The following is a 56,293-nucleotide window of genomic DNA, read 5'->3' as shown; positions in this document are numbered from 1 at the left end:
AAGATAAGCATTCCATGAGACCTTCGGGTCTCTGTACCCCCCATGTAGAACACGTGGTCGATAGGCCGGACGTGGAAGCCCCGCGAGGGGTGGAGCTGACCGGTACTAACGGGGAAACGACAACACAACATCCCAATCCCAAACGGGTTGGGTCACGAATACTGCGCTACGGACATGCCAGGCAGCATTGAACGTCAGGCACGTCACAAAACAATCGACAGCAAGCCGATCGCGTCCCCTATCCGGTTCCCAAACCGCCACGGAACAATCCCCTCCGGGAGACGATGGTTCCCCGGGGTTGACAATTGAAGATTTGCGGCGGTCATGGCCCAGGTGAGACGCCCGGTCCCATTCCGAACCCGGAAGCTAAGGCCTGGCACGGCGATGGTACTGCACCCGACAGGGTGTGGGAGAGTAGCACACCGCCGCATTCACACGTTACAGGAGCCCCTTGGAGCACACGCCCCAAGGGGCTTTCGCTATATTTTCACCGATACCACCCACGAACTGGTTCCGGCGCACCCGCGCCGCCCGGGGAAGGCGGGAACCATCCTTCCCTTGCCATATCCACGCGCGGACACAAGAAACCCCGGCTAAATGGAAACACTTCCGGGGTCCATGCCCGCCATCAAACCGCGCATGGGGGCGCCCACCGGCGGCCACACAAACCCCTACCGGCTCTGCTTCTTTTGCCTTGCCAAACCGGGACCGGCATGGAACACCCCTCAATCCGACTGCGCCGCCAGACACCCCGGCATAGGGCTCCAAGAATAGGATTCACGCCAATCCCGGTTTAATAGACCCTTCCTTGCCTGGACAAACAACGCGGCCCAGCGTGCAGCATATATTGAGCTAGGCTCTGTTAAACCAAGACCGCCATGGCCCTTATTCTTGGCTCCTCTTGTCAGGGGAGTTGTCGGCGAAGCCGACTGAGGGGTAGTCAGACGTGGATTCATGTCAATCTTGGTTTAACAGAGCCTTGAGCTAAGCGCGCGCCCACACTCCTGCGCCACCCTCCGTTCACCTTGCGGTGGCACTATGAAGGCATGTCCGATAACAGGGTTCCCGGCAACGCGCGTCTTGCGCATGTGTTGTGGCTGCGACGTCGTCGTGGATGGATTACGGTGCTGTTCATCTCTTGGTGCGTTGGATGTTTGCTGGCCGGTCTCTGTGTCGATCCATTGAATGCTTTTATCCAAAGCACACTGCATGGCGATATACCTGCCGGACTCTACAAGGCATTGTTGTTCTTCATCTGGAGCGTTGTACCGGTGGCGTGCACGTCCGTGTACTTGTGGGTTCGTTTGCATGGGCGTCCTGACGGTTTGCTGGCCGTGCGCAGTGCATGGGAAGGTATACGTCTTGTGGCACAGCCTGATACCACCGATGCGGAGGGGAGACCCCTGGATCAGTACCATTGACCATATCCTGTTCCAGAGGGACACTGACCGTACGTTCGCCGTACTCACGGAAGTCGAAAAAGTGCCGCATCTCGCCGTCTTCACTGTGGAGGATGGCATGATTCGCCTTGATGCGGTGCATGATGTAACCGCCGAGCAACGCCGCGCATTCGACGATGGCAAGACCCGTCACCAGTTCCCGTGGCTGGAACCAGGTCTTGATTACGATTCCGACAGTCATACCCTACTGGTGCGATAGTCGCCGAGAACCTCTGGAACGGTGATTTGCGGTCTTTCCAGTACAGAAAGTGTGTGCTTCTGTACGGGAAAGGACGTCAGAACGGGTATTTGCGGTCGTTCCGGTATAGAAATCGCAGGCTTCTAGACTCAAAAGACCGCTGGGAGGGCGATTTGCGGTCGTTTGAGTACAGAAGGCGTTCGGTCCTGTACCCCAATGACCGCTGATGGACGATAGGGCACAGCGGAGAGATGCCGACGGCTACGCGGCGGAGGATATCGCTCGAATATGCTCAGGAACGCAGATTCCGTTTGATGCGATTTTGATGGGGCACTTCGGTGTAGATTTCATCTGTTTTCTCAATAACAGGAGCTGTTGTCTGATTTGCGACACGCGGTATAGGTAATAGCTTGCTATAAATATTCTCGATAACTAGACTGTGATTCTGCTAGCTGAGCAAAGGTGTTCGGCATAAAGGAAAACAATCAATGAGAATATTCACCAATGGAGGGGGATATATCATGACTGAGAAACTGACGGATGATCAGATTAAGGAGATGCAGCGCTTCTCATGGCGTATTCGCATGGAAGCCATCAAATGCATCGCCGAATTCGGCTTGGGCCATGTGGGCGGCTCGATGTCCGTGGCGGATGTGCTCTCCGTGCTCTATAGCAACGAGATGAAGTACGATCCCGCGAACCCGCAGTGGGAGGAGCGAGACCGACTGGTGCTCTCCAAGGGGCACTGCGCCCCCGCGCTGTACGCCACGCTGGCGCTCAAGGGCTTCTTCCCGATGGAATGGCTCAAGACCATGAACAAGAACGGCACCCACCTGCCCAGCCATGCGGATCGACTGCTGGTCCCCGGCATCGACATGTCCGCCGGTTCCCTCGGCCAGGGTGGATCGGTGGCGGCCGGCATGGCGCTTGCCTTCAAGCTCGACAAGAAGCCGAACAACGTATACCTCATCCTCGGCGACGGCGAATCGCAGGAGGGGCAGGTCTGGGAGATGGCGCTGTTCGCACCGCAGCATCACCTGGACAACCTCATCGCCTTCGTGGATTACAACAAGCTCCAGCTCGACGGCTTCTGTGACGACATCTGCGCCATGGGAGACATGGCCGCCAAGTTCGAGGACTTCGGCTGGTTCGTGCAGAACCTGGAGGACGGCAACGACGTGGTCGCCATCCACGAGGCCATCGAAACCGCCAAGACGCAGACCACCGGCAAGCCGAGCATGATCATCCTCAACACCGTCAAAGGCCTGGGATGGAGCGAGATTCAGGGCAAGACGAACAGCCACGCGCCCGCCGTCTCCCACGAACAGCTCGAAGAGGCGCTTACGGAGCTGCAGAGCCACTACGACGCGATCTGAACGGGTACGGATCATAACGAACCGTTCAGTGCCTGAAAGTAGATAAACCTACGCTCTTTTGCATCACAGTCACAGTTGACGTTGCGGACGGCTCCAATGACGAAGAGCCCGCATGACCGTATCCAATGCGAAAGAGCCAATACGCAGAAGGACATATCACAATGATCGTCAAGGAACTCAAACCCGAAACCCAGGAGATGCGCGCCGCGTTCTGCGACCGTCTCATCGAACTGGCCGAAACCCATCCCGAACTCATGGTGCTCGACGCCGATCTTATGGGTGCGATGGGCACCAAGCCCTTCCTGGCCAAGTACCCCGAGCGCACCGTGGACTGCGGCATCCAGGAAGCCAACATGGTCGGCGTGGCAGTGGGCCTCTCGCTGGCCGGCAAGATCCCGTTCGCGCACACCTTCGCCACGTTCATGTCCCGTCGTGCCACCGACCAGATCTTCATCTCCGGCGCGTACTCGAAGGCGAACGTCAAGCTCATCGGCTCCGACCCCGGCATCACCGCCAAGACCAACGGCGGCACCCACATGCCGTTCGAGGACATGGGCATCATGCGCGGCATCCCGCAGATGACCATCATCGAGCCCACCGACATCACCATGCTCAAGTGGGTCATGGGTTGGATGGCGGACAACTACGGCATGCAGTACATGCGTCTGGTCCGTAGGGAAAGCACCAAGATCTACGAGGACGGCACCGAATTCGAGATCGGCAAGGCTGTGACCGTGCGCGACGATGCCGACGCCGATGTGACCATCATCGCCTCCGGCCTGTGCGTGGCCAACTCCATGAAGGCCGCCGACATTCTCGCCGGCGAGGGCATCCGCGTGCGCATCCTCGACATGTTCACCTGGAAGCCGCTGGACGATGAGGCCGTGATCAAGGCCGCCAAGGAGACCGGCGCGATCGTGGTGGCCGAGAACCACAACATCACCACCGGTCTGGGGGCGGCGGTCAGCGAGACCGTGGTGCGCAACGCGCCGGTGCCGATGGAACTCATCGGCATCCACGACCGGTTCGGCCAGGTGGGATCGCTGGAGTACCTCGCGGAGCAGTACGGACTGACCGTGGAGGACACCGTGGCCGCGGCGAAGCGCGCGATCGCCCGCAAGGGCTGACGGCTCCTCAACCAAGGAGAGCCAAGCCTATGCAGCTCTGTGAAACCAAGATTGACGCGAATCCAGCCTGACTACCCCTCAGTCGGCTTTGCCGACGGCTTCCCGGACAAGGAAGAATGAGGACCATGTCGATTTTGGTTTAACAGAGCCGTCTGTACACGTAATTTTCCCCCTCCAACACGGGTGCTCCCCTCAGTCGGCTTTGCCGCCAGCTCCCCTCAGGGAGGGGAGCCGATTTCGGTCATACGGCATCGGGATCGGTTCCCTTCCATGGGAGGCTGCCGCGGACGGCTGAGGGGAATGCCCACTCAATCACAAGGAAACGGAAAGCAATGAAGCTTATCGAAGTTGGACCCACTCTGTACTCGAACGCCACGGTCAAGGAATTCGCCGAGGAATTCCACGTGGGCGAGGGCGACCTGATCTTCTCGGTCAAGGTCATCTATGACACCTACCTGAAGGACGTTGCCGCAGGCGCGCAGGTGCTGCTCGTCGACTCGTACGGCACCTCCGAACCCACCGATGACATGATCAACGCCATGATCAAGGACGCCGATCTGGACAACGCCAAGCGCGTGGTGGCCGTGGGCGGCGGCGCCGTGATGGACGTGGCCAAGGTGGTGGCCTGCTCCGGCGGCATGAGTGTGGACGAGATCTTCGACCACCTGCCCAACCTGAGCCGCAGCGTGGACCTCGTGCTCGTGCCCACCACTTGCGGCACCGGCTCCGAAGTCACCATGCTCGCCTCCATCAACCGCACCAAGCTCGGCACCAAGGTGGGCATGGGCTGTCCGGCCATGTACGGCGACTCCGCCGTGCTCATCCCCGAACTGCTGCACGGCCTGCCGAACTACGTGTTCGCCACCAGCTCCATCGACGCGCTGTGCCATTCGGTCGAGTCGATCCTCTCGCCCAACTCCACGCCCATCGTCAAGATGTTCGGCTACGAGGCCGTGCGTATGATCCTGTCCGGCTACCGCAAGGTGGCTGCAGGTGGGCTCGAGGCGCGCAACGCGCTCATGGGCGACTTCCTTCTGGCCTCCACGTATGCCGGCATCGCGTTCGGCACCGGCGGCTGCGCTGCCGTGCACGCTCTGAGCTACCAGCTCGGCGGCAACTACCATGTGGCGCACGGCGAATCGAACTATGCGATGTTCACCGGCGTGCTGCGCAAGTACATGGAGATCAAGTCGGACGGCGAGATCGCCACGCTCAACGCCTTCATCGCCGGCATCCTCGAATGCGATGTGGCCGACGTATACGACGAGCTGGAGACGCTCATCAACCAGCTGCTGCCCAAGAAGGCCCTGCATGAATACGGGGTCACGCGCGAGGAGCTGCCCGTGTGGGCCCGCCGCGTGATCGAGACCCAGACCCGTCTGATGCGCAACAACTTCGTGCCGTTGGATGAGGCCGCCGTGCTGGACATCTTCGAGAAGCTGTACTGAGAGACATACATATGGGCTCCCGTATGGGGTGCTGCCGAGTGATGCGAGTTCATTGAGGGATAGGCGTTATCTCGCCTGACTACCCCTCAGTCCCGCTTCGCGCGACAGCTCCCCTGACAAGGGGAGCCAGAAGTTTGCGGGGGAATATTACACATGCAAGTCATTACCTGGATTCTGGGCCTGGGCGCATCGGTGATGATGCCCATCATCTTCACCATCATCGGCACCTGCGTGGGCCTCGGCTTCGCCAAATCACTGAAGTCCGGCCTGACCGTCGGCGTGGCGTTCGTGGGCCTGAGCATCGTCACCACACTGCTGACGGACAATCTCGGCCCGGTCATCAACAAGATCGTGGAACTCTACGGACTGCACCTCAACGTGCTGGACATCGGCTGGCCGGCCGCCTCCCAGGTGGCCTACAGCTCGCAGGTCGGCGCACTGGTCATCCCGTTCGGTCTGGCGCTCAACGTGGTGATGCTGCTGACCAAGACCACCAAGACCATCGCCATGGACCTGTTCAACTACTGGCACTATGCCTTCATCGGCGCGCTGGTGTACCTGGTGACCAACAGCTTCGGCTGGTCCCTGTTCATCGTGGCCGTGAACTTCATCATCATCAACTGCATCGGCGACATCGAATCCAAGCGCGTGCTGGCATACTACGGCCATGACAAGGTCAACGGCATCGCCTTCCCGGTGCCGGTGTGCGCCCCGTACGCGCCGATCGCGCACGTACTCAACTGGCTGATGGAGAAGTGCCCCGGCATCAACAAGATCGACTGGGACGCCAAGAAGCTGCAGGAGAAGCTTGGCTTCATCGGCGAACCGCTGTTCCTGGGCACCGTGATCGGAGCCGTGCTCGGCATCCTCGCCCAGTACGACGTGACCGCCATCCTCAAGCTCGCCGTGAACATCGGTGCCGTGATGCTGCTTATCCCACGCATCTCCGGCCTGTTCGGAGAAGGCCTGCTGCCGATCACCGAAGCCGTCAAGAAGCTGCTGGCCAAGAAGTTCAAGGGCAAGGTTGACTTCCTCATCGGCCTGAGCCCGTCCATCGTGGTGGGCGACCCGACCATCATGGTGTGCTCGGTGCTTGTGGTGCCGTTCATCCTGTTCCTGTCCGTGGTGCTGCCGGGCAACCAGTTCCTGCCCATCGCATCCTTGGCGGGCGCGATGTACATCTTCCCGCTCGTGGTGCCGATCACCAAGGGCAACGTGTTCCGCACGTTCATCATCGGCATGGTGGCGCTCGTGATCGGCGACTACTCCGCGACCGCGCTCGCCTCCGTGTTCACCAAGGCCGCCGTGGCCTCCGGCGTGACGCTGCCCGACGGCACCAACGCCGTGGCCAGCTTCGACTACGCGGGCAACCCGCTGGCGTGGATCCTGTACAATCTGGGCGCGCTCAAGTGGATTGGAGCCGCGGTATGCGTGGTGGTCTGCGCGGCGCTCATGTGGTACAACCGCAAGAAGATCGTGGCCGAGACTGCGATGCGCGAGCAGGCGCTCGCCGACGCGGCTGTGGCATGAGGTTCGTATAGATAGTTTCGGCTTCCCTCTTTGAGAGGGGAGCCGATTTTTTTTATGCGTTGTATCAGCCGGCCATGCGGCCGAGGGCGATGGCGGTGGTGAGCACGTAGGCCTCGCGCGGGTCGGTGGCGTCCCAGCCAGTGGATTCGGCGGCGCGCTTCAGGCGATACCGGATGGTGTTGGGGTGCACGTTGAGCTCCTTGGCGCACGTCTCCAGCGAGCCGCCGAACCGTAGGAACGTGGAGACGGTGAGCAGCGTGGGATCGTCCGGTCCGGCCGCGGTGAGGCTGCCGTACACCACGCGGATGAGTTCGTCGCGGGCGTCCTCGTCGCCGATGAGCGCGCGTTCGGGCAGGGCGTCGTCGGTACGCAGCGGACGCGGGATCTGTTGGACAGTGGCGGCCAAGGCCGGTGCCGCTTTCAGGCAGTACAACGCGGCCTGCATCGTGCGCATCGCGCCTTCGCTGCCGGTGCGCTGCGGGCCCAGCGCGAGCGGCCGCGTGGCGTCGAACGCGGGGGAGACAGTGTTGCAGATGACTTCAGGCGTCGCCGCGCCGACCGGACGGATCAGGGCGACGACCGCGGTGTTGCGCTTGTCCGCGCGGCTGTAGGGGCGATTGGCGACGGTCGAAGCACCGCGAGCGGAGCCGGATGGGCCGGCTGATGCGGATGATTCCGTTCCGCCGGATACGGGGTTGCCGGTGCTGTTGCCGGCGGCGGAGGGCGCGACGGTGCCGGTCGAGCCCGCAATGCCGGGGCCCAGACCGTTCATCGCATACTCGGCGGTCAGGCATGCACCGCCGAAATCGCTCACGATCTTTTCGACGTCCTTGCGGGTCTTCGCGGCTGAACGGGCCGGATAGCCGGCGATGGCGTAGCAGTCGAAACCGTCCTCGAAACCGAGGATGGCGAACAGCGAATCCACGCGGTCGTCGGCAAGATGATGGAACAGACACTCGAACAGTACGGTGCGGACGCGGTCCAACGCGGTGGCGTCGGACGAATCGGCGGCTTCGGAGGCAAGCAGTTCGAGAAAGTCTGAAGGCATACCCTTCAGTCTAGCCTCGCCGTTCCGGTTCCGGGAATCGTGAACGGCGAATGGAAGGCGTATCACTCGGCCGCCGGAGCCGTGCTTTTCGCCAGCTCCGCGCGGGAATCGCGCCAATAGGTGAGGACCACGAAACCGAACACGAAGGCGACCGGCAGCATATGACGTTCGAAATTATTGGCCGGCGCGGTGATCATCACGCCCATGAGCAGCAGCAGCGGAATATGGGTCATCAGCGTGAGCCAGCGGCGGCGTATCACCTCGGCCGCGCCGATGAGCAACGTCAGCACCACGTAGAAGTTGCCGTGGATGAGCCAGCCGAGCACCGGAATCCTGCCCCACTTCTTCGTGAACTTGACCACCTTCTCGCGCCAGTCGTGATGGTAGGACTTGATCCACGTGGAGTTCTTCTGCACATAGTCGCTGGTCACGTAATAGTCCATTGACACGTAGGGGAGATCGGTCACGTTGAAGTAGCCGAAGCATTTGGCCAGCAGCGCGTCCAATGCGATGACCGGATTGTCCTTGACGATCGCGAGCCACGCCTTGTTGAAACCGGTCATGTCCTCCGGGGTGACGGTGCGCCACTTGTAACTGACCTTCTTGGCCTGGATGCCGGAGGACTTCACCGGGTCGGCGTCCTGCTGGAAGTAGGCATCCGCCATCTGGTCCAGGTTGAACACGGGGGAGAGGTTCTTCTTGGCCTCCTCCGAGATGCCGTCCGGGTTGCGCTGGGCCACGCGCGCGATCATCTGCAACTGCACGCCGTGACTTTCGATTGGGTCGCCGCCGATGATCGCGCCCGAGGCGATGGCGAAGGAGATGCCGCCGTGGATGAGGATGGTGGGGATGAGCAGGGCCGCGACGTACGTGGCCCAGCGTCGGCGATCCGCGATGAGTGCCAGCACGATCTGCACGGCGATGATGTACCAGGCGTATTTGGCGGAGATGAGCATCACCGACGTGGACGCGATGAACGCGAGCAGGCTGTGGCGCGGCAGGCGCAGCGGGGCGGTGAGGGCCGGGGAATCGGCTGGAGCGGGCGTCACGGAGGCCGCGGGAGCCGTGGAATCCATGTGATCGGCGTCGGCGTCGGCGGGGGCATCTCTCTGATGCTTGCGCTTGGTGCCGGCCGGTCGCCAGGTCTGGATGAGCTCGTACCAGACGCCGAACCACCAGACGAACGCGAAGGCGAACAGCGGCGACTTGGTGATGGAGATCGTGGCGAACACCGCCAGTGGGCAGGCCAGGAAGAACAGGAGAATCAGAAATCGTGCCCGGCCTCCGGCAAGCCTTGAGGTGATGGTCGTGCCGGACATCACAGTGGTGCCATCGGAGGCGTTGACGGCACCGGCGTCGGCGACGGCCGGGCTCCCGGAATCGTGCGTGCCGGGATTCGGGGTCGCAGCGTCGTCAATGGATTTGCCAATCCACGGCCTATTGAGGAACCGGTGGGCGGTGGCCGCGCAGCAGAACACGGCGAACAGCATCTGGATGGCGGCGAGGGCCACGATGCCGGCGTCGTTCGAACCGGTCAGCGAGCGGGAGAACATCGCGACCGCGCCGTAGACCACGGTGAGCACCACATTGTGCTGGTCGGTCAGGTAGGTGGGGTTGTCCGGCCACATGTAGTGCGCGGTGGGGTAGATGTCCATCGGCACGAATGAGAAGAAGCCGATATACGGCTGCTTCAGCCCGGTCCACTGGTTCCATGCCCAGCTGAACTCGCGGATCTGCGAGCGGATGTCCGCGCCGAACGCCGCCAGCAGGGTGGTGGGTGCCCATAGCCAGCCGAGGAAGAGAATCAACGCGATCTTCCAGAACCGGTCCGTGCCGCGGATAAGCCAACGGTTCAGGAATGCAAAGCCCGTGGCGATGGCCGTGGTGATTTGCCGTGGGGCGATATGGAAGCGGGAGTGGGAACCGGCGGAACGGTGGCGGTTGGGTGATTCGGGAGCGTCCGTTACGGGAGTTGCGTCGGATGCCGGACCGGAGTCGATTAGTGCGGGTGCGTCGGCTGTGGTGACGGTATTTGCGTCAGTGAGGCCTGTCGATTCGGTGTCGTTTGAATCGACGCCGGGCACTACCGCCGTTGTCGTTTCGTGATGCTGATGCGCACGATGGCGGGGAGTGAAGTACCGGTCAACGAACCGATGCCAACGTTCGCCGAGGGTGGCGGGCAGTACCCGGCTGGTGTCGGCGAAACGGGCCAGCAGCAGGATGATGCCGAGATAGATGACGAATGAGCCCGCGAAGAGGGCAGTGTTCGTCCAGTTCCAGTTGGCGATGGTGCCGTTCTCGAAGTCCCAGTACAGCGGACCGACCGCGGTGCACAGGGCCAGCCACAGGCAGGCCAGCACCGCCAGCGTCCACCGAGCGGCCGATCCCACACGGCGCCACGCGGGGTGCGCGTGCGTGCGGGAGTCGGGGCGATGCGGGGCGGCGGCAGGCTTCGGGATGGCTGGTGACGTCATGTCAGTCAATGGTAGCCGCATACGCGAACTGCGATACCCCTCGAAAACGGTTGCCGATGCGGGACAATCCGGCGATTGGAACTTTTTAGGCGCATTATCCCGCGGCTTGTCAGACGCCAGGGGCAGACGATATCGCGATAATGGCGGAATTCCGGGGATTTGCTGTTGCTTGGGTGTGGGCCGAAGCGTACGGCAATCGTTTGCCGCGCATATGGGGGCACGCGGGCGCGGGATGATGCGCGAAAAATCGCGATATATGCGCATTGTCCCGCACGGAACCTGTTTTGGATACCGAGTGGGAAGGTGGGCGGACCCAAGAGGAGAGAAGCAAAGAGGGAAAGTTCCCCGAATCAGTCGTGGGCGTTGATGAAGGTGGGGCGCTCCACCGGGCCCATGCCGCCGTAGCGCTTGAAGCCCCATAGGAAGACCAGTGACTTGGCGTAGGCACCCCAGGCGACGCCGAAGATCAGCACCAGCACGCGGATGAACGGAATGAAGTACGCCACCGCGAGCAGCAACACGTCGATGGCGAGCAGCGCGAGCGTGCAGGGGAAGGCACGCCAGGGGAACATCGCCGCCAGCTTCCACTGGGTGCCGAGCGGGTTCTCGAAACGGGCCTGCATAGGGAAGAGATACTCCGCCGTGAGCGTCACGATCACCGCCGCGATAATAAGGACGACAAGCGGAACGTATGAGACATTGGTATCCCACGCGCTCCAGAAGGCGAGACCGAAGATGATGGCCGCCGCCAGCACCATGACGATGAGGCCGGAGATCAGCCCGTGCTTGAACTCGCGCTTGAACCGGCGCAGGTATTCATGGACGAGCCTGATGTCATCGTGCTCATCGTAGGCGAACATCGTGCTGTACAACGCCGCGCGGGCCGGGCCGATGGTGACGACGGGGACCAGCGTGACCAGATAGACCAGGTTCAGCGCGGTGAAACGGACCAGGGTGTCCATGAACCGCCAGAACGGCGCATTGGTGTTGAACTTCATCGTTCCTCCTACCTTCGATGATGCTCCGTAACGCCGTGCCCATCGAGGGCGCGACACGCTTATTTATAAGTATATAAATAAAAATTTGATTGGTCGAATTCCGCGAGTTTCCAACGTTTTTATGGTGTCTTTGACGCGCATGGAGGGGGCGTGCGGCCTAAGTCGAGTTGACAGAAATAATCTTATTTATAAACTTATAAACAAGAGACAAGAAGACAACGGGATGCGAAACGGGTCGCACCCACAGTGGTCTTCGCTGCATTGCTTCAAAGGAGACAAGATGCAGAACGTTGCAACCACGGACGGCGAAGTCGGGCTTGCCGCGGACGGCACCGTGACCGCCGATGCCAAGCCGGCACGCAACCGTCGTGATCGTCGCGCCGCCAACAAGGCGAAGAAGATGCTTCCCGGCACCGACTACAACAAGCGCCACGGCCTCAAGCTGTTCCTGCTCGTCGCGCCGCTGCTGGTCATGGTCGTGCTCTTCAGCTACCTGCCGCTGTTCGGCTGGATCTACGCCTTCTACGACTACCAGCCGCCGATCCCGCTGTCCGAAAGCGAGTTCGTGGGCCTGCAGTGGTTCCAGCTGCTGGTGCAGAACCCGGCACAGCTCGCCAAGATCGGCCAGGTGCTCATGAACACCTTCGCCATGTCCGGCCTGAACATCCTGACCTCGTTCTTCCCGGTGATCTTCGCCATCGCCCTGAACGAGATCCGCGCCAAGTGGTTCAAGAACCTCATCCAGACGCTCACCACGCTGCCGAACTTCATCTCCTGGGTGCTGGTCTACTCCATCGCCTTCGCGATGTTCTCCTCCTCCGGCATGATCAACGAGCTGCTGCAGAACCTGCATCTGATCACCGAGCCCATCAAGTTCCTCGACTCCGGCGACCACATCTGGCTCAAGATGCTGCTGTGGAACCTGTGGAAGGGTCTCGGCTGGGGCTCCATCATGTACCTCGCGGGCATCGCGGGCATCGACCAGGAGCTGTACGAGGCCGCCCAGGTGGACGGCGCGAACCGCTTCCAGCAGATCATCCACGTGACCATCCCGCAGCTGCTGCCCACGTACTTCGTGTTGCTCATGCTCTCCATCTCCAACTTCCTGAACAACGGCATGGACCAGTACTACGTCTTCCAGAACAACTTCAACCAGAAGTGGATCGAAGTGCTCGACCTGTACGTGTACAACGTCGGCCTCGGCAACTCCAGCCTGTCCCTGGGTACCGCGATCTCCATCCTGAAGTCGCTGGTCTCCGTGGCGCTGCTGTTCATCGTCAACTGGCTGTCCAAGCGCACCCGCGGCGAGGGCATCGTCTGATCGGCCCAAGCAGAAGTCAAAGCGAGATTTGTAAGGAATAATCATGGCAAAGCAGAAGTCAAGCGTCTCGCCGGCGATGCGTCGCACCACGGGTGAGAAGGTCTACAACGTATTCAACATCGTGGTGCTGTCCCTGTTCGCACTGATCTGCACCTACCCGTTCTACTACCTGATCATCAACTCGCTGTCCGACAACAACCTGTCGGCCGCGGGCGAGGTGACCTGGTGGTTCAAGGGCTTCCACCTGCAGAACTACAAGGACGTGCTGGCACTGTCCGGCCTCGGCCGCGCGGCGTGGATCTCCCTGGCCCGTACCGTGATCGGCACCGCCCTCACCGTGCTCGCCAGCGCCTACCTGGGCTTCATGTTCACGCAGAAGAAGATGTGGGCCCGCTCGTTCTGGTACCGCTTCGTGGTCATCACGATGTACTTCAACGCCGGCCTGATTCCGATGTTCATCACGATGAAGAACCTCGGCCTGACCAACAACTTCTGGGTGTACATCCTGCCCGCCGTGGTCCAGCCGTTCAACATCATCCTGGTCAAGACCTACATCGAGTCCATCCCGAGCTCGCTGCAGGAGGCCGCCGAGATGGACGGCGCCGGAACCCTGACGATCTTCGGCAAGATCGTGCTGCCGATGTGCACGCCGATCCTGGCCACGGTCGCTATCTTCTCCGCCGTCGGACAGTGGAACTCCTTCCAGGACACGCTGATCTACATGACCGACGACAAGCTCTACTCCCTGCAATACCTGCTGTACACCTACATCAACCAGGCGAGCGCACTGGCCAACGCGGCCAAGGCGAACGCGGCGAACGTGGCGGCCCTGGCCTCCGCGGCCACCCCGACCTCGATCCGCATGACGGTCTCCGTGATCGTGGTGCTCCCGATCATGTTCGTCTACCCGTTCTTCCAGCGCTTCTTCGTCAAGGGCATGATGCTCGGCGCCGTCAAAGGCTGATATCCAATCCGGGCCGGTTTCGGCCCATCTACCAATCGTCATAGGAAACAAAAGGACAAAAAGAAACAAGGAGGTTTCCGTCATGGAAATCAAGAAGAAGCTCACCTCGGTGCTGGCCCTCGGCCTGGCCGCGGCGATGACGTTCTCGCTGGCCGCCTGCGGCAGCGACACCGCCGGCGATGAGAAGGATGACGGTTCGCTGGTCACCATCGACGTGTTCGATTCCCTGGCCAACCAGCAGGGCGAGCAGAAGGGCTGGTTCGCCAAGATGGTGCAGGACAAGTTCAACCTGAAGCTCAACATCATCGCCCCGAACGTCTCCGGTGGTGACACCGTCTTCGATACCCGCGCCGCCTCTGGCTCCCTGGGCGACCTCATCATCACCGGCACCGGCAACGGCCGTCTGCAGAAGCTCGTCAAGGCCAACCTGGTCACCGACATGACGCCGTACTACAGCAAGATGACCAACGTCAAGAAGTACCAGAACGCCGTCGACTCCGTCACCAAGCAGGCCGGCAAGGACGGCGTGTGGGGCATCCCGCAGGGCGTCTCCTCCTCCGATCCGTCCAGCCCGAGCGAGGGTATGGAGCCCACCTCCGCCCCGTACATCCGCTGGGAGTACTACAAGGAGCTCGGCTACCCGGAGATCAAGGATCTCGACGCCTTCCTCGACGTGCTCAAGGACATGCAGGACCTGGCCCGCAAGGAGACCGGCCAGGATGACATCTACGCCTTCTCCCTGTTCAAGGATTGGGACGGCGATGTGATGAACAACGCCTCCGCCATCGTCAACTGGCTCGGCTACCAGGCCCAGGGCTCCGTGTTCGTGAGCGCCGACGGCAAGGACGTGCAGCCGGCCACCAAGGAGGGCGGCGTCTACGAGCAGGCCCTCGAGTTCCTCAACAAGGCCGAACAGATGGGCCTCGTGGATCCCGAATCCACCACCCAGGACTGGGACACCATGCAGAACAAGGTGACCAACGGCAAGACCCTCGTCTCCATCTTCAGCTGGCTGGGCAAGCCGCGTATGAACTCCGACGAGAACAAGGCCAAGGGCGTGGGCTTCATGCTCGCCCCGCTGCAGACCATGAAGGTCTACTCCACCGGCTTCACCCCGGACGGTGACGGCTCCACCATCATCGCCATCGGCTCCAAGTCCAAGTACAAGGAACGCATCGCCAAGTTCATCGATTGGCTGTACTCCTCCGAGGGCGTGTACGCCGCAGCCTCCAACGCCGGCGGCGCCGCCTGCCCGGAGAGCCTCGGCTGCTGGACCAAGGGCGACGACGGCAAGCCGCAGCTCACCGACTTCGGCAAGCAGGCCATGAACGGCGACCACGCGAACCTCAAGATCTCCGACAAGCTCGGCGGCGGCACCTACGACAGCGGCTTCTCCCTGCTGAACTTCAAGGCCGTGCAGCAGAACGACATCGACTCCGAGACCGGCGCCGCCTTCAACCCGCAGCTGTGGGAGTCCGAGGCCGACACCTCCGCCCTGTTCAAGGATTGGTCCGAGCACATGGGCGGTGCCACCAGCGACATCGACTACCTGCAGAAGAACAACCTGCTCGCCGTCGCCCCGGGTGCCTCCTACACCACCCCGCAGGAGGAGTCCACGGTCTCCGCCACCCGCAGCTCCATCAAGACCGAGGTCGTCAACGCCTCCTGGAACGCCCTGGTGGCCAAGTCCGACTCCGAGTTCGCCAAGGTGCTCAAGGACGCCCGTCAGCAGGTCAAGGATCTGGGTTACGACAGCGTGCTCAAGGTCGACGAGCAGAACGCCAAGGACTGGGTCAAGGCCCGTCAGGAAGTCGTCAAGCAGTACCAGGCCGACTCCAAGTGATGATCTGACTCGGCTCCTCTGGGGGATGCGGAAACCGGCTACGGACTATGCCGCAACTCCCCTCAGTCACACTTCGTGTGACAGCTCCCCTCGGGGAGGGGAGCCGAGTCTGATACTGCCAAAGACAACTTAGGCCCTTTCTGATTGCGCGGTGGCCCCGCTCCTCCCCGGGCCGCCGCGCAATTTTCATATCCGCATCTCCCGAACCCCGCGATTTCCTCCGATTCCCCCTTCCCAAGCGACTCCTCTCTCTGGCTCCCCTTGCCGAGGGGAGCTGTCACGCCGAGCGTGACTGAGGGGAGCCCCGAACCAGGCGCACCGTATCAAAGCGACTCATCATGCTGATCTTCCCGAAACACTCCCGCATCGTCTTCATGGGCGACTCCATCACCGACGCCGGCCGCGACCGCACCGCCTACCCCGGCGGCTGGGGCTACGGCACCGGCTACGTGAACGCCCTGCACAACCTGCTCACCGCCGTCTACCCGGACCGCGCGCTGTGCACCATCAACTCCGGGGTCAGCGGCGACGACATCGTGGCGCTCGCCGAACGCTGGCAGAAGGACGTCATCGACCTGAAGCCCGACTACGTGTCCGTGATGGTCGGCGTCAACGACGCCTGGCGCTACTTCGACGGGCCGCTGTGGCAGGCCCGCCTCAACACCGTGGAGGACTTCGAGCGGATCTACGACGACCTGCTGAACCGCACCAAGGAGGCCCTGCCGGACCTCAAGGGCATCATCGTGATGCGCCCGTTCATGTTCGAGCCGAACCCGGCCGACCAGATGCGCGCCAAGATCGAGGAGTTCGCCGCCGCATCGAAGCGCGTGGCCGAACGCCACGACGCCATTTTCGTGGACACGCAGGCCGCCGTGGACCACTGGCTCACCCAACTGCACGGCTGCCTGGCCAGCCAGGACCGCGTACACCCGTACGAGCGCGGCGCGATGATCATCGCCCGCTCGTGGTGCCAGGCCGTGGGCTTCGACTGGAACAGGAGCACGTTCGATGATTGATCTCGAAACCATTGACCGCGTGATCGCGGAAGGCCCGTACGAGCCCACCTGGGAGTCCCTGTCCAAGGTGCAGGTACCGGGCTGGTTCCCGGACGCCAAATTCGGCATCTTCACTCACTGGGGCCTGTACACCGTGCCCGAATTCCGCAACGAATGGTATTCGCGCAACATGTACATCGAGGGCTACCCGGAGTTCGACCACCACCGCGAGACCTTCGGCCCGCAGAGCGAGTTCGGATACAAGGACTTCATCCCGCGCTTCACCGCCGAACGCTTCGACGCGAACGAATGGCTCGACCTGTTCGCCCGCGCCGGCGCGCGCTACTACTTCCCGGTCTCCGAACACCACGACGGCTACCAGATGTATGCGAGCGAGATCTCGCACTGGAACACCGTGGAAACCGGCCCCCACCGCGACATCATCGGCGAACTGCGCGAGGCCACATTGAAGCACGGTCTGCACTTCGCCACCAGCAACCACCGCGCCGAACACTGGTGGTTCATGGGCCACGGCCGCGACTTCGACTCCGACGTGCGCGGCGCCGAAGCGGACGTCAAGGGCGGCTTCTACTGGCCCGCCAACCCCGAGCCGGACAACCAGGACCTGTTCTCCGTGCCCAAGCCGAACGAGGAATTCCTCGACGACTGGCTGCTGCGCGTGTGCGAGCTCATCGACAACTACCGCCCGGAGATGCTGTACTTCGACTGGTGGATCCAGCACAACGCCTTCAAGCCGTACATCAAGCGCCTCGCCGCGTTCTACTACAACCGCGGCGCCGAATGGGGAGTGCCGGTCATCATCTGCTACAAGGACGACGGCATGGCCTGGGGTGCCGGCCTGTTCGACGTGGAGCGCGGCGGCCTGTCCACCGCCACCCCGTACGTGTGGCAGACGGACACCGCCATCGCCCGCAACTCGTGGTGCTACACGAACTCGCTCGACTACAAGAACCTCGCCGAACTCATCGTGACCCTCGTGGACACCGTGAGCAAGAACGGCAACCTGCTGCTCAACGTGGGGCCGCGCGCCGACGGCTCGATCGCCCCGCACGACCGCGACCTGCTCGAATCCATCGGCGGCTGGATGGACGCCAACGGCGAGGGCATCTACGGCACCCGCCCGTGGAGGATCGCCGAGGAAGGCCCCACGCACGCCACCGAAGGCTCGTTCGCCGACCAGAACGCGCTCGAATACACGGCCGCCGACTGGCGCTTCACCGCCAAGGACGGCAGCGTGTACGCCTTCTGCCTCAATCCGGCCGGAGCCGCCACGCTCACCAGCGCCACGTTCGCCGCCTACCATGACGGCATCCGCGCGCCGTTCCACGGCATCATCACGGGCGTCGAACAGCTGGGCGCCGGGCCGGTGGCCTGGGAGCGCACCGCCGACGGGCTCGTCATCACCCCGGCCGAGCGGCCCGGAACCGAAGCGACCATGCCGATCGGATTCAGGATCGCCATCGCGTAAGTCATGAACGGGCGCGCGCCGCAGCGTGCCGTGACACCGAAGAAGGGAACACACCATGACCACCATCACCGAAGCCAACAAGACCAAGGCGCGCGCCCTGCTCGCCGAGCTCACGCTGGACGAGAAGATCGACATGATCCACGCCGCCGGCCTCTTCCGCACCGAAGGCGTGCCGCGTCTGGGCATCCCGCCGTTCAAGATGGACGACGGCCCGATGGGCCCGCGCGAGGAGCTGCACAACGACAACTGGGCGCCGCTGTACAACACCCGCGACCGCGTGACCTACCTGCCCTCCGGTTCAGCCGTGGCCTCCACCTGGAACCGCGAGCTGGCTCATGAGGCCGGCCAGGTGCTCGGCGCCGAAGCCCGCGGCCGCGGCAAGGACGTGATCCTGGGCCCGTCCATCAACATCAAGCGCAGCCCGCTGTGCGGCCGCAACTTCGAATACATGAGCGAGGACCCGTACCTGACCGGCGAGCAGGGCGTCGCGTTCATCCAGGGCGTTCAGGAATCCGATGTGGCCGCCTGCGCCAAGCACTACGCGGCCAACAGCCAGGAGACCGACCGTCTCGAAGTGGACGAGACCATCAGCGAACGCGCCCTGCGTGAGATCTACCTGCCCGCGTTCGAGGACGCGGTCAAGCGCGGCGGCGTGCTCTCCCTGATGGGTGCGTACAACCTGGTCAACGGCGAGCAGTGCTGCGAATCCGGCCGTCTGCTGGACGACATCCTGCGCGACGAATGGGGTTTCCGCGGCTTCGTGGTCTCCGACTGGAGCGCCGTCAAGCGCACCGTGGCCAGCGCCCGCGTGGGCCTGGACGTGGAGATGTCCGTGACACCGAACTTCGACGAGTACTACTTCGCCAACCCGCTGCGCAAGGCCGTGGCCGCGGGCGAGGTGAGCGAGACGGACATCGACGTCAAGGTGGAGCGTGTGCTCGCGGTGATGGACGCACTGCACATGCTGCCTGATACCGATGCTGATGCCGGCTCCGCTGGCGATCGTCCCGCTCGCAAGGCCGGTTCGTACGCCACGCTCGCGCATGCGCAGGCCGCCCTCGACGTGGCCCGCGAATCCATCGTGCTGCTCAAGAACGACGCCGACGAATCCGGCCGCACGCTGCTGCCGTTGGACGAGCGCTCCCTGCGCCGCGTGCTCGTGGTGGGCGCCAACGCCGACCGCATCCACTCCAACGGCGGCGGCAGCGCCGTCATCAAGGCGCTGCACGAGGTCACGCCGATCCTGGGCCTCAACGGACAGCTCGGCGGCAACGTGGAGATCGAATACGCGCTCGGTTACGATGCCAAGCAGGTGGTACAGGACGACTCCTGGCAGGAGGAGAGCCTGGAGAACTCGGTGGGCTCCGCCTCCGATGACGCCGAGCACGCCGCACACCTGCGCGAGGAGGCCGTGACGCTGGCCCGCGAGTACGCGGCGGCCGGCGATCCGGTGATCTTCGTGGGCGGACTCGACCACGAGCACGACCTCGAGGGCCGCGACCGCGAGACCATCGCCCTGCCGTATGGACAGGACGAGCTGATCTCGACGCTGCTGGACGTCGCCCCGGACACGATCCTGGTGTTCGTCGCCGGCTCGCCGGTGGCCATGCCGTGGGCCGACCGCGCCCGCGCCATCGTCTGGAACTGGTACAACGGCACCGAATCCGGTACTGCGCTCGCCGAGACCCTGCTCGGTCGCGTCAACCCGAGCGGCCACCTGCCCGAGACGTTCCCGATCGCCCTGGAGGATTCCCCGGCCCATTCGATCGGCACGTTCGGCCCCGGCCTGCACGTGCGCTACGACGAGGACATCTACGTGGGCTACCGCTACTTCTCTACCCGCGGAGTGCCGGTGCGCTTCCCGTTCGGCCATGGCCTGAGCTACACCACCTTCGCCTACGCCGACCTTGACGTGCGCCGCGTGGACGGCGACGTGCGCATCGCGTTCACCGTGACGAACACGGGGGAGCGGACCGGCAAGGCCGTGCCGCAGGTCTACTTCGGCCTCGAAGGCACCGGCGAGGACCGTCCGGCCAAGGAGCTGCGCGGCTTCGCCAAGGTAGCGCTGGAGCCGGGCGAGAGCCGTCAGGTGGAGCTGGTGCTGCCCGCCGCCAAGGCCCTGCGCTACTGGTCCAACGAGACGGGGGAGTACGCCCTCGCGCCGGCCGCCCGCGTGTACGTGGGCGAGTCCGTGGCCGACATCCGTCTGACCGATGTGCTGGGCGTGTGCGACGCCGCCGAAGTCGCCGAATCGGTGACGGACGTGGCCATCACCGCCTGATTGTCCGACTGCTGACTGTTGCGTAGGCCTGCCGTGGAATCGCGAAACCGGTTCCACGCAGGCCTTTTTCGTTCTCCGTGCGCCGGCGGTGGGGAAGTGGCGAGGAAACCGGCGTTATGTATGCGGCCGAACGAAGGTGGCGCATACATAGTGAGGCTTTTGCCCTGTGAACCGGCGCTATGTATGCGGACGCATGGTTGGAGCGCATACATAGTGAGGCTTTGTCCTCTGGACTGGCTTTATACGCGCGGGTGGATGGTGTGAAACCACATGCATAACGCCGGTCGGCCCGGCGTTTGGCCGCGTCCGACGGTGGGGTCAGCGGTTGGTTCCGCCTGTCGTCGCGCGATGCCGCATGCGCGGTTGCCGCTGCCGTATCCGGCCGAAAAACGCCGCCGCTGGCGTGTCGGAACTTGTTATTTATAAACTTATAAATAAGATTGTTCTCAACAAACGTACTCGCAATGAAGGAGACGCGACAATGAAGTTCCTCAATGGTGGCTGGCTCGTCAAGGACGGCTTCGACGTCAAGTACGCTGCCAACGTGTACACCGCGAACATCGAGCCGAAGAAGCTCACCCTGTTCTGCCCGTTCGGCGTGCCGATCCACCACCCCGGCCAGACGCTCGACGGCGGCATCCTGACCATCGAAGTGACCTCCCCGCGCGAGGACATCATCACCACGCGCCTCATCAACTTCAGGAAGGACCGCAGCAACTGCCCGCAGTTCGCGCTCAACGAGTCCGACCCGGCCGTCGCCATCGCCGAGGATGACGAGAAGTGGACCTTCACCTCCGGCAAGCTGACCCTGGAAATCTCCAAGGGCGAGACCATCGACTTCACCTACAAGTACGACGGCAAGACCATCGCGCACTCCGGCTGGCGCGCCAAGGGCCTCGTCACCGATCCGGAAGGCCGCCTGCACGTCTCCGAGCAGCTCGACCTCGGCGTGGGCGAGAAGATCTACGGCCTGGGCGAGCGCTTCACCAACTTCGTCAAGAACGGCCAGACCGTCGACATCTGGAACGAGGACGGCGGCACTGGCACCGAGCAGGCGTACAAGAACATCCCGTTCTACCTGTCCAACAAGGGCTACGGCCTGTTCGTGGACAACCCCGGCAAGGTGAGCTTCGAGGTCGGCTCCGAGAAGGTCTCCCGCGTGCAGTTCTCCGTGCCCGGCGAGGAGATGAGCTACTCGGTCATCGGCGGCAAGGACCTCAAGGGCATCCTCAACACCTACACCGACCTGACCGGCAAGCCGCCGCTGGTGCCGGACTGGAGCTACGGCCTGTGGCTGTCCACCTCCTTCACCACCGACTACGACGAGAAGACCGTCATGGAGTTCGTGGACGGCATGGCCGAGCGCAACATCCCGCTGTCCGTCTTCCACTTCGACTGCCGCTGGATGAAGGAACTCGAGTGGTGCAACTTCGAGTGGGACGAAACCAAGTTTCCCGATCCGGAAGGCCTGCTCGCCAAGCTGCATGAGCGCGGCCTCAAGGTGTGCGTGTGGATCAACAGCTACATCGGCCAGAAGTCCCCGCTGTTCGAGGAAGGCGCCAAGAAGGGCTACTTCATCAAGAACACCGACGGCTCCGTCTGGCAGTGGGACAAGTGGCAGGCCGGCATGGCCATCGTCGACTTCACCAACCCCGAGGCCACCAAGTGGTACCAGGACAAGCTCAAGCACCTCGTGGCCCAGGGCGTCGACTGCTTCAAGACCGACTTCGGCGAGCGCATCCCCACCGAGGGCGTGCAGTACTACGACGGCTCCGACCCCGAGCTCATGCACAACTACTACACGTACCTGTACAACAAGGCCGTGTACGACGTGCTCGTGGAGACCAAGGGCGCCGATGAGGCGATCCTGTTCGCCCGCTCCGCCACCGTGGGCGGCCAGCAGTTCCCGGTCCACTGGGGCGGCGACTGCTCCTCCAACTACCCGTCCATGGCCGAGTCCCTGCGTGCCGGCCTGAGCTTCGGCATGTCCGGCTTCGGCTACTGGAGCCACGACATCGCCGGCTTCGAGGACAAGCCCACCCCGGACCTGTTCAAGCGCTGGACCCAGTTCGGTCTGCTCTCCTCCCACTCCCGCTACCACGGCTCCACCGAGTACAAGGTGCCGTGGCTGTACGGCGACGAGGCCGTGGAGGTCTCCCGCGAGTTCACCGAGCTCAAGCTGCGCCTGAAGCCGTACCTGGAGGCGATGGCCAAGGAGACCCACGAGACCGGCGTGCCGATGATGCGCGCGATGGTGCTCGAGTTCCCGACCGACCCGGCCTGCGAGGACATCGACACCCAGTACATGCTGGGCGACGACCTGCTCGTGGCCCCGGTGTTCTCCGAGGACGGCACCGCCCGCTTCTACGTGCCGGACGCCGGCGGCGACCACGCCGGTGAGTCTTGGGCCAACCTGCTGACCGGCAAGACCTACGAGCCGGGCAAGTGGTACACCGAGCAGTACGACTACCACACCCTGCCCGTGCTGGTCCGTCCGGGCTCCGACCCGCTCAACGCCTGAGATCCCACGCGGGTATCGCGTATATGACATGGCTCCCCTCCCTGAGGGGAGCTGTCGCGGAGCGACTGAGGGGAGTTTCCGGATCATGCCGGGCTCCCCTCAGTCACCTACGGTGACGGCTCCCCAGCGAAGGGCGCCAAGAAAACCTATCCTTGGCTCCCCTCGTCAGGGGAGCTGGCTCGAGCGGTGAGACCGAGGAGCAGTTCCAAACAAGAACGGACACTCATCTCGCCCCAATCACCTCACCTACCTCACGCACCCCCCCATACAAGGAAGTATTCGTCCATGACCCTGTTCAACGTTCAGCCGGCCCGCCGCATCGCCTCCGGCTTCCATCCGGATCCCACCATCTGCGAGACCCCGCAGGGCACGTACCTGATGGTCAACAGCTCGTTCGAATACTTCCCCGGACTGCCGGTCTTCGAATCCGAGGACGGCGAGCACTGGCGCAAGATCGGCGACGCGATGAACCGCCCCGAACAGTTCCCGTACGAGACGATGGACAACAGCCAGGGCATCTACGCGCCCACCCTGCGCTGGCACGACGGCACGTACTACCTCATCGTGACCAACGTGAACAAGGGCAACATGATCCTCACCACCGAGGACCCGCACGCCGGCTGGTCCGACCCGATCTGGGTGGACGGCTGGCCCGGCATCGACCCCAGCCTGTTCTTCGACGACGACGGCACCGCCTACATCTGCGGCAACGAGGGCGGCGAACCGGACGAGAACGGCGAGCGCGAACCCGCCGGCATCTATCTGTCGAAGATCGACGTCAACACCGGCACCGTGCTCACCAAGCGCAAGCGCATCTGCGGCGGCATCACCGGCTCCAATCCGGAAGGCCCGCACATGTACAAGCGCGGCGACACCTACTACCTCATGTGGGCCGAAGGCGGCACCGAATCCGGGCACATGGAGAACATCGCCCGCTCGTCGAGTCCGGAAGGCCCGTACGAGATGTACCCCGGCAACCCGCTGATCACCAACCGCTCCACGCATCTGACGCTGCAGGCCATCGGCCACTGCGACTGCGCGCACTTCGGCGACGACCGCACGCTCATGGTGTTCCACGGCACCCGCAACAACGACGAATACCCGGCCCAGGGCTGGGTCGGCCGCGAGCCGTACGCCGTCTGGTTCGACTGGAAGGACGGCTGGCCCGAGCTTGCCGACCAGTCGTACGACTGCGATCTCAACGGCCACGGCGACTCGCTGGAATCCGACGTCGAATGGATCACGCCCGGCATCGACGTGGACAGGCAGTACGTCGTCTCGTCCGGCCGCGCCGTCGCGACCTCCACCACCAACAACGTGACCATCGCCGTGCATGCGGCCGCGCAGTCGTTCGACCTGGCCCACGGCGCACCGATGATCGGCACCCGCCAGACCGACCTGCGGTTCGAGTTCGGCGCGACGCTGGCCGACGCCCGCGCGCTGACCCTCGGCGAGGCGGGCGTCGCCGTGTACGCCAACAGCCGCCACTACCTGACCATCGCCGTGCGCGCGTCCGACGCCAACGGGCTGATCCGTGTCAAGGCCACGGCCCACAACGCCGGGCTCGCCACCGTGGTGGGCACCGTGGCCGTGCCGGCAAGCGCCAAACTGCGTCTGGTCGTGCGCGGCGACGAATCCGGATACGACTTCGCGGTGGCCAACACCAGCGCATTCGCCGGCGGTGAGCAACTGCTCGGCCACGTGCCCGGCAAACTGCTGAGCTTCACCAACGCGGGCGGCTTCACCGGCATCCTGCTCGGCGTCTACGCGCACGGCAGCGGCGACGTCACCTTCGCCAACGTCCGCTACGACGTGTGATCATCGCAAAGGAGCATCACATGACACCTCAATTCGACACCTTCCTGTTCGGCGGCGACTGGAACCCCGAACAGTGGCCCGAGGAGACGTGGGAACACGACATCGAGATGCTCGAGGACGCCCACATCAACGAGGCCACCATCAACGTGTTCTCCTGGACGCTCCTGCAGCCCGGCGAGGACACCTACGACTTCACCATGCTCGACAGGATCGTGGCACTGCTGGTCAAGCACCATTTCAACATCGTGCTCGCCACCGGCACCGCCGCGCTGCCCGCATGGATGGTGCGCGAACACCCCGAGATCATCCGCACCACGTTCGAAGGCAAACGCCACGTGTTCGGCGGCCGTCACAACTTCTGCCCGAACTCCGCCTACTTCCGGGGCGTCTCCGGTAAGCTCGCCGGCGCGCTCGCCGAACGGTATGCCGGCACTCCTGGGCTCGTGGCCTGGCATATCGGCAACGAATACGGCGGCGGTGGCGGCCTGTGCTACTGCGAAAACTGCGCTGCGGCGTTCCGTGACTGGCTCAAGGCCAAGTACGGTTCGGTCGAGGCGCTCAACAAGGCATGGTGCGCGAACTTCTGGAGCCACACCATCGTGGACTGGGCGGACGTGGTGCCGCCGGTGGGCTACGGCGACGGCATCGGATCCGACTGGGATCCGAGGAAGTGCGTGGTCTCCGGCCTGCTCATCGACTACCGCCGCTTCCAGAACGAGTCCCAGCTCGCCTGCTTCACGAACGAACGCGACGCCGTGCGCGCGCATGACGCGGTGACGCCGATCACCACGAACCTCATGGGCACGTTCAAGGACCTCGACTACTTCACATGGGGCCGTGAGATGGACGTGGTCAGCTGGGACAACTATCCGGGCATGGGCATGCCGGCCAGCCGTGTGGCCATGAACCACGACCTCATGCGCGCCGTGGGTGGCGGCAAGCCGTTCATGCTCATGGAACAGACGCCGAACCAGCAGAACTGGTTCCCGTACTGCAAGGTCAAGCGCCCCGGCGAGGTGGCCGCCTTGAGCTGGCAGGCCGTGGCGCATGGCGCCGACACCGTGCAGTTCTTCCAGATGCGCCAGTCGATCGGCGGGTGCGAACGTTTCCATGGCGCCGTGATTGCACACGATGGCACCGAGGACTCCCGCGTGTTCCGCGAGACCGCCGCGCTCGGCGAGGCGCTGGGCAAGGTGGCGCCGCGCATCATGGGATCGAAGGTCCGTGCGCGTGTGGCCGTCATGTTCGACTGGGAGAGCTACTGGTCGCTCGAAGGCTGCGTGGGCCCCACCGCCGGGTTCGCCTACCCGGAGGAGATTCACCGATTCTACCGTGCGTTCAACCGCCGCAACATCGCCGTGGACATCATCCCCAGCACCACGCCCGCCGCCGAACTGGAACGGTACGCCGTCGTGGCGGCGCCCGCGCTCATCATGGTCAAGCCCGGCGTGGCCGAAGCCGTCGAAACGTACGTGCGTGGCGGCGGCCGGTTCATCACCGGCTACATGTCCGGCATCCATGACGAGCATGATCTGGTGATTCCGGGCGGATACCCCGGACCGTTCCGCGCGCTCGCCGGCGTGTGGGCCGAGGAGATCGACGCCATCGCGCCGGGGGAGACGATCCCGGTGCGCTTCGACGGGCGGCAGGCCGGGGAAGCGGCGGTTGCCGGCGGCTCCGATGCCGCGGACGAGACTTCGGGCCATTGCTGCGGGAATTGCACGGTCGGGAATGCCGATGCCGCAGGTGCCGGGAACGCCGGGAATGACGCCAGCGGCGAGATCGTCGCCAGCATCATGCACCTGGAAGGCGCCCGCGTACTTGCCACGTACGGCGGCGACGAGTTCTATGCCGGCACCCCGGCCGTCACTGCGAACGTGTGCGGCAACGGCGAAACCTACTACGTTGGCACCCCGCTGGACGAGCCTGGCATGGACGCGCTGATCCAGCCGATCGTGGACGCGGCGGGACTGACCTCGACCGTGACGCCGGACGGTGTGGAAGTCGCCGAACGATATGCGGACGACGGGCGCACGTTCACGTTCGTCATCAACCTGACCGACCGTGAACAGCACGTCTCGTTGCCCGCGCTGGCCGGTGCCGTCGACCTGCTGTCCGACGGGCGTGAGCTCGCCGCCGACTGCGCGCTGGCCCCCTACCAGGTGGTCGTGGCCGAACGATGAGCGTTGTACTGGCTCCCCTCTCTGAGGGGAGCTGTCAGCGAAGCTGACTGAGGGGAGCATTACACATGACGAACTCCCCTCAGTCTCACTCCGTTCGACAGCTCCCCTCAGAGAGGGGAGCCAGAAACGGTCACGAAAGAATAATTTCAATCTTGTTAAATCGTCGATCAATAAGGGTTGGCAAGACCCGCTAAGCTACTGAACAGAATGTTCACGTTCACGCTGCTGTGGAGATTGAAACGTGAAGGATTCGGTTCGGCGACGAGCTAAGGAGGACACATGGACAGCAAGCGCGTGCTGACATTCGACGTGGGATACCGCTTCATCCGTCATGCCGTGGTGACCGACGGCATGCAGGACGTGCCCTCCGCCTTCGCCACCCCCGCCGAGGACTCCGAAGCGCTGTTCGACGGCATCGCGAACGTGGTCCGCCAGCAGGGCGAATCGTTGGACGGCATCTCGCTGAGCCTGCCCGGATTCGTGGACGTCAAGCGCCAGCGCACCATCACCGGCGGCCCGGTCACCGCGCTGTACAAGCAGAACGTCGGCAAGGAACTGCGTCGTCGACTGGGCGACGATCTGCCCATCTGGGTGGAGAACGATGCGAACTGCGCCGCCATCGCCGAACGGTACGCCGGCAACGCGCGCAAGATGGACGATTTCGTGGTCTTTACCATCACCGACGCCGGCGTGGGCGGCGCGCTGTTCCTGGACGGGCACATCCGCCGCGGCCGCGACTGGCGCGCCGGCGAGCTTGGCATGATGATCACCAACTACCAGACGGAAGGCGCGCGCTCGCTGCATGAATACTCGTCCACGGACACGCTCAACAAGCGATACGCGGCGAAGTTCGGCGGTCCGTCCGAGATCGTGGTGCCCTCCAGCCTGCTGCGCCGCATGGATGACCCGGAAGTGCGTGGCATCGTGGAGGAATGGGCGCAGTACATCGCCGTGGGCATCTACAACGTGGTGGTTTCGCTGGATCCGGAATGCGTGCTGCTCGGCGGCGCCATCTGCCAGGAGACCGCGTTCCTGCCGCTCGTGCAGCGCTCGCTGGAGGAGATCCCGTACTGGAAGGACTTCGCCACGCCCGTCAAGCGCTGCCGCAACGTGAGCTACGCGGGCCTCTTGGGCGCATACTATGCGTTTGTGAATGAAGTGAAGTAGCAGGACGATATCGGATGGCATCGGCCTGCGGCCGATGGATTTTCCCGCAGCCTTGCGGCTGCTTCGCTGCTCTCCTTCCGGCGCTTCGCGCCACCTCCCTCGCCAGAGGGAGGCAGGACCTATACGAACCTTGCTGGGGAGCTGATAACGAAGCCGACTGAAGAATAGTGAGGCAGCCGAAGGTCGCTGGGAATACGGTATCGGGCGTAATACAACCGATACGATTCGGCCGATACCGTTTAGTTCTCGCGGGCCGTCAGGGTGAACGGCAGGAGGCATTGCTTGCTGGCCGGATCGTATTCGGAGGGGTCGCGGAAGCCCTTCCATAGGCTTTCCGGGAAGATCTCGTCGGAGAACGCCATCCATTCCTCCAGCAGGTTCACGGAATGGTCGGCGAGCCAGCGGTATTGCAGGCCGTCCATCGCGGACATCGAGAGCGTATAGAGGTGATAGAACCGCTCCTCGTCGTAGCCGTCCGGCAGGATCCAGTTCATCGATCCGATCTGCTCCCAATTGCGCAGGTGTCGGCCGATGAAGAAGCGGTGGGCGGGATGCGCCGGATTCAGCGCCTCGCCGTTGAGCATCGAGAACAGCTGCACCATTTCCGGGCGCTGCAGGTTGTAGAGCACCACGTTGGTGCAGTAGCGGGGGAAGCAATAGCAGTAGTGGCCGTCGAAATCGGTCACGGTGGAGGTGGTGGCGTTGTACTCGTCCGCCTCGGGCGTATCGTAGCCCTCGGCGAGCACCATGTTGAGCAGTTCGTTCTTCGAACGGATGTAATGGTAGAGCGCCGCCTCGGTGATGCCGATCTCGTCGGCGATGTCCTGCAGGGACATGCCCCAGAAGCCCTTGGAGGCGATGACCTTGACCGCGGCCTGCATGATCTGCAGATGCCGCTCCTCGGGGCTCATACGCTTGCGCTTTTCGAAGGTGGTGCCGGCAGTGGTGTCCCTCACCATGGCCTGATGGGTGGTCCGTGAAGCCGCGGGCCAGCTGCTCTGGTCCTTCAGGAACTGCTCCCATGCTGCGACGGGCATTGGTGACCTCCCTCCTTCGCGGGAATGTGTGCGTTCACATCGTGCAATAGTCTACCGCGAGCGGTGGCGGCGTTGGGATTGGCTGCGATGGCTGAGATCGGCGCCGGATAATCCCAGCCATCGCAGCGAGGGAAGCCGGCGGCGGAGCCGCCTGAGAGGAGCTGGCTCACTGTATGAGCATGTCTCCCCTCAGTCTCATTGCATTCGACAGCTCCCCCCGGCGAGGGGAGCCAGGCCCATACCTATCAATCAGTCGAAAAGACGGCCGAGCCAGTCGATGGCGAGCTTGGGCCAGACCTGGATGCAGGGGAAGATGTTGCCCTTGCCGCCCCACGCGGTCTCCTCGGTGCCGAGTGCAAGGCCGTGGCCGCCTTCGGGGAAGAGATGGGCCTCGACCGGCACATGCGCGGCCTTGCAGGCGGAGACGAGCATCAGGGTGTTCTCCATCGGCACGCAATCGTCGGGCACGGTGTGCCAGGCGAACACGGGCGGGGTCTTGGCGTCGATGTGCTTCTCGATGGAGAGCTTGTCGAGCCAGGCCTGGTCGTCCTTGCGGTCCGGGCCGAGCAGCGCGTCGAAGCTGCCGCGGTGGGCAAGCGGGCCGGAGGTGACGACGGGGTAGCCGAGCATGAGCGCGTTCGGGCGCACCTCGTCCGGGTCGTAGCCGTGGGCCTGTTCGTCCTCGTCGCCGGCGGTGGTGGCGAGATTCGCGGCGAGGTGGCCGCCGGCGGAGAAGCCGATCACGGCGATGCGCTCCGGGTCGGTGTGCCATTCGTCGGCGTGCGTGCGGATGAGACGCATGGCCTCGGCGGCCTCGAGCAGGGCGGTGGGGTAGAGGCTGGGCTTGCAGGAGTAGCGCAGCACGAATGCGTTGTAGCCCGCGCCCACGAATTTGAGGGCGATCGGCTCGGCCTCGCGGTCGGAGGTCATTTCGTAGCCGCCGCCGGGGATGACGAGCACGGCCGGACGCCGGCGGTTCGGATCGACCTCCGGGCTGTTGTCGATGACGTAGCCGGTGAAATGGGCCGGGGTGCCGTCGATGCCGGTGATGGTCTGGTCGATGTATTGCATGGGTTTCCTTTGGGGTGTGTTATGGCTCATCCGCAATTGCGGATGAGCCATCGACTGCGCTTTTCTGGTTCGACTATCGTCGAACCCTCACCTACAAACAATCCACTGGATTGTTTGCTTTACGGTTCGGCCCCTCAATGAGGGGAGCCATAAGCTAAACGGCTGATCAGAACGTGACGCTGACGTTCACGGTAGTCGTGCCTGCGGTCGGGACCGGGACCACGGTGCCGTCGATCGCCTGGCCGTCGACGGTGAGCGTGCGCTGGCCGGTGCGGTCGAGGGTGATGTGGTAGGTCGTGCCGCGGAACACGCGGGTGACGGTCAGGTGGGTGTACTCGGCGGGCAGGTGGGGCTCGATGGCGAGGCCGTCCAGGGTCGGGCGGATGCCGAGGAGGTACTGGGAGACGTCCACGAACGTCCACGCGGCGGTGCCGGTGAGCCAGGAGTTCTTGCCCTCGCCCGGAATCGCGGCCTCGGGGCCGGCGACCATCTGGCAGTAGACGTACGGCTCCACCTTGCGGATGTCGGACTTGTCCTCGAGCCAGGCCGGGCAGTTGCGGCGGTAGACGGCGAACGCCTCCTCGTCGTTGCCGGCCAGGGCGTTGGCGATGGAGACCCACGGGTTGTTGTGGCAGAAGATGCCGCCGTTCTCCTTGTAGCCGCGCGGATAGGTGGAGATCTCGCCGAGTTCGATGCGGTAGGTGGAGTACGCGGGCGCGAGGATCGCGGTGCCCCACTCGCAGGTCAGGCGATCGCGCACGGACTTGAGCGCGGCCTGGGCCTTGCCGTCGTCCAGACCGATGCCGGCCATGACGCACATGCCCTGCGGTTCGATGTAGATCTGGCCCTCGGTGTCGGTGTGCGAGCCGACCGGGCGGGAGTAGGCGTCGTAGGCGCGCACGAACCATTCACCGTCCCAGCCGGCGGTCTTGACGGCCTGGGTCATATCGTCGATGGCGGCGCGGACGTTCGCGGTCTCGGCGGCAACCTCGTCGGCGCTCATGCCGGTCGCCTCGCCGTAGTGGTCGAGGATGTCGGCGTACTGGCCGCCGTAGAGCACGAACATGCCGCCGATGAACACGGATTCGGCCACGCCGGTGTCGTTGTTCTCCACGGTCTGGAAGCTCTCGCCCGGAGTGGCGGAGAAGCAGTTGAGGTTGAGGCAGTCGTTCCAGTCGGCGCGGCCGATGAGCGGGAGCTTGTGCGGGCCGAGGTGGGTCATCGTGAAGTTCGCGGAACGACGCAGGTGCTCGAGCAGCGGGACCTCGGACCCCTCGACGTTGTTGAACGGGACCGGCTCGGTGAGGATCGAGGCGTCGCCGGTCTCGGCCAGGTAGGCGTTCACGCCGGCGATGAGCCACAGCGGGTCGTCGTTGAAGCCGCCGCCGATGTCCGCGTTGCCCTTCTTGGTCAGGGGCTGGTACTGGTGCCAGGCGGAGCCGTCCTCCATCTGGGTGGAGGCGATGTCGATGATGCGCTCGCGGGCGCGTTCGGGCACGAGATGCACGAAGCCGAGCAGGTCCTGGTTGGAGTCGCGGAAGCCCATGCCGCGGCCCATGCCGGACTCGTAGTAGGACGCGGAGCGGGACATGTTGAACGTGACCATGCACTGGTACTGGTGCCAGATGTTGACCATGCGGTCGAGCTTGTCGTCGCCGGACTCGACGCTGTAGATGCTCAGCAGGCCGTTCCAGTAGTCCTTGAGCTCGGCGAGCGCGGCTTCGACCTTGACGGTCGTGTCGAAGCGGGCGAACAGCTCGTGCGCGGGCTTCTTGTTGATGATGCCGACCTTGGCCGGGTCGTCCGGGGCCTCCCACTTCTGGTCGTTCGGCACCTCGATGTAGCCGAGCGTGAACACCAGCGACTTGGTCTCGCCGGGGGCGAGCGTCAGGCGCACGCGGTTCGCGGCGATCGGGTACCAGCCGTGGGCCACGGAATCGTGGGCCTTGCCCTCGGCGATGACCTGCGGGGTGTCCCAGCCGTTGAACTGGCCCAGGAACTCGTCGCGGCTCGTGTCGAAGCCGACGACCGGCGCGTTCACGCCGAAGAATGCGTAGTGGTTGCGGCGTTCCTTGAACTCGGTCTTGTGGTAGAGCAGGGTCGCGTCCTCGAGACGCTCGACCTCGACCTCGCCGGTGGACAGGTTGCGCTGGAAGTTGCTGGAGTCGTCCACCGCGTTCCACAGGCACCATTCGACCAGTCCGGTCACGTCCACGGTCTTCGGGGCGCCGTTGATGTTGGTGATGTCGAGGCGGTTGATCTCGGCCGCGGTGTGCAGCGGGACGAATGCGGTCAGTTCGGTGCGGATGCCGGCCTTGGTGGCCTCGAAGACGGTGTAGCCGATGCCATGGCGGCACTTGTAGCTGTCAAGCGGGGTCTTGACGGGCAGGAAGGTGGGGGAGAAGGTCTCGACCGGCGTGGCGTCCTGGCCCTCGCCGCTCATGACGCTCACGTAGTAGTTGCGCGCGCCGTTGTCGAACGGGACGTTGTTGTAACGGTAGCGGGTGATGCGGCGCAGCTTGGCGTCCTTGTAGAACGAGTAGCCGCCGCCGGTGTTCGAGATCAGCGAGAAGAAGTCCTCGTTGCCCAGGTAGTTGATCCACGGCAGGGGCGTCGCGGGGGTCTCGATCACGTACTCGCGGTTCGCATCATCAAAATGACCGTATCGCATGGGTTTCCTTTCGGCTGCTTCGTTGCTGCTGTGGCGCCGGCGGAGCCTTTCCGCGGTGCCGTGCATCTGTGCGTACGAGACCAGCATAGCACTTATTTATAAGGTTATAAATAAGGCGTGTGCGAGACGTGCTTGCGGTTGACGAATGCGCACGGGCGGTGGGCGGAGCCGGGTTGCCGGGGTGGCTGCGATGTCGACAAGCCGTGAGTGGCGCGAGGCGGAGGCGGCGTGTACCGCCATGCTTGCGGTCTTTTCAGTGCGGAAGAGGGTGCCTTCTATGGCGAAAGGACCGTCAATCGCGACGTCCGCGGTCTTTTCGGTACAGAAGACCTCCGTTCCTGTACTGAAAGGACCGCGAATGCCTGGATTTGAGGTCTTTTCGGTACAGAAGACGGTCATTTCTATGCGGAAAAGACCTCTGGAAGGTGGATTTGCATCCAGGATCTGATGGCATGGTGGTTCTGAACAAATTTCGACCACCGTCAACCTTGATGCCTTGTGGAGTGAAAGTGTGATTTGCGTCACGTTGCGCGATGGTTGTGAGCGTTAACAACGAACCGATGTCGGAAAATGGTCGGAATTGTGCGGTTCTTCGTGGGATGACGGGTTTGCCTTGGTCGGTATCGGGGGTATGGTGACACCCATGATTATTGCTTTGAAGGCTGCAGTGCCGCAGCTGCCGAGAACCAACGATGCCGCCGAGCAGGTGGTGGCCGTGGCCGAGACCGACTCGACCAACGCGCTCGCCGCGCGCATGATCGCCGACGGCACGATGCCGCTCGCCCCGACGCAGGACGGCACGCCCGCCATCGCCGTGGTGGCCGCCGACCGCCAGACCGCCGGACGCGGCCGCAACGGACATACGTGGGTGAGCCAGCCCGGCCGATCCTCCACGATCTCCTATGCCGTGAGGTTGCCGCGTGCGCTCGCCACCGACGGGACGCTCAACGGCTGGCTGCAGATGATCGCCGGACTGGTCACGCTGGACGCGCTCAACGGCGCGATGCGGGAATTCGGCGCCGAGCCGGACCATCCGGATTCGCTGCTGGAGCTCAAGTGGCCCAACGACATCTTCTGCCATGGCCTCAAACTGGGCGGACTGCTGTCCGAACTGGTACTGCTGCCTGAAACGGCGGGCGCGGACGGCGATGCCGATGGCGACGTCGCCATCGTGTTCGGCGTGGGCCTGAATCTCATGCTCGGCGCATGCCGCCTGCCCACGCCGCAGTCCACGTCGCTGCAGCTGCATGTGCACGACCTGCCCGCGTTCGGCGACCTGCGCGACGCCGTGGCCGCTCGCGAGGTGGCCGGCTTCCGTGAACGGCTGGCCAAGTTCGTGGCCGACCCGCACGGTCAGGCCGAACTGCTGCGCGAGGAGATGAAGGCCGTGTGCTGGGCGCGCGGACGCCAGGTCGAGGCTCACTTCACGGACGGATCCACGCTGACCGGCGAGGCGATCGGTCTCAACGAGGACGCCTCGCTGATCCTGCGCACCCCCCGACGGGATCGATCACACCGTGCGCACCGCGGACGTGGGTGTGCTGTAACAGACGTCGTCGGCGTCACGGTTGCCGCCGACGATCAGAGGAAAGAAAGAGAGATGGTTCGGGCCGCCCGGCGTATGCTGCATGGGCGGCCCGAATCATGAGATGAGGCGTTTTCGATGCGGCTCGGTGTGACTCGATGTGGCCTCAGCGGACTAGCCTGCTCAGTCCGGAAGCGGCCAGTGCGGCCACCACGGCCTTGACGATGTCACCGGCGACAAAGGCCATCGAGGCCAGCGCGACCGTGGCCAGCGGCACGCCCGTGAGCGCGGACTGTACGGTGATGCCGAAGAAGTACACCACCGCGACGCCGCCCACGAGGGCCGCCAGCAGATAACGGCCGGCGGTGAGCGCCGTGCGCGCGGCGGAGGAAAGGTCGGCCTTGCCGCGCAGCAGCGCGATGACGATGATGCCCGGAACCAGGCCGAACAGGAAGCCTGCGCTCGGGCCGACCAGCGCCATCGTGGAGGCGCCGCCCGCGAACACCGGCAGTCCCAGCGCGCCGGCGGCCAGATACAGCGCCGCGGCGGAGGAGGCCTGACGCCACGGCAGCATGAGACCGGCCAGCATCACCACGAAGGTCTGCAGCGTGATGGGCACCGGAGTGCCGGGAACCGGGATTTCGCCGGCCGCGGCCGCCAGCCACAGCAGCGCGGCGAACAGCACCGGCTTCCAGGATGCGGCCGCGATGCGGCGGACGGGCGAGATTGCGGAGGCGGCGGGTGCCGCGGTGTGCGAAGTCTGCATGATGTGTGATTCCCCTTTTGCGATGATGGATGTTCCGCGATGTGAGACGCGATGATTGCCTGAGTTGTGGCTCCCCTTTCCTCCGAAAGGGGGCCGTCGCTGGCGGCGGCCGAGGGGAGCCGGGATGGCGATGGAGCCTTCCCCCAACGATTGCCATCGTAGGGATGTTCGATTTCGTGCGGTTTCGTGCCAAGGTACAAAAATGTCGATCCCCGTTTGTCGCAAGTTGACGAATAAACCATTTACTGTCAACTTGCGAAGTGCGGGGAAGAGTGGTTTAAAAATGGCGTGATTTCAACGTTTTGACATCAGCTAGATTACGGTTACGTCGGCGAAACCTACGCGCTCGTTTGTTGCTAGCCTACAAAAGCCCATGAAACGTTTTGTGCGAACGGGTCTTGTCCCGGCCGTCGAAGCGCGCAAGAATTTGACGATATGGCTCAATCTGTCAAAAAACTGCTGATCGCGAACCGCGGCGAGATCGCGCTGCGCGTGGTGCGCACGGCCAAGGAGATGGGGATCAAGACCGTGGCCGTCTACGCCGAACAGGACCGCGACGGCCGCTATGTGGACATGGCCGACGAGGCGTACCTGCTCTCTGGCGACACCTACAAGGACACGTATCTCAACGAGGACCTGCTCATCGACATCCTGCACCGCACCGGTGCGGACGCCGTGCACCCAGGCTACGGGTTCCTCTCCGAAGTGCCGAGCTTCGCGCAAAAGGTCGAGGCCGCCGGCGCCGTCTGGGTGGGCCCGCACCACACCGCGCTCGTGGACCTCGGCGACAAGATCACCGCACGCCGCGTGGCCCTGCGCGCCAAGGTGCCGCCGGTGCCCGGCCTGTCCGAACCGGTCGAGGACATGCGCACGCTGCTCGACTTCGCGCACACCCACGGCTACCCGATCATGATGAAGCGCACCGACGGCGGTGGCGGCCACGGCATCACCGTGGTCCACGACGACGAGGAGCTGCGCCGCTTCTACACCAACCACGACGCGCTCCAGGGCGGCGATCTCAAGGAATACTTCATCGAGAAGTTCATCGACAAGGCCCGCCACGTCGAGACCCAGTCCGGCCGCGACTCCCACGGCGACTTCACCGTCTACTCCACCCGCGACTGCTCGTTGCAGCGCCGCAACCAGAAGCTCGTGGAGGAGGCCCCCGCCCCCTTCCTGCCCCAGGAGATCACCGACACGCTCGTGGAATACTCCCGTCGCCTGTTCACCACCGTGGACTACGTGGGTCTGGGCACCTGCGAATTCATGGTGACGCCCAACGGCAAGGTCTACTTCCTCGAGGTCAACCCGCGACTGCAGGTCGAGCACACCGTCTCCGAGGAGGTCAGCGGCCTCGACTTGGTGCGCGAACAGCTCGTCATCGCCTCCGGCGGCACGCTCACCCCGGCCCCCGAACCGCGCGGCCACAGTTTCGAACTGCGCATCACCAGCGAGGACCCGGCCAAGAACCTGACCCCGGGCGCCGGCACGCTGGAACGCATCCAATGGCCCGCAGGCCCCGGCGTGCGCATCGACACCGGCGTGGAACAGGGCGACACTATCTCCCCGAAATTCGATTCGATGATGGGCAAGGTGATCGTCACCGCGCAGGACCGCGCCGCCGCCGTGGCCCGCGTGCGCCGCGTGCTCGACGAACTCGTGATCGAGGGCGTGCCCACGCCGATCCCGCTGTTCAAGGAGATCTTCCGCAACGACGACTTCACCGCCGAGCATGGCCACCCGTTCGCCGTATCCACCAAATGGCTGGAGCGCACGTACCTCAACCGCGAGCCCGATTCCGCCCGTGCCGGACAGCCCGCGTCCCTCGCCGGTGCGGTGACTGGCACGGCCGGCGCGGCGTCGGGTGCCGCGGAAGCCGAGAAGGACCGCACCGAGACGTTCGTCATCGAGATGAACGACCGTCGCGTCAAGCTCACCGTGCCGCTCGACATCGTGGAGAACATCACCGGCTCCGCCCGCGCCCGCGGCGCCAAGCGCCCCACCCAGCCGTTGCGCGGGGCCGGCCTGCACAACGTGGCCGCGACCGGCCAGAGCGCGAACGACGGCGCCAAGTCCGGCGTCATCGCCTCGCCGATGCAGGCCGTGGTCACGCGCATCAACGTGTCCGAAGGCCAGCAGGTGGCCAAGGGCGACCTGCTCGTGGTGCTCGAATCCATGAAGATGGAGAACTACGTGTACGCGCCGGCGGCCGGCGAAGTGACCAAGATCTTCGTCGGGCCCGCTGATGGCGTGGAAGCCGGCGACACCCTCGTGACCTTGGACGTGACCAAGAAGGAGGCGACCAAATGACCGACATCATGGATTCGCCGGCCGTCAAGGCGGCGGTGCGCTCGGCCGCGGCCGGTGCCGGCGCGGGAACGGGAGCAGATCCGGCAGTCGCGGGCGATGCGCGCAACACCGCCGCACACGGCTCCTCCGACCCGGCGCAGCCCTCGGCCCACCAGCCCCTGAGAGCCGCCGTGGTCCGCGCCGCCGAGCTGGCCCGAGCCGCCGAGGAGCGCGCCCGCGACAAGCAGCACGCCAAAGGCAAGAAGACCGCGCGCGAGCGCCTCGACATGCTCTTCGACACCGGGACTTTCGAGGAGATCGGCCGCTTCCAGGGCGGCAACATCGCCGCCGGCAACGCGGGCGCGGCCGTCATCACCGGCTTCGGCCTGGTCTACGGGCGCAAGGTGGCCGTCTACGCGCAGGACTTCTCCGTCAAGGGCGGCACGCTCGGCACCGCGGAAGGCGAGAAGATCTGCCGTCTCATGGACATGGCCATCGACCTCAAGGTGCCGATCGTGGCCATCGTGGATTCCGGCGGCGCGCGTATCCAGGAAGGCGTGGCCGCGCTCACCCAGTACGGCCGCATCTTCCGCAAGACCTGCGAGGCCAGCGGATTCGTGCCGCAGCTGAGCCTGATCCTCGGGCCCTGCGCGGGCGGCGCGGTCTACTGCCCGGCCCTGACGGACCTCATCATCATGACCCGCGAGAACTCGAACATGTTCGTCACCGGACCGGACGTGGTCAAGGCGGCCACCGGCGAGACCATCTCCATGGCGGACCTCGGCGGCGGCGAGGTGCACAACCGCGTCTCCGGCGTGGCCCACTACCTCGGCGAGGACGAGTCGGACGCCATCGACTACGCGCGCACCGTGCTCGCCTACCTGCCCTCCAACGCCGAAAGCCAGCCGCCCGTCTACGCCTACGCCGCCACCCGCGCCGAACGCGACACGGCCAAGCGACTCGCCCGGATTGTGCCCGCCAACGAACGCCAGCCCTACGACATGCTCGACGTGATCCGCTGCATCGTGGACTACGGCGAATTCGTGCAGGTCCAGGAACTCTTCGGCGCCTCCGCGCTCGTGGGATTCGCCTGCATCGACGGGCATCCGGTGGGCGTCGTGGCCAACCAGCCGAACATCCGGGCCGGCATCCTGGACGTCGACTCGTCCGAGAAGGTGGCCCGGTTCGTGCGCCTGTGTGACGCCTTCAACCTGCCCGTGGTCACGCTCGTGGACGTGCCCGGATACAAGCCCGGAAGCGACCAGGAGCACGCCGGCATCATCCGCCGCGGTGCCAAGGTGATCTACGCCTACGCCAACGCGCAGGTGCCGCTCGTGACCGTGGTGCTGCGCAAGGCGTTCGGCGGCGCATACATCGTGATGGGCTCCAAGGCCATCGGCGCGGACCTCAACTTCGCGTGGCCCAGCTCGCAGATCGCCGTGCTCGGTGCGGCCGGCGCGGTGAACATCATCCACCGGCACGACCTGGCCAAGGCCAAGGCCGCCGGGCTGGACGTGGAGGCGCTGCGGGCCAAATACATCAAGGAATACGAGACCAGCACGGTCAACGCGAACCTCTCGCTCGAAATCGGGCAGATCGACGCGATGATCGACCCGGAGCAGACCCGCGAGGTGATCGTCGAATCCCTCGCCACGCTCGCCACCAAGCGTCGCGTGAAACGCACCCCCAAACACCACGGCAACCAGCCGCTGTAGCGCGGCGGAGCGACAGGGGGAATGCAATTCGGCTCCCCTCGCCGAGGGGAGCTGGCCGCGAAGCGGACTGAGGGGAGCCTATCCGAGATAGCCGTCACCTCGTCGCTCCCCTCAGTCGCCGACGGCGACAGCTCCCCTCAGAGAGGGGAGCCGGAATTAGCCCCACCAAAACCTTCCCAATACGTCAACCAATCCACCAACACAAGGAACACCAATGACCACCTTCTTCCTCAACCGCCTGGCCGTTGAGCCGCACGCGCTCGCCTTCGCCGGACAGTCCACCCCGTGGCCGGTCGCGCTCGCCGACCAGACCACCGATCCGAGCCTCGACAAGGCCCTGCATGCCCACGTCGAGGCCGCAAGCCGTCTGCTCGCCCCCGTGGCCGCCGACCTGCTCGCCACCACCGGTCGCCCGGTGGACCTGTTCGGCTTCACCCCGAACCCCGCCCGTCTCGGTGCCGCGGCCGACGCCACCGCCTCCGTGGAAGGCGTGGCTCTGACCCAGCTCGGTGCCCTGCTCGACCTCGAGCACTTGGGATACACGCTCGCCGAGGCCAAGCCGGCCGCCGTGCTCGGCCACTCCCAAGGCGTGCTCGCCGTCCACATGGCCCGCTCCATCGAATCCGCCGGCTCCATCGAGGCCGCGGCCCCCACGCTGGACGAGATCCTGGCCATCGCTGCCCTGATCGGTGCCGCCGGCACCCGCCGCGTGCGCGAACTGGGTCTGGCCCCCAAGTACGGCGAGGCCAGCCCGATGCTCTCCGTCAAGGGCGCCACACTCGCCCAGGTCAAGGCGCTCATCGCCCGTGTGGCCGGCTCGAACCACGCCCGCGGCCCGATCTCCGTCGCCGTGACCAACTCGGACAACCACCACGTGCTCTCCGGCTATCCGGAGGACCTGGCCGCCTTCGCCCTCGAAACCGAGCGCGAGCACAAGCACCAGGCCAAGCTGCGCGAAGAGAAGCTGCACGGCGGCACCGTGTTCGACCCCACCCTCGAATACCTCGAAGTCACCCTGCCGTTCCACTCCCCGCTCATGGCCGAGGCCGTGGACCAGACCGTCTCCTGGGCCGCCGCCTGCGGCTTCGACCAGGACCGCACCCGCGCACTCGCCGAAGAGGTGCTGCTCAACCACGTGGACTGGAACGCCCGCGTCAAGGCCCTGCTTGACCAGGTGGACGACCCGGCCAAGCTGTGGATCGTTGATCTGGGCCCCGGCAACACCCTGGGCAAGCTGGTCGGCAACGTCGTGCAGGGCACCGGCGTGGGCGTGGTGGAGGCCACGACCCTCGCCGAACGCGCCGCACTGTCCACGCTGGAGGGCGAACCCGAACGCACCCAGAACTGGAAGGCCTTCGCCCCGCGCGTGATTGCCACCCCGGCCGGCGACAAGCTCGTCACCAAGTTCTCCCGTCTCACCGGCAAGCCGCCGGTGCTGCTGCCCGGCATGACCCCCACCACCGTGGACCCGGAGATCGTGGCCGCGGCCGCCAATGCCGGCTACTGGGCCGAACTCGCCGGCGGCGGCCAGGTGACCGCCGAGGTGTTCGACCGCCACGTGGCCGCGTTGGAGGAGCAGCTGGAGGAAGGCCGCACGGTCGAATTCAACGCCATGTTCATGGACCGCTACCTGTGGAACCTGCAGTTCGGCTCCTCCCGCATCGTGCCCAAGAAGCGCGCGTCCGGCGCGCCCATCGACGGCGTGGTGGTCTCCGCCGGCATCCCCGAACTCGACGAGGCCGTCTCCCTCATCAAATCCCTGCAGTCCGACGGTCTGCCGTACGTGAGCTTCAAGCCCGGCACCGTGGACCAGATCCGTCAGGTGGTCGCGATCGCCAAGGCCGTGGCACCCACCGTCATCATGATTCAGGTGGAGGGCGGCGAGGCCGGCGGCCACCACAGCTGGGAGGCCCTGGACGACCTGCTGGCCGCCACCTACGCCGACGTGCGCGCCTGCGAGAACCTGGTGCTCGTGGCCGGCGGCGGCATCGGCACCCCCGAACGCGCCGCCGACTACATCTCCGGCCAGTGGGCCCGCGCCTACGGCCTGCCCGACATGCCGGTGGACGGCGTGCTCGTGGGCACCGCCGTGATGACCGCCAAGGAGGCGCACACCAGCCCCGAGGTCAAGCAGCTGCTCGTCAAGACGCCCGGCATCCCGGCCGCTTCCGTTGGTGCGCCCGATTCCGCCGGTGACGCCACCGCCGACCCGTTCGCCCCGCAGGCCGCCCACTGGGTGCCCTCCGGCAGGTCCGTGGGCGGCGTCTCCTCCGGCCTGAGCCACCTGCACGCGGACATCTACGAACTCGAGAACTCCTCCGCCGCCTGCGGCCGCCTGCTCGTGCGTGTCATGAAGCACCCCGAGGAGCTGGAATCTCGCCGCGCCGAAATCATCGAGGCCCTGAATAAGACCGCCAAGCCCTACTTCGGCGACCTCGCCTCCATGACCTACCTCGACTGGGCCAAGCGCTTCGCCGCGCTCGCCTACCCGTGGGCCGACCCCACCTACGCCGACCGCTTCCAGCACCTGCTCCAGCGCATCGAGGCCCGCGTCAACGCCAAGGACTCCGGCGAGTTCGCCTCCCGACTGTTCGCCGCCTCTGACGCATCCGCCGAAAGCGCCGCAGCCGCAGGCCTGCTGACCCGCGACGACATCCTCAAGGCCCCGGCCCCGGCGCTCGCCAAGCTTGCCGAGGCCTACCCCGAGACCGCCGAACTCACGGTGGTCCCCGCCGACGTGGCCTGGTTCCCGGTGCTTGTGCGCGAATACCCCAAGCCCATGCCGTTCGTGCCGGTCATCGACAACGACCTGCTGCGCTGGTGGGGCCAGGACCAGCTCTGGCAGTCCGAGGACCCGCGCTATTCCGCCGATTCCGTGCGCGCCATCCCCGGCCCGATCTCCGTGGCCGGCATCACCACCGTGGACGAGCCGGTCGCCGACATCCTCGGCCGCTTCGAGCATGCCGCCATCGAGCGCGTCAAGACCGCCAAAACCGAGGAGCCGCAGGCGTTCGCCGCACTCGGCGACGCCGCGAACGCCGAGGACTTCATCCGCAAGTCCCCGAACATCTCCTGGGTGGGCCACATCACCGACAACCCCGCCTATGGCACCGCACTGGGCGACGAGCACTACGAGATCCGCGCGTTCGACGCCACGGCCGGCAAGTACGACCTTGACATCCATCTCGACACCTACTGGGACAACGATCCGGACGGCGGCTTCTCCAAGCACGCCGTGCGCGACATCGTCATCCCGCTCATCGTGGACGGCACCGAACCCGGCCGCGTGCCGGTCGTGGACCGCGAGCGCCTGATCCCGGACGTCTACGCGATGCTCGCCGCCACCGCCGGCATCGGCAACACCGCCATCACCGGCGACAAGCTCGACGCCATGCCCGAGATCACGCCCGCCGAGGGTCGCGTGTTCGGCGAGGCGCACACCACCTACACGCTGTCCGCCAACCTCGGCTTCGACCACGAGGCGGCCACCGGCGGCGCCCTGCCCGCCACTCTGCAGCCCAGCCGCATCGCCCCCGATGCGCTGGTCGGCCCCGCCTGGCCCGCGATCTACGCGGCGCTCGGTTCGGTCTCCGTCAACGGTTACCCGGTCATCGAAGGCCTGCTCAACGCCGTCCACCTCGACCATCTCATCGAGCTGGAGGTCAGCGAGGAGGACCTGCTCAAGCACACCGGCGAGACCATCGCCCTCACCTCCTGGGCCGAGGACTACTTCGAATCCGCCTCCGGCCGCGTGGTGACCATCCACGTGATCCACACCGCCGCCGACGGCACGCTGTTGGCCCGCGAAACCGAGCGTTTCGCCATCCGCGGCCGCGTCTACTCCGACGCGCTTCCGGCCGACGCCCCCGAATTCGGCGACGCCTCGCACGACGAGATCGAGCCCACGCCGCGCCGTCTGCTGCGCCGCGTGAAAGTCACCGCCCCCGGCGACATGACCGCCTTCGCACGCACCTCCGGCGACTTCAACCCGATCCACACCTCCACGCGCGGTGCCCGCATCTCCGGTCTCAAGGCCCCGCTCGTGCACGGCATGTGGCTGTCCGCCACCGCCCAGCACGCCGTGCAGGCCGTCGACGAGAAGGGCGCCCACTACGAGATCGCCGGCTGGACCTACAACATGTACGGCATGGTCCAGCTCAACGACCAGGTGGAGATCTCCGTGGAGCGCGTGGGCAAGGTGCGCCACGGCGGCATGACCCTCGAGGTCACCTGCCGCATCGACGGCCAGCTCGTCTCCCGCGGCACCGCACTGGTCCGCGCCCCGCGCGCCGCCTTCGTCTACCCCGGCCAGGGCATCCAGAAGCAGGGCATGGTCCTGGACGAGCGCGCCAAGTCCGCCGCCGCCCGCGACGTGTGGGAACGCGCCGACAAGCTGACCCGCTCCAAGCTCGGCTTCTCGATCATCGGCCTCGTGCGCGATAACCCCAAGGAACTCACCGCCAACGGCATGACCTACCGCCACCCCGAAGGCCTGCTCAACCTGACGCAGTTCACGCAGGTGGCGCTCGCCACCGTGGCCTTCGCCCAGACCGCCCGCCTGCGCGAGGCCGGCGCGGACATCTGGCCCGCCTACTTCGCCGGCCATTCGCTCGGCGAATACAACGCGCTGTCCGCGTTCGCCGGCGTGATTCCGCTGGAGACCGTGCTCGAGCTCGTGTTCCATCGCGGCTCGACCATGCACCACCTCATCGACCGCGACGCCCAGGGCCGCTCCAACTACCGCATGGGCGCCCTGCGTCCGAACCAGTTCGGTGTGGACGACGCGCACGTCAAGGAATATGTGGAGTCCGTGGCCGAGAAGAGCGGCGAGTTCCTGCAGATCGTCAACTACAACCTCGCCGGCCAGCAGTACGCCATCGCCGGCACCATCGCGGGCCTCAAGGCCCTGAAGGCCGACGCCGCCCGCCGTGTGGCCGAATACGGCGGCAAGCCGGCGTTCATGCTGGTGCCCGGCATCGACGTGCCGTTCCACTCCACACTGCTGCGCAAGGGCGTGCCGGAGTTCCGCGACAAGCTCGACGCGCTGCTGCCGCAGCACATCGACTACCGCGGTCGTCTGGTGGGCCGCTACATCCCGAACCTGGTGGCCGTGCCGTTCGAGATGACCCGCGAATTCGCCGCGAAGATCCTCGACGTAGTGCCCTCCGAACGCATCCGCGAGGCCCTGGAGAACCCGGAGGTGTGGGATTCCTACGCCGCGGACGACCAGAAGCTCGGCCGACTGCTCCTGACCGAACTGCTCTCCTGGCAGTTCGCCTCCCCGGTGCGCTGGATCGAGACCCAGGCGCTGCTCTTCGGCAAGCGCGAGCAGGGCGGTCTCGGTGTCGAGGAATACGTGGAGGTCGGCCTCGGCAACGCACCGACCCTCGCCAACCTCGGTGCCAAGACCCTGCGTCTGCCCGAATTCGCCGGCAGCGACACCGTGGTCTACAACGTGGGCCGCGACGAAGGCCGCGTGTACATGACCGATTCGGACTCCCTCGTGCCCGAGGAAGACGACGATTCGTCGGAGACCGCGGCACCGGTGGAGGCCGCGCCGGCCGGCGGCTCCGCCGTCGCCAAGCTCGGCTCGGCCGCTGCTGCTTCGGCTCCCCTCGCTGAGGGGAGCTCCCGCGCAGCGGGTGAGGGGAGCCCCGCCACATCGGCTGTTGTTCCGGCTCCCGCTCCTGCCGCCGCGCCGGCCGGCCCGGTCGCCGACCTGCCCTTCAAGGCCTCCGACGCCATCGGCGTGCTCATGGCCTACTCCGCCAAGGTGCGCCTTGACCAGATCGGCAGCAACGACACCACCGACACCCTGACCAACGGCGTCTCCTCGCGACGCAACCAGCTGCTCATGGACATCAGCTCCGAGCTGGGAGTCGCCAGCGTGGACGGTGCCGCCGAAGCCACGCTCGTGCAGCTCGCGCAGATCGTGAACAAGGCCGCCCCGAACTACAAGCCGTTCGGCGCCGTGCTCTCCGAAGCCCTGCGCGACCGTCTGCGCGCGCTCTTCGGCGCCGCCGGCGTCAAGCAGCAGTACATCCGCGACCGCGTGACCAACGTCTGGCAGCTCGGCGAAGGCTGGGTGGCCAGCGTGCTCGCCGCGCTCCTGCTCGACACCCGCGAGGGCTCCAGCTCCCGCGGCGGCGACCTCGCCAAGCTGCCCACCCAGGCCGTGCAGTCCAAGGCCGAGGCGGACAAGCTCATCGACGCCGCTGTCCAGGCCGTCGCCCAGTTGAAGGGCGTCACTGTGGCCCTGCCCACCGCGGGTGGTGCGGCCGGCGGTGCGGTGGTCGACTCCGCCGCGCTCGACGCCTTCGCCGAGAAGGTCACCGGCTCCAACGGCGTGCTCGCCGCCACCGCCCGCTTCGTGCTGGGCGAACTCGGCGTGGCCGCTCCGGCCCCCGCCGAGGAGGAGGACGAGAACGCCGCCGTGGTGGCCGCCGTCGAGGCCGAGCTCGGCTCCGACTGGCCCAAGCAGGTCGAGCCCCGCTTCGACGCCAACAAGGCCATCCTGTTCGACGATCGCTGGGCCTCCGCCCGCGAAGACCTCGCCCGCGCCTACTACGGCAACGATCCGGCCGCCCTGAACGGCAGCTTCATCGGCCTTGGCAAGACCATTGCCGACGAAGCGCAGTGGTTCGCCGGCCAGCTCTCAGCCGAGGGCTTTCCCGCTTCGGCTCCCCTCGTTGAGGGGAGCTCCCGCGCAGCAGGTGAGGGGAGCGACGCCGACGACCTCAAGACCGCCTTCCAGAAGGTCGCCTCCGAGGCCCTCGAACCCGCTACCTCCAACCCCGCCGCCTCCCGCTTCGCGAACGACATCGCCATCGTGACCGGCGTGAGCCCGAACTCCATTGCCGCGCAGGTGGTCGAAGGCCTGCTTGCGGGCGGCGCCACCGTGGTGGCCACCTCGCACAGCTTCAAGCCGTCCATCAAGGCCTGGGCCAAGCGGGCCTACCGCGAGCACGCCACCGGCGACGCCAGGCTGTGGCTGGTCCCGGCCAACCTCTCCAGCTACCGCGACGTGGATGCGCTGGTCGATTGGGTGGGCCATGAGCAGAAGAAGACCTCCGGTGCCACCACCACCGTGCTCAAGCCCGCCTACGAGCCGACCCTGTTCTTCCCGTTCGCGGCACCGCCGGTGCACGGCACCTTGGCCGATGCCGGCGACCTGTTCGAGTCGCAGGCCCGCCTCATGCTGTGGGGCGTGGAACGCGCCATCGCCGGCTTCTCGAAGATCGGCGCTGACACCAACGTGCAGCACAAGCTCCACGTGGTGCTGCCTGGCTCCCCGAACCGTGGCGTGTTCGGCGGCGACGGCGCCTATGGCGAGGTCAAGAGCGCCTTCGACGCCATCGTCAACCGTGCCCGCGCCGAGCGCGACGCCTGGTCCGACCGCGTCACCTTCGCCCACCCGAAGATCGGCTGGGTGCGCGGCACCGGTCTCATGGGCGGCAACGACCCGCTGGTCGACGTGGTGGAGCGTCACGGCATTCACACCTATTCCACCGCGCAGATCGCGGCCAAGCTGCTCGACCTGTGCACCGCGGAATCGCGTACGGAAGCCGTCAAGCACCCGCTCGACGTGGACCTGACCGGCGGCCTCGGCTCCGAGCCCATCGACATCAAGGCGCTTCGAGCCGAAGCCCAGGCCGATGCCGAGAAGGCCTCCGCCGAGTTCACCTCGGCTCCCCTCGCTGAGGGGAGCTCCCGCGCAGCGGGTGAGGGGAGCGGCGAATCCGCCGTCACCCTCAAGGCCCTGCCCACACCCATCGTCACCAAGCAGGCCGCGGTCGACCTCGCCGACTGGCAGAACGTCACCGCCCGACCGGAGGACGAGATCGTCATCGTCTCCGTCGGCGAACTGGGCCCGTGGGGTTCCGGCCGTACGCGCGCCGAAGCCGAACTCGGCATCCATCCGGACGGCGAAGTCGACCTGAGCGCCGGCGCCGTGCTCGAACTGGCGTGGAACATGGGCCTGCTGACCTGGCAGGACAGCCCGAAGCCCGGCTGGTACGACGCCGACGGCAACCTGGTGCCCGAGGAGGACATCGCCGAGCGCTACCACGACGAGGTCGTGGCCCGCTCCGGCATCCGCCCGTTCGAGACCGGCATGGGCTCCGACTACCAGGACGGCGCCGATGAGGAGGAGGCCGAGGTCTTCCTGGACCACGACGTCACCTTCTCCGTGCCGAACGAGGACGTCGCCCGCGAATACGTCAAGCTGGACGCCAAGCACACCACCATCGCCCCGGACGCCGAATCCGGCGAATGGAACGTGACCCGTCACGCCGGTTCGATGATCCGCGTGCCGCGCCGTGCCACCATGACCCGTACGGTCGGCGGCCAGTTCCCGACCGGCTTCGACCCGACCCGTTGGGGCATCCCGGCCTCGATGGTGGGCGACGTGGACGAGATCGCGTTGTGGAACATCGTCACCACCGTGGACGCCTACCTCTCCGCCGGATTCACCCCGGCCGAGATCCTGCAGGCCATCCACCCCTCGCTGGTGGCCTCCACGCAGGGCACCGGCTTCGGCGGCATGCGTTCCATGCGCAAGCTCTACCTCGACCGCTTCCTCAACCACGAGATCCCGACCGACATCCTGCAGGAGGCGCTGCCGAACGTGGTAGCCGCGCACGTCATGCAGTCGTACATCGGCGGCTACGGCAACATGATCCAGCCCGTCTCCGCCTGCGCCACCGCCGCGGTCTCCCTCGAGGAGGGCGTCGACAAGATCGCCCTGGGCAAGGCCGACTTCGTGGTCACCGGCGCGATCGACGACATCGGCGTGGAATCGGTGATCGGCTTCGGCAACATGAACGCCACCGCCAACTCCGCCGAGATGTACGGCAAGGGCATCGACGCGCGGTTCTTCTCCCGTGCGAACGATCGCAGGCGCGGCGGCTTCCTGGAATCCCAGGGCGGCGGCACGATCCTCGTGACCCGCGGCGACATCGCCCTGAAGCTCGGCCTGCCGGTCGCGGCCGTGGTCGGCTTCATCCACAGCTACGCCGACGGCGCGCACACCTCGATTCCGGCCCCCGGTCTCGGCGCTTTGGCGGCCGGCCTCGGCGGACGCAAGTCGAAGCTGGTGCGTGACCTGGCCGCGCTCGGCGTCACGGCGGACGACATCGCCGTGGTTTCCAAGCACGACACGTCCACCAACGCCAACGACCCGAACGAATCCGAACTGCACAACACGCTGGCCCACGCCATCGGCCGCACCGACGGCAACCCGCTGTTCGTGATCTCGCAGAAGACGCTCACCGGTCACGCCAAGGGCGGCGCCTGCATCTTCCAGGTCAACGGACTGACCCAGCTGTTCAAGTCCGGCGTGATTCCGGCCAACGCGGCCCTCGACTGCGTGGACCCGAAACTGGAGCGCGACGACCACATGGTCTGGGTCAGGAAGCCCCTGCGCATCGGCGGCGGCGAGGATGCATACGGTCGCGTGACGGCGGGTCGTCCGGTCAAGGCCGGACTCGCCACCTCGCTCGGTTTCGGACACGTGTCCGGCTTCGTGGCGTTGGTGCATCCGGGCGCCTTTGAGGCCGCCGTGGCCAAGGCCGACGGCGAGGCCGCTCTTGCCCAATGGCGAGAGTGCGCCAACGCCCGTCTGGCCGCCGGCCAGCGTCACCTTGAGGAAGGCATGATGGGTCGGGCCGCGCTGTACGAGCCGATCGAGAACCGTCGCTTCCACGACGACCACCGCGGCTACGACCACCATGAGGTCGAAAAGGCGATGCTGTTGGATCCCGATGCTCGCCTTGGTGAATCCGGCTTCTACGAAGCCTGATTCAGTCGACTCGCATCAGGATCCCTTCGCGGGGCACCTGTGGTGTGCCCCGCTCACTTCGCCTACGGGAAGCCCACTGGGCTTCCCGCTTCACGGCTCAGCTGAACGCCCGTCTCGGCCAGTCCGGCTTCTATGAAGCCTGATTCAGTTGGCTCTCTTCGTTTGAGGGGAGCCGTTTTATTGTGCCCATGGTGTAGGGAATTCCCACGCCATGGGCACAATCGGGCGAGAAATCCATGTCGCCGAGGTCTTGAACCACGTGGTTATATGGAATCAGGCCATACGCGGCGGCGAATGACGGTCATATATTGAGGCAATTCGTCCGCATGGATTTGGCCGCATGAGTATTGGAGGGTTTATGGGTGTGATCGGGCTGGGCCATGATGTGGTGGACGTCGCGGAGTTCGCCGACCAGTTGACCATGCCCGGTTCGCGTATGCGCGACCTGTTCTCCGTGCGCGAGGTGCGACAGGCTTCCGAACGTGCGCGCGTCAAAAACGACGGCGAGACCGTGCATCTGGCCGCCAAATGGGCTGGCAAGGAGGCGTTCCTCAAGGCGTGGTGCGAGGCGCTGGGGGAGCGCCCATACCCATTCACGTTGGATAATTTCCCGTGGCGCGAGGTCGAAATCCTCGACGATTCGCGCGGGGTGCCGCATGTGATGCTCGCCGGTAAAGCCGCGCAGGCGTTCCGCGATGTACATGGCGAATCAACGGCCTCCGACTCCCGCAAAAGAGAAGACTCAGTCTTCCAAACTGATTACGCGGGTTCATCCCACGGTGCTTCACTCGTTGCGGATAAATCGCCGTCCATCCATATCTCCCTGAGCCATGACGGTCCCGTCGCATCCGCCGTGGTCATGATTTCCGTCGATTGATGGGTGATCTTCCCTAAATAAACGACGGTTTTGTATGCCAAGATTCGATGGCATCTTATTCTTGGCTCCCCTTGTCAGGGGAGCTGTCGAACGAAGTGAGACTGAGGGGTAGTCCATCAGCATTAGGACGATCTTGATGTAACGAAGCCCGCTTCAATCAAAGCCGGTTGTGCGAAGCCTCATGAATCAGGCCGGACACCTTGATTTTGGCTGTGTTAAACCAAGATTGCCATGTCCCTTATTCTCGGCTCCCCTTGTCAGGGGAGCTGTCGGCGAAGCCGACTGAGGGGTAGTCAGACATGGATTCATGTCAATCTCGGTTTGACACAGCCTTGATTTTTCCGCGCGTGTCGGCGTGCCTCGATTTGCCTATATCGAACCGGTTTGATATGCTATATCCCAACGTCAAACGATTGACGCGGGCGGAATTTAGGCGACGAAGGAGTTCCCGATGGCTCGGAACAATCAGGAGAATGGCAACCAGTCGGCACAGTCGAAGCCGAAGGCAACCAAGGCAACGGCAAAGTCCTCGAAATCAACGGCAACGCGCACCCGCAGCACGGCGTCGCGCCCGGCGGCGGTCAGCCCCGTCTTCAAGGCAAGGCTTGACGCCCATCGTGAGGAACTGGAACAGCTGTTCATGGGCCTGTACAACGACCAGGCCGCCTTCCAGTCGCTCCTCGATGCCATGGCCGCGGCATACGCGGACCGTCCCGCCGACCTCAAGCGTCTCGACAAGGCCCGTGAGGCCGATCCCGAATGGTACAAGCGCGGCGATATGTTCGGCATGACCATGTACACCGACCTCTTCGCCGGCGACCTCAAGAAGCTTGCGGACAAGATTCCGTACCTCAAGGAGCAGAAGCTCACCTACCTGCACCTCATGCCGCTGCTGCAGATGCCGCACCCGAACAACGACGGCGGCTACGCGGTCGAGGACTTCGACAACGTGGATCCCTCGCTCGGCACCAACGAGGACCTGGCCGCGCTCACCAAGAAGCTGCGTCGCGCCGGCATCAGCCTGTGCCTTGATTTCGTGATGAACCACACCGCCTCCACCCATCGTTGGGCCAAGGCCGCCCAGGCCGGCGACCCGGAGTACCAGGACTACTACTTCTGCTACGACGACCGCACCATCCCGGACGAGTACGACGCGCACGTGCCGCAGGTCTTCCCGAACACCGCCCCCGGCAACTTCACGTGGAACGAGCAGATGGGCAAGTGGGTCATGACCCAGTTCTACCCGTTCCAGTGGGATCTCAACTACCGCAACCCCAAGGTGCTCGTCGCCATGATGGGTTCCGTGATGCACCTGGCCAACCTCGGCGTGGAGGTCTTCCGCATCGACGCCGTGCCGTACATCTGGAAGGAACTCGGCACCAACTGCCGCAACCTGCCCACCGTCCACACCATCGTGCGCATCCTGCGCATCATCCTCGAATGCGTCTGCCCGGCCGTGGTCCTGAAGGGCGAGGTGGTCATGGCCCCCAAGGAGCTTGCCGCCTACTTCGGCACCCCGGAGGCCCCCGAGTGCCACATGCTGTACAACGTCTCCATCATGGTGAACCTGTGGAGCGCGCTCGCCAGCCGTGACGTGCGCCTGCTCAAGGCCCAGATCGACAAGCTCGACGCCCTGCCCGAGAACTGCTGGTTCGTCAACTACCTGCGTTGCCACGACGACATCGGCTGGGGCCTGGACGAGGACGTGGAGCGCGCGATCGGCATCGACCCGCTCAAGCACAAGGAGTTCCTGTACCACTTCTACGAGGGCGCGGTGCCCGGCAGCTGGTCCATGGGCGAGCTGTACAACTACGACGAGGCCACCCGCGACGCCCGCAGCTGCGGCACCACCGCCTCCCTGACCGGCATCGAGAAGGCGCTCATCACGCACGACAAGCCCCTGCTGGAGACCTCCGTCAAGCGCGACCTGCTCATGCACCAGGCGATGGCCTTCCTGCGTGGCTTCCCGATGCTCAACTGCGGCGACGAGATCGCCCAGCTCAACGGCTGGGATTACAAGGAGGATCCCGACCGCGTGGAGGACAGCCGCAACCTGCACCGCTCCAAGTTCGACTGGGACAAGGCCGCGCTGCGCAAGAAGTCCGGCACGCTCCAGAACGAACTGTGGAAGGGTATGGAAGGCCTGCGCGAGGAGCGTCATGATCCGTGCTTCGCGCCTGATGCCTGGGTGTCCACGTGGGATACGTTCAACGATGCGGTGCTCGCCGTGGTCCGCAAGGTGGAGGGTTCCGTGCTGGTCGGCCTGTTCAACTTCTCCGAACTGGAGCAGCACGCGCACCTCAACGCCAGCGAGGGCATCATCGACTCCCCGGTCGAGGCCGATCTCGCCCCGTACGAGGCTCAGTTCATCCACCTGTGACGTGCAGCGCGGGGGTGTGCCGGAGTCCGGCGACAGGCGTGACGTTTGCGAGACGCCGCCTGTAATTGCTGTCAGACTCCGTGCGCCCCTGCCATCCCGCATACATATTGACTTGCCTGTAACCGGCCTGCGATCGGTCCTTACTGCCTGAATCCCTGACCGATCGCGACCGGCGGCAGGCTCCTGTTCGGCCGCGATGTCCCAAGGCCAACAACGACAAAATGCCGGACAAGGTGTAACGCCTTGCCCGGCATTTTCATTTGGCTTTGTTTCCCGCTGCCCGTCAGACTAGTCGGCGTAGAAAACGTAGGACGGACGGCGCGGGAACAGAAGTCCCTTTGTCTAGCGTCCCCGGCGAACCGTGTTGATTGCCTCCTCGTTCAGGAGGCCGGCCCGGCGGCACGAAACCGTCGGGCTATCGTGCTTAACGCACGGTCTCTCGGGACATCTTGTGTATTAAGTTATCTGCCGTTCGGGAGCAAACCTAATCAGCCCTCAATGGCGATCTGGTGCTTGGCCTCGACCTGCGGCTGGGCCTGAATCTTCGGAACCTGGATGCATAGCGTGCCGTTCTGGTAGCTGGCGTGGATGTCGGATTCCTTCACGTCGTCGCCCACGTAGAAGCTACGAGAGCAGGAGCCCATGTAGCGTTCGCGACGCAGCCACTTGCCGGAATCGGAAGCGCACTCGCACTTCGCATCGGACGAGCCCTGGGCCTCGCCTGACTCAGGGGCCTTGTCCTCATGCTCGCTGCTGCGAGAGGCGGACACGGTCAGGTAGCCGTTGTTGAGCTCGAGCTTGATATCGTCCTTCTTGAAACCAGGCATGTCGATGTCGACGTCGTAGCCGTTGGCGGTCTCGCGCACATCCGTGTTCATCATGTTCGCCGGCATGGCCGCAGCCACCTGGTTGTCCATGTTGCGCCAACCCTCGAAGAACGGATCGTCGAACAGATCAGAGAACATCGTGTCATTCATCAAAGCCGGAAACATTGCCATAATCGGTACTCCTTGAATAGGAGGGAATCGGTTTGGCTACCGTCCGCTTCCTGCCTTGCCGCGGGCGGGAAGCGAAGCGGATATCGTGGCCGGTTCCGGAACCCCTTCCGGGGCTCTCGCCTTCGCCTTTCACTTCACCCAACTTCCCGCGCCCCCAATCATTCCGGTGTTTTACCCACGGTGAAATCCAGGGCGGAATGGGTTTATGCCCCTGAAAGGCTGACCGGCCGAATCGGCCGTGAAACGCAAAGGACCGTTGGAATTCCAACGGTCCTTGAGTGGAGCGGATGACGGGAATCGAACCCGCGTAATCAGTTTGGAAGACTGAGGCTCTACCATTGAGCTACATCCGCGTTGGGGCGTCGCTTTTGGCGACTTGAGACATTATACATAGGAATCCGACGCAAGCAACCCCGTCCGTCGTGCCCATGTCTTGGCCATCGCCGCATCACTGTTGTGCGCATACTGATTACGTGCGCGATTGGCGGGCAATGTGCGCTCGTGAGCGGGTTGCGAGTACCATGGTTGCGGTAATAAGGCGGAACGCAAAGCATAGCGCAGAGCATAAGGTGTAAGGCCGAGCGAACAGGACGGGGGATTATGGCGGACGACGCAACCGTGGACTTCAACGGAACCGAACGAACCGACGCGACCGGATCCGTGGCGCCTGCCGTCGTCTCCGCAGATGCCGCCGCATCCGACGCGGAGGCGGAGCTCGCCCAGCTCATCCGTCCGAAGTTGACCGCAGAGCCCGTCGAGCCCAACGAGGCCGTCGAAGTGGTGGGCGGCAAGGTCGAGACCGTCGAGGTCTCCAAGCACCCGACCCCGTCGATCCCCGAAACCGACCTGTCGCTGGCGGATATCGAGCGCCGCCGCTCCCACCCGCTGCGCTGGGCGGCCATGATTCTCATCGTGCTGGTGGCCATCGTCGTGCCCTATTGGTTCGGCCGCACGCTGGCAGTGAACGAGACCGAGGCCGTGGTGGCTGCGCTCGGCGGCGTGGACCCGCGCGGCATCGCGCTCATCGGCTGGGTGGCCGTGGTCATCACGTATGTGGGCCTGGCGATGGCGGTTGTCGTCTCGCCATCGTGGCCGTGGCTCATCGTGTTCGCGGCGGGACTTGCCGGCGAACAGTTCGTGGCGGGCCTGAGCATGCTCAACCTCAACTTCTGGTACTCCACATATGTGGTCTACGGCGATCAGGCCAACCTGGCGAACGCCGCGAACATCGGCATCCTGGCCGCGGCTGCGGGCATCGCCGTGTACGCCGTGATCTTCGTGGGACTGCTGGTCGTCATCAAGAAGACCTCGCCGCTCAACGTGCTCACCAAAAGCTGGGCCAGCTTCATCCTGTACTTCGTCATCGAGACGCTGACGCTGCTCGTGGTGCTATTCGGCGGCCTGCTGACCGCGGTGTGACGAAACCGACGGTCGATTCCCTCCGGCCGACTCCCGCAAGTCCGCACCCTGACCTATAGTTCTCATTTGGCGTGATTTCGCCCGCGGATAGAGAGCGTTCCAAGCACACCCGCTTGGATCACCGCGCAACGAACACAATAAGGAGGACGCCGTGGCACTGACGGCTGAAGAAAAGACCCAGATTATCAACGAGTACGCGACGCACGAAGGTGACACCGGTTCCCCCGAGGTCCAGGTGGCCCTGCTGTCCAAGCGCATCTCCGACCTGACCGAGCACCTCAAGCAGCACAAGCACGACCACCACTCCCGTCGTGGTATGCAGCTCATGATCGGTGACCGTCGTCGTCTGCTTGACTACCTCAAGCGCGTCGACATCAACCGTTACCGCTCCCTGATCGAGCGCCTGGGCCTGCGTCGATAATTCTTCCGCCCGAGTACCTAGGATGGTGCTCGGGCGTTTTACATATCGCCAGCCAACGGCAACAACGGCAAGAGGGTTAAGAGAGTAACGGCCGGCGGGCGGCGGCCATAGGTTAGGAAGGCCGCCATAAGCCCGGAAGGAAGGCCGAACAAGAGAACCCGAATGAGATGGGTTGACACGAGGAACGGTGGCCAAGGGGCCGCCGCACAACAGGTATGTGACGTCCGCTGAAGAGGACAAACCGCGGCGCAGACACATCCGGCCGCGGACAGTATGTAGGAATAATAGAAAAATCAAGAAGGAGGAACCCTATGGAGGGTCCCGAAATCAAGGCCGTTGAGGCCGTCATCGACAATGGATCGTTCGGCAAGCGCACGCTGCGCTTCGAGACCGGCCGCCTCGCCCAGCAGGCCGACGGCGCCGTCGCCGCCTATCTGGACGACGATTCCATGATCCTTTCCACCACCACCGCCGGAAGCAGCCCGAAGGAGAACTACGACTTCTTCCCGCTGACCGTCGACGTCGAAGAGAAGATGTACGCCGCCGGCAAGATCCCGGGCTCGTTCTTCCGCCGCGAAGGCCGCCCGTCCAGCGAGGCCATCCTCGCCTGCCGCATCATCGACCGCCCGCTGCGCCCGCTGTTCCCCCACACCCTGCGCAACGAGGTCCAGGTCGTCGAGACCGTGCTCGCCGTGAACCCGGACGATGCGTACGATGTCATCGCCCTGAACGCCGCCTCCGCCTCCACCATGATCTCCGGTCTGCCGTTCTCCGGCCCGGTCTCCGGCGTGCGTCTGGCCCTGATCGACGGCCAGTGGGTCGCCTTCCCGCGCTGGAGCGAGCGTGAGCGCGCCGTCTTCGAGATCGTGGTCGCCGGCCGCGTCATCGAGAACGGTGACGTCGCCATCGCCATGATCGAGGCCGGCGCCGGCAAGAACGCCTGGCACCTCATTTACGACGAGGGCCAGCAGAAGCCGGACGAGGAAGTCGTGGCCGGTGGTCTCGAGGCCGCCAAGCCGTTCATCAAGGTGATCTGCGAGGCTCAGAACGAGCTCAAGGAGAAGGCCGCCAAGGAAACCAAGGAGTTCCCGCTCTTCCCGGAGT

The 56,293-nt window shown here is 64.7% G+C and carries 31 protein-coding genes, 1 tRNA gene, 2 rRNA genes and 1 pseudogene (1 of these 35 only partly in view); 26 read left to right on the top strand and 9 right to left on the bottom strand.

What is annotated here, in order from left to right:
* The 7 genes from JS536_RS07465 to JS536_RS07435 all read left to right on the top strand — a co-directional run.
* Positions 1–129, top strand: a 23S ribosomal RNA gene (locus JS536_RS07465); the annotation flags it as partial.
* Between the two features lie 185 nt (positions 130–314).
* A 5S ribosomal RNA gene (gene rrf, locus JS536_RS07460) occupies positions 315–431 on the top strand.
* Between the two features lie 931 nt (positions 432–1,362).
* Entirely contained in the window at positions 1,363–1,659 is a 297-nt protein-coding gene (locus tag JS536_RS07455; RefSeq protein WP_214356419.1) for a hypothetical protein, read from the top strand.
* A gap of 500 nt (positions 1,660–2,159) precedes the next feature.
* Positions 2,160–3,014 (top strand): transketolase, encoded by an 855-nt coding sequence (locus JS536_RS07450; RefSeq protein ID WP_214356418.1) that lies wholly within the window; start codon positions 2,160–2,162, stop codon positions 3,012–3,014.
* A gap of 161 nt (positions 3,015–3,175) precedes the next feature.
* On the top strand, positions 3,176–4,141 hold the full coding sequence (locus JS536_RS07445; protein WP_214356417.1) for a transketolase C-terminal domain-containing protein: 966 nt from the start codon (positions 3,176–3,178) through the stop codon (positions 4,139–4,141).
* Positions 4,142–4,473: 332 nt separating this feature from the next.
* Complete coding sequence (locus tag JS536_RS07440) at positions 4,474–5,589, top strand: 4-hydroxybutyrate dehydrogenase (RefSeq protein ID WP_214356416.1); 1,116 nt, start codon at positions 4,474–4,476, stop codon at positions 5,587–5,589.
* A gap of 153 nt (positions 5,590–5,742) precedes the next feature.
* Positions 5,743–7,119 carry a PTS transporter subunit IIC gene (locus tag JS536_RS07435; RefSeq protein WP_214356415.1) on the top strand — a complete coding sequence of 459 codons (1,377 nt, stop codon included), beginning with the start codon at positions 5,743–5,745 and terminating at the stop codon, positions 7,117–7,119.
* A 64-nt stretch (positions 7,120–7,183) separates the two neighbouring features.
* Here the strand turns inward: JS536_RS07435 and JS536_RS11845 are convergent, their stop codons facing one another.
* From JS536_RS11845 to JS536_RS07405, 3 genes are all read right to left on the bottom strand, one after another.
* Entirely contained in the window at positions 7,184–8,167 is a 984-nt protein-coding gene (locus JS536_RS11845; protein ID WP_240544309.1) for a helix-turn-helix domain-containing protein, read from the bottom strand.
* A 62-nt stretch (positions 8,168–8,229) separates the two neighbouring features.
* Positions 8,230–10,641, bottom strand: coding sequence for a DUF6020 family protein (locus JS536_RS11695; protein ID WP_221339835.1), 2,412 nt, complete (start codon positions 10,639–10,641; stop codon positions 8,230–8,232).
* A gap of 350 nt (positions 10,642–10,991) precedes the next feature.
* Positions 10,992–11,639, bottom strand: a complete 648-nt coding sequence (locus JS536_RS07405; RefSeq protein WP_214356414.1) for a DUF624 domain-containing protein — start codon at positions 11,637–11,639, stop codon at positions 10,992–10,994.
* A 280-nt stretch (positions 11,640–11,919) separates the two neighbouring features.
* Between JS536_RS07405 and JS536_RS07400 the strand changes: the two genes are divergently transcribed.
* The 10 genes from JS536_RS07400 (at position 11,920) to JS536_RS07355 (ending at position 28,221) form a co-directional block, all read left to right on the top strand.
* Positions 11,920–12,960 carry an ABC transporter permease subunit gene (locus tag JS536_RS07400; RefSeq protein ID WP_109057663.1) on the top strand — a complete coding sequence of 347 codons (1,041 nt, stop codon included), beginning with the start codon at positions 11,920–11,922 and terminating at the stop codon, positions 12,958–12,960.
* Positions 12,961–13,003: 43 nt separating this feature from the next.
* Positions 13,004–13,924: a carbohydrate ABC transporter permease gene (locus JS536_RS07395; RefSeq protein WP_214304053.1), complete on the top strand. Its 921-nt coding sequence runs from the start codon at positions 13,004–13,006 to the stop codon at positions 13,922–13,924.
* Between the two features lie 82 nt (positions 13,925–14,006).
* Positions 14,007–15,767 (top strand): extracellular solute-binding protein, encoded by a 1,761-nt coding sequence (locus JS536_RS07390; RefSeq protein ID WP_214356413.1) that lies wholly within the window; start codon positions 14,007–14,009, stop codon positions 15,765–15,767.
* Positions 15,768–16,105: 338 nt separating this feature from the next.
* Entirely contained in the window at positions 16,106–16,783 is a 678-nt protein-coding gene (locus JS536_RS07385; RefSeq protein ID WP_214356412.1) for an SGNH/GDSL hydrolase family protein, read from the top strand.
* Positions 16,776–18,251, top strand: coding sequence for an alpha-L-fucosidase (locus JS536_RS07380; protein WP_214356411.1), 1,476 nt, complete (start codon positions 16,776–16,778; stop codon positions 18,249–18,251). The genes JS536_RS07385 and JS536_RS07380 overlap by 8 nt, the downstream gene beginning before the upstream one ends.
* A gap of 55 nt (positions 18,252–18,306) precedes the next feature.
* On the top strand, positions 18,307–20,532 hold the full coding sequence (locus JS536_RS07375) for a glycoside hydrolase family 3 C-terminal domain-containing protein (RefSeq protein ID WP_214356410.1): 2,226 nt from the start codon (positions 18,307–18,309) through the stop codon (positions 20,530–20,532).
* 481 nt (positions 20,533–21,013) lie between these two features.
* Positions 21,014–23,053 carry an alpha-xylosidase gene (yicI, locus tag JS536_RS07370; protein WP_214356409.1) on the top strand — a complete coding sequence of 680 codons (2,040 nt, stop codon included), beginning with the start codon at positions 21,014–21,016 and terminating at the stop codon, positions 23,051–23,053.
* Positions 23,054–23,338: 285 nt separating this feature from the next.
* Positions 23,339–24,871, top strand: a complete 1,533-nt coding sequence (locus tag JS536_RS07365; protein ID WP_214356408.1) for a glycoside hydrolase family 43 protein — start codon at positions 23,339–23,341, stop codon at positions 24,869–24,871.
* Positions 24,872–24,891: 20 nt separating this feature from the next.
* Positions 24,892–27,054 (top strand): beta-galactosidase, encoded by a 2,163-nt coding sequence (locus tag JS536_RS07360; protein WP_214356407.1) that lies wholly within the window; start codon positions 24,892–24,894, stop codon positions 27,052–27,054.
* Between the two features lie 279 nt (positions 27,055–27,333).
* Positions 27,334–28,221, top strand: a complete 888-nt coding sequence (locus JS536_RS07355) for an ROK family protein (RefSeq protein ID WP_214356406.1) — start codon at positions 27,334–27,336, stop codon at positions 28,219–28,221.
* A gap of 239 nt (positions 28,222–28,460) precedes the next feature.
* Here the strand turns inward: JS536_RS07355 and JS536_RS07350 are convergent, their stop codons facing one another.
* The 3 genes from JS536_RS07350 to JS536_RS07340 form a co-directional block, all read right to left on the bottom strand.
* Positions 28,461–29,258 carry a TetR/AcrR family transcriptional regulator gene (locus JS536_RS07350; RefSeq protein ID WP_214304044.1) on the bottom strand — a complete coding sequence of 266 codons (798 nt, stop codon included), beginning with the start codon at positions 29,256–29,258 and terminating at the stop codon, positions 28,461–28,463.
* A gap of 249 nt (positions 29,259–29,507) precedes the next feature.
* Entirely contained in the window at positions 29,508–30,329 is an 822-nt protein-coding gene (locus JS536_RS07345) for an alpha/beta hydrolase (protein ID WP_214356405.1), read from the bottom strand.
* Positions 30,330–30,495: 166 nt separating this feature from the next.
* Complete coding sequence (locus JS536_RS07340; RefSeq protein WP_214356404.1) at positions 30,496–33,000, bottom strand: glycosyl transferase; 2,505 nt, start codon at positions 32,998–33,000, stop codon at positions 30,496–30,498.
* A gap of 643 nt (positions 33,001–33,643) precedes the next feature.
* Between JS536_RS07340 and JS536_RS07335 the strand changes: the two are divergent.
* A pseudogene (locus tag JS536_RS07335) lies at positions 33,644–34,547 on the top strand (biotin--[acetyl-CoA-carboxylase] ligase).
* A gap of 144 nt (positions 34,548–34,691) precedes the next feature.
* On the opposite strand, the gene JS536_RS07330 reads toward JS536_RS07335, so the two are convergent.
* Positions 34,692–35,291: a biotin transporter BioY gene (locus JS536_RS07330; RefSeq protein WP_214356403.1), complete on the bottom strand. Its 600-nt coding sequence runs from the start codon at positions 35,289–35,291 to the stop codon at positions 34,692–34,694.
* Positions 35,292–35,726: 435 nt separating this feature from the next.
* On the opposite strand from JS536_RS07330, the gene JS536_RS07325 reads away from it, so the two are divergent.
* The 5 genes from JS536_RS07325 (at position 35,727) to JS536_RS07305 (ending at position 52,351) form a co-directional block, all read left to right on the top strand.
* Positions 35,727–37,601: a biotin carboxylase N-terminal domain-containing protein gene (locus JS536_RS07325; RefSeq protein ID WP_214356402.1), complete on the top strand. Its 1,875-nt coding sequence runs from the start codon at positions 35,727–35,729 to the stop codon at positions 37,599–37,601.
* On the top strand, positions 37,598–39,295 hold the full coding sequence (locus tag JS536_RS07320) for an acyl-CoA carboxylase subunit beta (protein ID WP_214356401.1): 1,698 nt from the start codon (positions 37,598–37,600) through the stop codon (positions 39,293–39,295). The genes JS536_RS07325 and JS536_RS07320 overlap by 4 nt, the downstream gene beginning before the upstream one ends.
* Positions 39,296–39,509: 214 nt before the next feature.
* Positions 39,510–49,094, top strand: coding sequence for a type I polyketide synthase (locus tag JS536_RS07315; RefSeq protein ID WP_214356400.1), 9,585 nt, complete (start codon positions 39,510–39,512; stop codon positions 49,092–49,094).
* A gap of 358 nt (positions 49,095–49,452) precedes the next feature.
* Entirely contained in the window at positions 49,453–49,971 is a 519-nt protein-coding gene (locus tag JS536_RS07310; protein WP_214356399.1) for a 4'-phosphopantetheinyl transferase superfamily protein, read from the top strand.
* Positions 49,972–50,422: 451 nt separating this feature from the next.
* On the top strand, positions 50,423–52,351 hold the full coding sequence (locus JS536_RS07305; RefSeq protein WP_214356398.1) for an alpha-amylase family protein: 1,929 nt from the start codon (positions 50,423–50,425) through the stop codon (positions 52,349–52,351).
* 488 nt (positions 52,352–52,839) lie between these two features.
* Here the strand turns inward: JS536_RS07305 and JS536_RS07300 are convergent, their stop codons facing one another.
* Together JS536_RS07300 and JS536_RS07295 are read right to left on the bottom strand one after the other, a co-directional pair.
* Positions 52,840–53,349 (bottom strand): Hsp20/alpha crystallin family protein, encoded by a 510-nt coding sequence (locus tag JS536_RS07300; RefSeq protein WP_214356397.1) that lies wholly within the window; start codon positions 53,347–53,349, stop codon positions 52,840–52,842.
* A 279-nt stretch (positions 53,350–53,628) separates the two neighbouring features.
* Positions 53,629–53,702 (bottom strand) — tRNA-Gly (locus JS536_RS07295).
* A gap of 247 nt (positions 53,703–53,949) precedes the next feature.
* Between JS536_RS07295 and JS536_RS07290 the strand changes: the two genes are divergently transcribed.
* From JS536_RS07290 to JS536_RS07280, 3 genes are all read left to right on the top strand, one after another.
* Entirely contained in the window at positions 53,950–54,768 is an 819-nt protein-coding gene (locus JS536_RS07290) for a hypothetical protein (RefSeq protein ID WP_240544308.1), read from the top strand.
* Between the two features lie 151 nt (positions 54,769–54,919).
* Positions 54,920–55,189 (top strand): 30S ribosomal protein S15, encoded by a 270-nt coding sequence (rpsO, locus tag JS536_RS07285; protein WP_033891585.1) that lies wholly within the window; start codon positions 54,920–54,922, stop codon positions 55,187–55,189.
* A gap of 311 nt (positions 55,190–55,500) precedes the next feature.
* Positions 55,501–56,293 carry the 5' end (the start) of a polyribonucleotide nucleotidyltransferase gene (locus JS536_RS07280; RefSeq protein ID WP_214356396.1) on the top strand. 1,988 nt of this gene lie beyond the right edge of the window, so the window shows 793 of its 2,781 coding nt (coding positions 1–793); it begins with the start codon at positions 55,501–55,503; the stop codon falls past the right edge of the window.

Origin of the sequence: Bifidobacterium sp. SO4, from assembly GCF_018555355.1 — a bacterium.
GTDB classification, from domain to species: Bacteria; Actinomycetota; Actinomycetes; order Actinomycetales; family Bifidobacteriaceae; genus Bifidobacterium; species Bifidobacterium miconisargentati.
Note: the sequence above shows the minus strand (reverse complement) of the source record. Positions and strands in the feature narration are given on the sequence as shown.

Bases quoted from the DNA above. Each gene is read 5' to 3' on its own strand.
- JS536_RS07375 (WP_214356410.1), top strand. From the start codon at position 18,307: ATGACCACCATCACCGAAGCCAACAAGACCAAGGCGCGCGCCCTGCTC.
- JS536_RS07380 (WP_214356411.1), top strand. From the start codon at position 16,776: ATGATTGATCTCGAAACCATTGACCGCGTGATCGCGGAAGGCCCGTAC.
- JS536_RS07345 (WP_214356405.1), bottom strand. From the start codon at position 30,329: ATGCAATACATCGACCAGACCATCACCGGCATCGACGGCACCCCGGCC.
- JS536_RS07395 (WP_214304053.1), top strand. From the start codon at position 13,004: ATGGCAAAGCAGAAGTCAAGCGTCTCGCCGGCGATGCGTCGCACCACG.
- JS536_RS07385 (WP_214356412.1), top strand. From the start codon at position 16,106: ATGCTGATCTTCCCGAAACACTCCCGCATCGTCTTCATGGGCGACTCC.
- JS536_RS07340 (WP_214356404.1), bottom strand. From the start codon at position 33,000: ATGCGATACGGTCATTTTGATGATGCGAACCGCGAGTACGTGATCGAG.
- JS536_RS07300 (WP_214356397.1), bottom strand. From the start codon at position 53,349: ATGGCAATGTTTCCGGCTTTGATGAATGACACGATGTTCTCTGATCTG.
- JS536_RS11695 (WP_221339835.1), bottom strand. From the start codon at position 10,641: ATGACGTCACCAGCCATCCCGAAGCCTGCCGCCGCCCCGCATCGCCCC.
- JS536_RS07360 (WP_214356407.1), top strand. From the start codon at position 24,892: ATGACACCTCAATTCGACACCTTCCTGTTCGGCGGCGACTGGAACCCC.
- JS536_RS07365 (WP_214356408.1), top strand. From the start codon at position 23,339: ATGACCCTGTTCAACGTTCAGCCGGCCCGCCGCATCGCCTCCGGCTTC.
- JS536_RS07390 (WP_214356413.1), top strand. From the start codon at position 14,007: ATGGAAATCAAGAAGAAGCTCACCTCGGTGCTGGCCCTCGGCCTGGCC.
- JS536_RS07440 (WP_214356416.1), top strand. From the start codon at position 4,474: ATGAAGCTTATCGAAGTTGGACCCACTCTGTACTCGAACGCCACGGTC.
- JS536_RS07405 (WP_214356414.1), bottom strand. From the start codon at position 11,639: ATGAAGTTCAACACCAATGCGCCGTTCTGGCGGTTCATGGACACCCTG.
- JS536_RS07445 (WP_214356417.1), top strand. From the start codon at position 3,176: ATGATCGTCAAGGAACTCAAACCCGAAACCCAGGAGATGCGCGCCGCG.
- JS536_RS07435 (WP_214356415.1), top strand. From the start codon at position 5,743: ATGCAAGTCATTACCTGGATTCTGGGCCTGGGCGCATCGGTGATGATG.
- JS536_RS07310 (WP_214356399.1), top strand. From the start codon at position 49,453: ATGGGTGTGATCGGGCTGGGCCATGATGTGGTGGACGTCGCGGAGTTC.
- JS536_RS07325 (WP_214356402.1), top strand. From the start codon at position 35,727: ATGGCTCAATCTGTCAAAAAACTGCTGATCGCGAACCGCGGCGAGATC.
- JS536_RS07330 (WP_214356403.1), bottom strand. From the start codon at position 35,291: ATGCAGACTTCGCACACCGCGGCACCCGCCGCCTCCGCAATCTCGCCC.
- JS536_RS07400 (WP_109057663.1), top strand. From the start codon at position 11,920: ATGCAGAACGTTGCAACCACGGACGGCGAAGTCGGGCTTGCCGCGGAC.
- JS536_RS07355 (WP_214356406.1), top strand. From the start codon at position 27,334: ATGGACAGCAAGCGCGTGCTGACATTCGACGTGGGATACCGCTTCATC.
- JS536_RS07320 (WP_214356401.1), top strand. From the start codon at position 37,598: ATGACCGACATCATGGATTCGCCGGCCGTCAAGGCGGCGGTGCGCTCG.
- JS536_RS07290 (WP_240544308.1), top strand. From the start codon at position 53,950: ATGGCGGACGACGCAACCGTGGACTTCAACGGAACCGAACGAACCGAC.
- JS536_RS11845 (WP_240544309.1), bottom strand. From the start codon at position 8,167: ATGCCTTCAGACTTTCTCGAACTGCTTGCCTCCGAAGCCGCCGATTCG.
- JS536_RS07305 (WP_214356398.1), top strand. From the start codon at position 50,423: ATGGCTCGGAACAATCAGGAGAATGGCAACCAGTCGGCACAGTCGAAG.
- JS536_RS07350 (WP_214304044.1), bottom strand. From the start codon at position 29,258: ATGCCCGTCGCAGCATGGGAGCAGTTCCTGAAGGACCAGAGCAGCTGG.
- JS536_RS07315 (WP_214356400.1), top strand. From the start codon at position 39,510: ATGACCACCTTCTTCCTCAACCGCCTGGCCGTTGAGCCGCACGCGCTC.
- yicI (WP_214356409.1), top strand. From the start codon at position 21,014: ATGAAGTTCCTCAATGGTGGCTGGCTCGTCAAGGACGGCTTCGACGTC.
- JS536_RS07450 (WP_214356418.1), top strand. From the start codon at position 2,160: ATGACTGAGAAACTGACGGATGATCAGATTAAGGAGATGCAGCGCTTC.